The sequence below is a fragment of the Flavobacterium sp. AK-345 genome (assembly GCF_058310175.1).
Genome location: NZ_JBZEER010000007.1, coordinates 1 through 57671 on the forward strand (window position 1 = coordinate 1; position 57671 = coordinate 57671).

The window sequence follows — 57671 nt, forward strand, 5'->3', positions numbered from 1 at the left end:
TAAAAAGTGCAGAAAACGCTGTTGCGCTTGGAAACTCATCTGAAAAAGAAACAAAAAGCATATCAGATCCTTCTAAAATCAATCAAAATCAAAAAACGACAGTTAGTTCTATAAACACCAAAAACAAAAGCAATAAAGAAGGTGTTTTAAATGGAAAATCAAATTTAGAAGTAAATAAACCAAATCAGGCAGTAGCCGAAAAATCATTTGCCCCAAATAATGAGAATGGCTTTAATACCGCTTCTAAAGCTGAAACATTAAATTCTGAAAAAAGAAATTCAAATCAGGCTGTAGCCGGAAAATCTCTTGTTCCGAATAATGAAAATACATTTAATTCGCCTTCTAAATTTCAAACACCAAATACTGAAAAAGTAAAAGCAAATCAGGCTGTAGCCGAAAAATCAGTCGTTCCTAATAAAACAAACACCTTTAATTCTGGTTCTAAAAATCAGTATTCAAATATTGAAAATGCAAAAGCAAATCAGGCTGTAGCTGAAAAATCAGTTGTTCCGAATAAAACAAATTCCATTAATTCTGGTTCTAAAAATCAGTTTTCAAATATTGAAAATGCAAAAGCAAATCAGGCTGTAGCCGAAAAATCAGTTCTTTTGAATAAAACAAATTCGTTTAATAAAGATGTTGAAAATCAATTTTCGAATAAAGAAAAAGCGAAAACAAATCAGGCTGTAGCGGAAAACTCAATTGTTCCAAATAAAACAAATACCTTTAATTCTGGTTCTAAAAATCAGTTTTCAAATATTGAAAATGCAAAAGCTAATCAGGATGTAGCCGAAAAATCAGTTGTTCCGAATAAAACAAATTCCATTAATTCTGGTTCTAAAAATCAAACGCCTTCTTCTATTTTCGAAGATAAACTGAATTTAAAAAACGCGAACAATGTGGCTTCAAATCCTTTTAATTCAGCATTAAATAAAGATCAAAAAACAAATACGGCCACAAAAGGATTTAAAAACGAAATCATAACAAACGAAAAGACTATTGCTGATAATCAAAAAAGCACTTCAAAATTTGGTGATGCATTGAGTAAACAAGATTCTGTTCAATTGGCTGAACTTCAAAATTTAGAAAAAGGTATTGTTGCTGTAACTCCTGAAACTAAAAAAGAAAAAGAAGACAAGGCTATTGCTAAAAATGAAAAATGGGCTGTGGAAGTTTTTGCCGGAGTTGCCAATTCTGAAAATTATAAAAATGAAAAAACTTTAGGCAACGTAAACGATTCTAAGCAAAGTAACAGTTACGGTGTAAAAACGAAATATAAAATCAATAAAAAGTGGGCTGTAAGTTCTGGTGTAAAATTCAATGAATTGGGTCAGAGTATTGCCAATGTTTCTTATATGAGAACTACAAATGCTTTTTTGACTTCAAGCGATTATTTCAACCAAAATGCAACGGTAGCTACTTCTCATATTACAAATAATGCTAATTATATATTTGTACCTACTAATACAATAATGGCCTTAAAAAGTGATAATGTCGAAAAAGGAAAACTGGATCAGAATTTAAGATATCTTGAGGTACCATTAGAGGTTTCATATTCTATTTTTAATAAAAACAAAACTAATATTAGTTTGAATACCGGTGGCTTTGTAGGTAAATTAATTTCAAACGATATGGCTTTAAATGGAAGTTCTATTGGTGAAAATGTAAACGCAAACGATTATGTATATGGTTCACTGTTAAGCACTACTGTACAATATCGCATTTATAAAAAAACAAATGTTTTTGTTGAGCCTGCTATGAATTATTATATAAATCCTTTAAGCGAACAATCTTTCAACCAATTTCAATGGGGGTTAAATTTTGGTTTGAATGTTTCATTTTAAGCTTCTTTTTGTTGTACTTTTCAAGAAAAATAACAACAAATTAGCATTCTTAAATGGCAATCAAAAATAACTGGATCAACACAAAACTATTCCCTAACGATTTAATTATTGCCAAAGAATTGGTTTATGATTATTGTAATTTTGAATGTACTGAACCTCAACCAGAAGCAGAAAGTCAGGATTATAATGCATACGATTTTCAAATTGAAGGCCGTAATATTAAATTTAGAACGGCAAAAATTACGCCTACAAAAACAGGGCAATTTGTAACTTTATGGAAACGAAATAAAACCGGAATTATTGAACCTTTTGATTTTTCTGATGCTATTGATTTTGTGATTGTAAGTGTTATAAAAAATGATTTATCAGGTCAATTTATTTTCCCGAAATCAATTTTGCTACAAAAGGGAATTTTTTCGACTGCTGCAAAGGAAGGAATACGCGCCACGAGAGTTTATCCGCCCTGGGACGAAACTTCGAGCAAACAAGCTCAAAAAACGCAAAAATGGCAATTGGATTATTTCTGTGAAATATCCCCGAAAACAGATTTGGATAAAATCAAAAAATTACTGCTTTTATAAAATACAAAAAGGCTGTCTGAAATTCAGACAGCCTTTTAAATTACTGGTTATTGTGATTATTTCTTTATAATCTTATCTTTAAAAATAACTTTATTGTTTTCGCTTAAGGTATAAACATAAATTCCAGATCGTAAATTACTTACCTGAACTGCGGTAATATTACTATCCTGCGAACCTTTTATTTCAATCGGACCTCCAACTAAACGCCCTGAAATGTCATAAAGCTTTAATTTTAAGTTTCTATCATCAGTTGTTTTTACTACAATATTTACAACATCAGTTGCCGGATTTGGATATGCTTGTGCAAAACCTTTTTTAGCATCAAAATCAATTGTAGATAAAACATCTTCCTTCAATTCAAAACGCGCAATTACAGGTCCGTGATCTGAAGTGGTGTTGGTATAGTCCTGAATATCACTTCGCGGATCATACACAGCAATTGATTTATCAATATATTCATCTGATAATTCATTAGAAATAACAATGTGATCCAAAAATCCTCCGGAACTTAAAAAACTAGAAGCGCCAGCCTGACTAATTCCTAAAGTTAAGACGTCGAAATTAACTTTATCATTTACAAATGCTTCATAAGAAGAAGGATTTGGAGTAATAACTGATGCTTTTACGTCATCATTAAAATCGCCTAAAAGAATCAAATTAGCATCTGGATAATGCGTAACTAGGCTATCTCTTAATAATTCTGCATCATATTTACGCATGTTGTATCTCAAAATATCACTTCCGCTGTTTGCACGGGCGTGAATATCAATCAGTTTAATCTCTTTTTTGATTCCGCCAATATTTGTTTCTACAGTTACCATATAAGGCAAACGACCTGATGAGAAGAAACTCGCACTTGGATTTGCAGGCGGATCTTTTACCGCTACAGGATAATTAGGTAAAGTTTTTGTTCCTGCTTGTATTTCATCATACAATTCCTGAAACATAACACGAGTCTTTTTTACGGTAGTGGTTTGTGTATTATAAAGAACTACTAATTTTTGAGGCGGAAAATATGGACTAGGTGTTGTTTCAAACGAATACGACCATGTTGGTGAAATTGTTTTGTCGAATGTTTTTCCGTTGATATTTATTTTTGCAATCAACTTATCAATAGAAGGATCATCAGAAACTTCCTGAACTACATAAACATCTGCATTTAATTTGTTCATTACTTTGGCAACATTCTCAATTTGTAAATCATCATTCGTTGGACCAAATTCAACATTTTTTTCATCTCTTACATCCGTACCAAAAAACTCAAGGTTATATGTTACAACATCAAAAGTATCTGCTTTTGGTATAGAAGAACCTGTAAACAAACCAATTTGTTTGTTTAATGAAGTTCCCGAAATTGTTACAGTTCCTGAAATTGCTAATGCTTTTGAAGAAGGCGTAAATCTCGCATAAATCGTTTTTGTATTTGAAGCATCTGTTGCATTCACTAAAACACTTGATTGAAATGTAACGTTATCCAAAGACAATTGAAAATCTGCAGGAGCTGTAAGTGTTATATCGCCATAACCATTTGATTTAAAACTAAATGACAAACTTGCAGAAATTGTATTTGGGTTTGCATCGCCAAAATCTAAAACAGGATTGGAATCTACAAAACTAGCTTCATCCGTAATTGCAACATCGTCTAATGACCATTCGGCAGCATTATTTGTTCCTCCGGCTGTAGTTTCATAAACCCAGGCAACATAAGTATTCGGAGTTTTATAATCGCTTAAATCTATAAATTGCGACTGTGTGTAAGTTCCGGTTATAGTTGGAAATTTACCCTCAATTTCTGTCCATGTTGCCAATTCCGGATTGCTTATTCCGTCATAATTTGTAGAAACCAATAATTTTAAATTTGGTCCGGCATAAAATTTACGAGAGTAAAAAGACAGTAAAGCATATTGTGTAAAAGTATCTAAATGGAGTTTTGGTGAAATTAGCCAGTCTTTGCTTGGACCATTATCCGAAAAACCATTCATTAAAACAGCTCCTGATCCTGAGTTTACGTTTCTGGCACTATTTGTATATGACCATTTATTTGTTGTTCCAGAAGTATTATATTGTTTCCAGCCGCTATTTGCTAAAACATTTGCATCGTTAAAACCTTGTATATAAGGGTTAATTCCTGTTCCGGATAAAGCAACAATTTTGTTCATTGCGCCCGTTGATTCATGTGTTATTTGTCCCGAAAACAGACCGGTTGCATCTGGTAAAAATTTTACATAAACAGTTTGAGATGCATTCAAAGCAAAATCAGCAGCAGCAAATGTTATAGAAGATGAAAATGTATTATTATCTTTAGAAATAGTAAAATTTGATACGGTCGATGTTACCACAACATCAGCCGTTAGATTTGAAGCCGAAATTTGATAACTAAAACTATCTGAAGTATAATTTGGTTCTAAAAATCCCAAATCCAGTACAGAAACTGTTGCAACTATAGTTGGTGTTGGAACATTTGAAGTTGTAGCATCTACTTTAGTTACTGTTGACTGAATATTTCCATAAGGATCTTCAGAAACAGAGAAAACAGAATATGCTGTGCTAAGATTTAAACCCGTAAAAGTTTTTACATATTCCTGAGATGCATTTGTTATATCTAAAACTCCCGATTGTAAAGCGGCTGTTCCTGTTACATCCTGACCTGCTTTTATTTGAGTAATTGTAGGTTCTGAACTTCCTGCCGGCAAGAGAACATAATAGGTTTTGCCAATTTCATCTATTTTATTGATAAAATCAAAACCCTCTCCCCGAATATTAGATGTTTTTGGATAACCTGCAATGTTTACAGGAGCAACAATATCACTTCTAATATCGATATTATCAATTGCAAAAGAAGGTCTTGAACCACTTCCTGAAACTTGTCTTGATATCCAACGTATTTGAACAATAGGCTGATTATCACATTCTGCAGGCAATGTTACATTTATTAGTAACGGGTTTTGTGGCGTAGTATTTCCTGAATCTGTTTGTACAGCATTTGTACTTAAATATGCTGTTGATGGTAAAGTTTTGAAATCACCTGATTCTCCAACTCTGTATTGCAAAGACATTTCATTAATACGAGTATTAGTTCCCTGATATGGATTACGAATTACCATAGCATCATACTTAACTTTAATACCAGTTTGATTTGTACTTTTGAAAGCAAAAACAATTGTTAAATCAAGATTTTGTCCTCCATTTAAAAATCCAATTTTACCATTATAATTATGAATATTTCCACTAGACGTGCTGGCTGAGCTACTAGCGAATAAATTCCTGTCAGGTGCAGCCGGCAATGTACCTGTTACTGTATATTCACTGGCACCTGCTGAACTTGCTAGCCAACCCTGAAATCCAGCTGGGTAAGCTGTATCAGTTGCTAACAATCCGCTAAAATTTTGCGAATAAGGCAAAGGTTGCGGCTCTGGCATAGTTTGAGCGAAAAGATTGACCGAAAAGCAACAAAAAAAACTTAAAAAAGTCATTAAATGACGTAATGAGTAAATGTTTTTCATATGATTAAAAATAGGGTTTTAGAGATCAAATTTAAGTTTTTAAAGTTAAGAGAATATTGCAATAACTTAAACAAATTGTAAGGTTATTTATAAACATAAAGCACCAAAGATCAAACTATTCATATATTCATTGGGTATTCTGTAAGTAAACACAACTTTTTTACTTTTGTATTATTCTCTAAAACCACTTATTTTTAATAAGAAAATTAGCTTTTAATTTAAAATTTAGCAAATAAAAAAAGCTGCCTGAATTTCAGACAGCTTCCTAATAATATAAAAACTGATTTTTAAATCGCCGTATATCCACCATCGGCAATAATATAACTTCCGGTTGTGAAAGAAGATTTTTCAGAACTTAAAAAAGTAACAAGTTCCGCTATTTCTTCGGCAGTTCCTAAACGGTTCATTGGAGCTTTTGCAGCAATGGCAGTCATCGCCTCTTTATTCAGATTATCTTTCAATAAAGCTGTTTCTATATAACCCGGACCAACAGCGTTGCAACGAATATTTTTTTGTGCATATTCGGCAGCAATATTTTTAGTTAAACCAACAACTCCATGTTTTGATGCTGTATATGCCGGACTTAATGGTGCCGCAACCTGACCGTGAATAGAAGCAATATTTACTATACTTCCACCGCCGTTTTTCTCCATTTGTTCTAATTGATAACGACAGGCATAAAATACACCACTTAAATTTAAAGCGATTACTTTATCCCAAGCCTCCGGCTCGTATTCTCCGGTTGGTTTTGCAGGTCCGCCCATTCCTGCATTGTTACATGCAATATCAAGTCGGCCGTATTTTGAAACCGCTACTTCAACCATGTGCTTGTTGTCGATTGCGCTGGACGAATCGCCTTTTACAAAAAAGGCTTCTCCTCCGGCATCTTTTATAACTTTTACAGTTTCTTCCCCATGTTCAACATTAATATCCGAAACTACTACTTTTGCTCCTTCTCGAGCGTAAGATTCTGCAACAGCGCGTCCAATTCCTGAACCACCACCTGATACAAAAGCTACTTTGTTTTCTAAAAGTGACATATTCTTAAAATTTAAATTTATAGCAACAATTTACGAAGATCTTAACCGCTGACCATAACAAAACCAAGGTTTACAATAAGATTAAGACTTTATCACAATCAAATGTTATTTCATATTAAAATCATGTAAATCATCCTTTTTTTTCTTAGTATTAATCTTCATCTAATTTCATATTGCCTCGGTCTTCATGGCTTTCGGGATCTGAATTAGGATAACGATTTGGCGTAATATCAGAATTTCGGTCTTTGTTTTCAACTGTTTTTTTTGCTTCTTCTTCAGATGAAACTCCACGGTTTGCATTGGCATTATTTGGATCTACATCGCCTTTGACTTTTTTGATGTCTTCATTTTCATTTCGCGCTCTTTCTACTACTTTTTTGTTTCCGTCCTGATCTGCTACAACTTCTTTTTTCAAATTGGCATCGTCGGCTTTTCCATCGTGCGAAATATTTTTTCCTTTAGATTCGTCTATATTTTTTTGTACTCCATTTATTTTTTTAGAGCCTAAATCATTAGTTCCCATATCATTCTTTTTTAAAGTTCTCATATAATATTACGAATTCTAAATTTTAAAACTAAATGGTTTAACATTGCTTTTAGTTTATTCCCGTATTATTTTTAATGAAGATGAAACAAAACTATCTTTGCAAAAAATAAAACATGCATCAACACTTTATTCTTTTTAAGCCTTATGGTTATTTGAGTCAATTTATTTATGAATTGAAAAGAAAGAAAAAACTCCTAGGCGAATTGCACGATTTTCCAGAAGGAACTATGGCAATTGGACGTTTAGACGAAGATTCTGAAGGATTGCTTTTGCTAACTACCGACGGAAAAGTCAGCGAGCAAATAAGAAGCAAAAAAGTAGACAAAGAATACTATGTACAAGTTGATGGAATAATAACTACTGAAGCGATCGAACAATTGCAAAAAGGCGTTGAAATTGGTTTTGAAGGTGGAAAATACACAACAAAACCTTGCTCTGCATTTATCGTTACCGAAATTCCGGATTTTGGACCAAGAGCAAAAAAAATCAGAGATGAGAGACATGGACCAACTTCCTGGGCTTCAATTACTGTAAATGAAGGCAAATTTCGTCAGGTTCGAAAAATGACTGCGGCCGTTGGTTTTCCAACTCTTAGATTAGTTCGGGTTAGAATAGGAAATGTATATTTGCAAAACCTAAAAGCCGGAGAAGTTTTAGAAGTTCCCGATTTTAAATTAGATAATGTGTCAATTTGAGAATTAGATTCCCAAATAAACGATTAAACAAATTAACAAATAAACGATAATGCTAAACGTTGTTCTTGTCGAACCGGAAATACCAAATAATACGGGAAATATTGGAAGATTATGTGTGGGAACCGAAAGCCGACTACATTTAATTCATCCTTTTGGTTTTGTTATAAACGATAAAAACCTCAAACGTTCAGGTTTGGATTACTGGGTTCATCTCGATGTAACCGAATATCAAAATATAGAAGAATGGATTGCGCAGATTCCAGATCAATCACGTGTGTTTTTAATGAGTTCTCATGCTGAAAAATCGTATTTGGAAACTGAATTTCAAGACGGTGACTGGTTGGTTTTTGGAAAAGAAAGCGTTGGTTTAAGCAAAGAAGTTTTGGCTCGTTTCGAAAATCATTTAACGATTCCAATGTCGAAATTAATACGTAGTTTCAATATTGCAAATTCTGTAGCTTTTGTGGTTGGAGAAGCTAAAAGACAAATTGGATTGAAGAAATAATCTACTTTCCTGCAAGGTTTTCAAAACCTTGTAGGTATTGCGTTTTTTACAACCTTTAAATTTTATACCTACAAGGTTTTGAAAACCTTGCAGGAAAACCGATCAAGTTACAATAAACTTCCCTTTCTCAGCATCAAAAATAATATGCTCATCTTTAAACAAAGTAGCAAAACTTCCGTTGGAAATTAAATTGCAAGGCTGATCCTGAACTACAGTTTCCGGCGTCATAATAATCATTTCATCACTCAATTGAATCGCCAGATCTATATCGTGCGTAGAAAATAAAATACATTTTTGAGTTTCGTGTGTTAGCTTTTTCAATAATTTAAAAAGCGAAACTTTATGCAACAAATCAAGATGTGTTGTAGGTTCGTCAAGAATAATCAACGGAGTATCTTGTGCCAAAGCCCTCGCAATTAAAACCTTTTGTAATTGTCCGTCACTAATTTCGTAATGCCTTTTTGCAGATAAATGTTCGATTTGAGTCAATTGCATGGCTTCTTGGACTTTCTCAATATCTGTTTGGGTCAAAGTTCCAATCCAATTCGTATAGGGCTGTCTTCCTAAAGCAACAAGTTCAAAAACAGAAAGGTTACTTGGCGGTAATTTTTCTGTTAAAACCAAACTTAGATTTTGTGCTAATTCTAAAGGTTTGTAAGTATTTATATTTTTATCATTTAGAGAAACATGTCCGGATAATGGCTGTTGAATTCCTGTGATAGTTCGCAATAACGTTGATTTTCCAATTCCGTTTGCACCAATCAAAGAGATTAGTTTTCCTGAGGATAAATTCAAATTTAAATTTTCGGCAATAGTCACAGTTGCTTTCTTGGTTTTATAACCAATATTTAGATTTGAAGTTGATAGAATTGTACTCATTTTTTTTAAAGGTGCTAAGGTTCTGAGATACTAAGTTGCTAAGTTTTTTTCACATAGATTAAAATGATCTGCGTAAATCCGTTTAATCCGCGTAATCCGTGTTCCAAATAATTTACTGAAAATTTCTTTTTCGCATTAACAACCAGACTACAACCGGAGCACCAATTATTGAGGTAATTGCATTAATTGGCAAAGTGGTCTCTAATCCTGGTAATTGCGAAGCGATATCACAGAACAACATAATTATTCCGCCATAAAAAAGCGTGCTCCAATATAAAACGGCGTGATTACTAGTTTGAAAAGTAAGTTTTGCAATATGTGGCACCGCGAGACCAATAAAAGCAATCGGACCTGCAAAAGCTGTAATACTTCCTGCCAGTATACTTGTCGCAAATATGATGATTAGCTGGGCTTTTTTGTAATTCAAACCCATGCTTTTGGCATAATTTTCACCTAAAAGCAAAGCGTTTAATGGTTTAATACTTCCGGCACTTAAAAGCAAACCAAAACCAACACAAACGGTTAAAACAGAAATTGATGTCCAGGAAAGGTTTCCTAAACTTCCCAACGACCAAAATGTAAATTTCTGCAATTGTTCTGCCGAACTAAAATAAGTCAAAACACCCACAATTGCACTTGTAAAACTACCAAACATGAGTCCGACAATTAAAATTGCCATTGTATTTCGCAATCGCTGTGCAACCAATAAAACCAAAAGTAAAACAGAAACACTGCCTAATGTGGAGGCAAGCACGATTCCGTATGGTGATAATAAAATTGCATTTAAAAAAGACGGTAATAATCCCGCACCCAAAATAACAATCGCAACAGCTAAAATGGCTCCGGAACTTAAACCCAAAACATCTGGTCCGGCTAACGGATTTCTGAATAATGTCTGCATTAACAAACCACTTATCGACAATCCTACACCAACCAAAAAGGCTGTTATAGCTTTTGGTAAACGGTAATTAATAATGATATATTCCCAAGTTGATTTACTGGCTTGTCCACCTGTTAAACTGGTATATACTTCTTTAAACGGAATTGTAATTGATCCTAAACTTATGTCCAGAAAAAACATAAATAACAGCACTAAACCAAGTACAAAAAACAGAATTATATTTCGCTTTGAATTTATCAATGATCTTAATTTAGTTTAGAGGCAAAGGTAAATTCGTAGCTTGGCAATAAATCAGGGTGAAAAATTTTGATATAATCTTTTAAAACTAAATCTGGTCGGCTTGGTGCCAATTCATAATAAACTGTTCCGCCAGTTGCTCCAAATTTACCTTCAAAAGTATATACGTTTTTAGAAGTAAAAGCATCAAATTGTGTGTAATGCGGATTACTTTTTCCGAATTCATCCAATGTTTTAAATGAGCCTGAAGCAATCCAGAAATTAGCAGTTTTGGCTTTGTCTAATACTTTTTCAAAAGATAAACCTTCACTTCCGCTTCCTTTTAAATCGGCCCATAAATAATTGGCATGGGCATCATTCATGAATTGTGCAACCCAGCTATTTCCTTTGGCTACATACCAAACATCTTCATACATAGAACCATACATAACGGTTGAAGTTGCCGGCTGATCTGCCACTAATTTTTTTGCCTGATTATAGCTTTCAACAATTTTATCAAACAATTCTTTGGCCTTATCTTCCTTGCCAAACAATGCACCGTAAAGTTTAATCCATTCTGCTTTTCCAAGCGGAGATTGTTCCATCCAATCGGCCTGAATAAAAACATTTAAACCGCTTTTTTTCAAATTATCCAACATTGGGTTGTTGTTATCTACTCCAAAAGTTATAATCAAATCCGGAGACAATTCTATTAATTGCTCGATATTCAATTTTTCATTTTGTCCCACATTTTTTACTGAACCTTTATCAATCAAAACTCTTGTTTTTTCTGAAGAAACATAATCGGTATGAGGAAAACCTACTAATTTGTCTTCAACATCAAGCATTTCCAAAAACGGAATATTTGTAGTTGATGTAACAACAACAGATTCTAAAGGCACTTTTATTGTGGTATATTTTTGCAGACTATCCGGAACTTTTGCTTCTTTCTCTTTTAAAATATAAGTGAATTTTGTATTCGCATTTGGCCATGGCTCTATAACCGTAACTACAGAATACCCTTCGTGTTTTACAATTGAAAGTGCGGAAGCAAACTCTATGCTATTTTGGGGAATTTCAGTTTTTACGATCTCCGGAGCTTCATTTTTTTTACATCCAACCAGAAGAAAAAATGATAAAACAAAAATAGTTTTTGGAAATAAATGTTTCATATGTAGGTTATATATTTTGAAATATGGTATCGTTATTGCTTATTATCATTCAAATTTGATTCATGGCGATTCACAATTTAAATTTTTCAATAAGAGCAAAGGTAACGCAATTTATATTTTTTTTATTTACCTTTATTCTTACAAAAACCAAATTTATCTTTACCTACTATTATGAATACCACAAAAACCAAAATTTGCTCGAGTTGCGACTCCGCATTTAGTTGCGGAGATATTTCTGTTGAAAACAAATGTTGGTGTAACGACTACCCTCCTATTTTTAATCTTTCTGATGGAGGAGATTGCCTCTGCCCAGATTGCTTTAAAGAAGCTTGTATTGACAAAATAGACGCTTATATTGAAACTATGACTCCCCAAAAAGCACTACAAAATAAAGCACTATCTTTACCAAAAACCGAAAAACTAATCGAGGATGTTGATTTTTATATTGAAAATGGCAATTATGTTTTTACAACGTGGTTTCATTTAAAAAGAGGAAATTGCTGTGGTAACAACTGTCGGCATTGCCCCTATTAATTATAAATTGTTAGTTCGTATTCATTTCTTAAAATTCTAATTGGTCTTTTGCGTTAGGGATAGAAGCGGCATCCTTTTATTTTTTTTCTTTAAAAAAATAAAAGATAAAGCGTATAGCCCGACCCTTGGGTAACGCCACAATAATTCATAACTCAAAACTTACAACTCATAATTTAAAAAATGATCTACTTAATTACCGGCGGCGAACGATCAGGAAAAAGCACTTACGCGCAAAATCTGGCTTTGCAGCTTTCCGAATCTCCAATTTATGTAGCAACAGCCAGAAAATGGGATGTTGATTTTCAAAGTAGAATTGATCGCCATCAACAAGAACGCGACGAACGCTGGACCAATATCGAAAAAGAAAAACATATTAGTGAAATTGATTTTTCAGGAAAAGTGGCGCTGATTGATTGCGTTACGCTTTGGCTGACGAACTTTTTTGTCGACACTAATTATGATGTAAATTTAAGTCTCGAAGAAGCCAAAAAAGAATTCCTTTCGATTGCCAGTCAGGAAAATACAATATTTATTATTGTAACCAATGAAATTGGAATGGGCGTTCATGCAGAAACTCACATTGGCAGAAAATTTACAGAACTGCAAGGCTGGATGAATCAGTTTTTGGCATCAAAAGCAGATGAAGTTATTTTGATGGTTTCCGGAATTCCGGTCAGGATTAAGGGGTTATAATTTCTAAAAATAAATTCCAAATTTTTAAAATTCCAAATTCCAAAGCTATAGTTTATCTTTACTTATGTACTAAATTTTCAAATTGTATTAATATTTCCTTTTTTGGAATTTGGATTTTTTTTATTAGAATTTCCCACATATTTGGAATTTAAAAATTGTAATTTTATAAATTATGAGCCATTTAGATGATATATTAAAATCCCGTCGCGATACCCGACATTTTACAACTGATGAAGTTCCTGACGAAGTAATCGAAAAAGCTTTGCAGGCTGGACATTGGGCGCCTTCGGTTGGATTGACGGATGCTACGAGATATTTCATCATTAAATCGGCAGAAGTAAAAAGTGCTATTAAAGAACTATTTTTAGATTATAATAAAAAAGCCGAAGAACTCACCGATAATCCGGAACAAAAAGAACATTACAGATCGTTAAAACTCGAAGCGATTGAAGAAGCTCCAATCGGACTTATTATTGCGTATGACAGATCTGTTTTAAATCAGTTTACCATTGGAACTGTTGGCAGCAATGAGGCAGTAAAATTTAGTTCGGTTTGTGCTGCACAAAATATTTGGCTTTCGCTTACAGAACAAGGTTACGGAATGGGCTGGGTTTCGATCCTGAACTATTATCAGTTTAAAAAAATCCTTGATTTACCTGAAAACATTGAACCTTTGGGCTATTTCTGCATTGGAAAACCGGCAACGAATTACAATAACCAGCCGATGCTGCAGCAGTTGCACTGGAAGCAGAAATCGGAAGCTCCGGATTGCAAAGAAATCAAAAATGTGGTTGAAAGTCGTGTTTTAGATTTTCAATTAAAAACAAAAAAATCTGATACCAAAAATGACTTTGCTAAACTTCTACAGGAAAAAATAGATTCTAAAACCAAACCAGTTGGTTCTTTAGGAACTTTAGAAACTTTGGCTTTTCAGATGGCAACGGTTTTTGAAACCTTAAATCCTAAAATTACAAACCCAAACATTGTGGTTTTTGCCGCAGATCACGGAATCGCAAATCATGGTGTAAGCGCTTATCCGCAAGATGTGACCCGCCAAATGGTTGGTAATTTTCTCGAAGGCGGTGCAGCAATCAATGTTTTTTGCAATCAAAATAATATTCAGTTATCTATTGTAGACGCTGGCGTAAACTACGATTTTCCAACAAATGCTAATTTAATCAATGCTAAAATTGCAAAAGGAACACAATCGTTTCTGCACGCACCGGCAATGAGTGAAACGGAATTACAATTGTGTTTTGAAAAAGGAAAATCTATTGTTGATGATATTGCAAAAACAAATTCAAATTGCATTGGTTTTGGCGAAATGGGTATTGGCAATACCTCAACAGCTTCAATTTTAATGAGTCTTTTAACTGGTTTTTCTATTGAAGAATGTGTGGGAAAAGGAACTGGAGTTGAAGCTGAAAAATTACTTCAAAAACAAAATATACTTCAAAAAGCAATTGATAATTATTCCGGTCAAGCCGAATTAATGCAGCAATTGGCTTATTTTGGCGGTTTCGAAATCATACAAATGGCAAGTGGAATGTTAACCGCTTTTGAAAATAAAATGATAATTCTGGTTGATGGTTTTATTTGCAGCGTGGCTTTTTTAATCGCTTCGAAAATAAATTCTGATATTCATAAAAATGCTGTTTTCTGCCATTGTTCTGCCGAAAAAGCACATCAAAAATTACTTGATTATTTACATGCAAAACCTATTTTAAATCTAGATTTGCGCCTAGGTGAAGGAACAGGCTGTGCGATTGCTTTTCCTATTTTAAAATCGGCCGAAGCTTTTTTGAATGAAATGGCTAGTTTTGAAAGTGCGGGGGTTAGTAGGAAATAAAAAAAATATTATACATGCCATTTATAAAAGTTTACATCCATTTTGTGTGGAGTACAAAAAATAGATTCCCATATTTGAATTCTATTGAATTACGAGAGAAAGTTTGGAATCACATTAAAGAAAATGCAAAAGAAAAAGGAATTTACATTGATTTTATAAATGGTTTTTCAGATCATTGTCATTGTTTAATTTCATTGGGAGTCGAACAAAATATTAAAAAAATAATACAATTAATTAAAGGTGAATCTTCTTTTTGGATTAATAAAAATCAATTAACAAAAGAAAGATTTGAATGGCAGGATGAATATTTTGCTGTTTCGGTTTCAGAATCGGTTGTTGATAAAGTGAGAGATTATATTAAAAATCAAGAAATTCATCATCAGAAAAAAACTTTTCAGGAAGAATACGATGAATTTATAATGAAATTTGGATTTCAAAAAATATTGAATAAATAGAATTTGGCTAAAGCCATTTCCCATTATAAAATTTAATCCCCCAGATAAATCTGGGGGCTATTCAATATTGAAACCTATAATTAAATTTAATAACATTCTGCCAATCTTTATTGACAATCTACTATTGAATTGCCTCCAGATTTGTCTGGGATTATTGGAGAATTAAAATTTGAAATAAGTAAAATACAAATAAATCTGAACCAAATCTATTCTAACACAAGTCCATTAATGATCTTTTTGAATAGCCCCCAGATTTATCTGGGGTTATAAAGTTTGCAATGAGAAATGGCTTTAGCCAAATAATATACCTAAATATCAATGAAAAAAGAACTACATATCTTCTTTACCTGTTTAATGTTTTACACCCGAATTCCCTGTCCCAAAAACATCGATCATAATCCTGAATATTTAAATAAAGCTACTCGTTACTTTCCTTTTATAGGATGGATTGTTGGAAGCATTTCATTTTTAACTTTCTATCTTTTTTCTTTTTTTCTATCCACAGAAACTGCCGTTATTTTTGCAATTATCACTTCTATTTTAACGACGGGAGCTTTTCACGAAGATGGTTTTGCAGATGTTTGTGATGGTTTTGGCGGAGGATGGACAAAAGAAAAAATCCTCATCATTATGAAAGACAGTGCTATTGGCGCTTATGGGGCAATTGGTTTGGTTTTGCTTTTTTTATTAAAATTCAAATTACTTTCAGAAGGTATTTTGCTTTTTACCACTGATAATTCTCATCTTCTTATTTTTCTTTTGTTTATTTCGGCTCATTCTTTAAGTCGTTTAGCTGCAATTTCGATCATTTTTACACATGAATATTCGCGCGATGATGCTTCGAGCAAAAGTAAGCCAATCGCAAATAAGCATAGTTGGAAAGAAGTTTTTGGTGCTTTCTTCTTCGGATTAATTCCTTTGTTGGCACTTGCTTTTTTTCAGTATAAAATTTTGTTTGCGATAATTCCAGTTTTCCTCACTCGTTATTTCTTGGCTCGCTATTTCCAAAAATGGATTGATGGATATACGGGAGATTGTCTTGGTGCAACGCAACAGGTTTGTGAAGTTATTTACTATTTAAGTATTCTTTTTCTATGGAAATTTATCTAGTTCGCCATACCGAAACTATTTGTAAAAAAGGAGTTTGTTACGGACAATCGGATGTTGCTATTGCTGAGCCTTTTGATTTGGTTTTCGAAAACATCATTTCGCAATTACCGGCTGAAGCCATTATATTTTCAAGTCCGTTAAAAAGATGCTCCATTTTAGCAAAACACATTCAAAAAAGAATAAAAACTGTTTCTTATCAGGAAGACAAACGATTGATGGAAATGAATTTTGGCGATTGGGAAATGAAAAACTGGAATGATATTCTGCCCGAACAACTGAATCCGTGGATGGAGGATTTTGTTAATATTCCGGCTTTAAACGGAGAATCTTTTGTTGAATTACATAAAAGAGTTGTAGCCTTTTTATCAGATCAAATTTCAGAAGAAATAAAACAGCCAATAATTATTATTTCTCATGCCGGCGTAATTAGAAGCATTTTATGCCATCATACTTTTTTACCCCTAAAAGATGCTTTTACTAATAAAGTTGATTTTGGACAAGTAATAAAAATAGTACTTTAAAGGTCGTTTTGTTTAGAATTTGATATAAAAAATGAAACAAATTTGAAAATTCGATGATTTTACCTTTATCTTTGCGCCAAATTAAGGTTGTGTTTAATTAAACACATTAAAAGGGAATCAAGTATAAATCTTGAGCTGTTCCCGCAACTGTAAGCTAAGTTCTAAATGAATGCTTATTGTTATCTACAAACCACTGCTCGCCCCGGCGGGTGGGAAGGTAAACAATAAGACGCAAGCCAGGAGACCTGCCTTTATAACAAATATCGAGCTCTCGGGAAAAAGAGTGTAGAAATTATGACTTTAAAAAAACGTTTTGCATTTTGTTTTCTATTGTTGTGCCAATTTATTTCGGCGCAAAATGACTCTATTACAAAACTTAAGGAAGTTATTGTTTCTGATGTCAATCTAAAAAAATACTCCAGCTCACAATCGGTTCAGGTTTTAAATGATTCTGTTATCAATAAAAATCAGCCTTCTTTAACTTCACTTTTAAACTATAATACGGTTATTTATTTTAAAGAAAACGGTTTGGGAATGACTTCGGCTCCCTCTTTTAGAGGAACAACAGGAGCGCAAACTGCTGTTATCTGGAACGGTATAAATATAAATTCTCAGTTTTTAGGTCAGGCAGATTTTAATACTATCGGAACAAGAGATTTCAATTCTATAACTGTAAAAGCCGGAGGCGGAAGTGTTCTATACGGAAGCAGTGCCATTGGTGGAAGTATTCACCTAAATAATGATTTACGATTTAAAAAGGAATTCTCAAATCAGGTATTTTTTAGCTTAGGAAGTTATAATACTTTGAGCGCCAATTATCGTACTATCGTTGCATCAGATAAATATAGTCTTCAGATAAGTATTTCCAGAAACAGTTCTGATAATGATTTTAAATATCCGGGCAATACAAATCAGAGAAACACAAATGGTGAATACTATAATACTAGTATGAATACCACTTTTGGTTATAAAATTGATTCTAAAAACACATTAAAGGCTTATAGCCAGTTTTACGATTCTGAACGTCATTTTTCTTTGACTTCTCCTAATGGTTCCAAAACCAAATATGATGATTTTAATACCCGAAATTTATTAGAATGGGAAAGTCTTTTTAATCGTTTTACATCAAAATTGAAAATTGCTCATATTGGAGAATCCTATAAATACTATCCTAGTATTACTTCAGAATTATTCACTTACGGAAAAGTTGAAACTTCTCTTATAAAATATGATTTGGCGTTTGATGTAAATGATAAAATTAAACTAAACTCGATTGTAGATTATAATCGCAATAAAGGATATGGATCGAGTATTGACAATGTAAAAAGAGAAATAGGCTCTGCGAGTATATTATTAAGTCATTCACTAAGTGACAAATGGGATTATAATGCGAGTATTCGTCAGGAAGTAACAGACAATTACGGAAATCCATTTCTTTTTTCGTTTGGAACACGTTATCAGTTTACTGACTTTTACCGTGTAAAAATAAATGCTTCAAAAAACTTCAGAATGCCTACTTATAATGATTTGTTTTGGGAAGGAAGCGGTAATCCTGATTTAAAACCCGAAACTTCTTATCAGGCTGAAATTGGCAATGAATTTTTTACCAAAGATTTTTCAGTATCAGTAACGGCTTATTACAATTCTATTAAAAATTTATTGCGTTGGGTTCCCTCACAAGGCGGCGGAGATGTGTGGTCTCCGGAAAACACTGATAAAGTAAGGGCTTATGGTGCTGAAGTAATTTTAGAATGGAAACCAAAAATAGCAAACAATAATTTTACAATTAATGGAACGTACGCCTATACAGTTTCAGAAAGCGAACAATTGATTGCAGGTGAATTAATTTACAAGCAATTGATATATGTTCCTTACCATAAACTGACAGGATCTGTCTCTTACAATTGGAAAAAATTCTCTTCTTATTTTCAGTATTTATATAACGGAGATGCCTATACAACACCTTTTAATAATCCTGCAACTAAGGTTAAAGATTATAACATTGGGAATGTTGGAATTGACTATGATTTTGGCAAAAAGAAGAGTTATAAACTTGGATTTCAGGTACTAAATGTTTGGAACGAAAATTACCAACCTGTTACAAGCAGACAAATGCCCGGAAGAAATTATTCTATATACATAAACCTTAATTTTTAAATACCATGAAAAGATTCAATAAACTATTTTTAGCTGTCCTAGTAAGCTCAGCATTTTTTGTGTCATGTAGCAATGATGATGACAATACTCAAGAGGCACGCGGTGATTATGATGGCGGATTATTTATTGTTAACGAAGGTAATTTTGGAACTCCAAACGGTGCTATTTCATATTTATCTGATGATTTACAAATCGAAAACGATGTATTTTCATTAGCAAACCCGGGAAAAGTAACCGGAGATACTCCTATATGTATTGTTTTTAATGGTGATTTGGCTTATATAGTTGTAAACGCATCAAACAAAATTGAAGTTGTTAACAGATATACTTTTAAAAGCATTACCACAATAACTACAAACCTAAACAATCCGAGATTTATTGCTTTTGCAAACGGAAAAGGATATATCACAAACTGGGGAGATCCGCTAGTTACTACAGATGATTATGTAGCAGTACTTGATCTTGCTACAAATACTATAAGTTCTTCATTAATTTCTGTAGTTGAAGGTCCTGAAAAAATTATTGAAAATGACGGAAAACTGTATGTAGCACACAAAGGTGGCTATGGCCAAGGAAATTCATTGACAGTAATTAACTCTGCTACTAATGCAGTTGTAACAAACTTTGAAGTTGGAGATGTTCCTAGTGCATTGGTAAAAGATAATGGAACCTTATATGTTTTATGTGATGGAAGACCTTCTTATGCAGCACCGGAAACTACTGGTAAAATTGTAAAAGTTAACCTGAGCAACAATACTATTGCATCAACTCTTACTTTCCCAGATGTAACACATCCTGGTTTTATGGATATTAATAACAGTAAAATATATTATACTGTAGACAGTAATGTTTATACAACTTCGACAACTTCTACCACATTACCAACTGCTGAAATATTTAAAGCTGCAAAAGTTAGTACGCTATATGGTTTTGCTGTAAAAAACGATAATATCTACATCGCTGATGCAGGAAATTATCAAGATCCTGGAAATGCTTATATCTATTCTTTAACAGGAACAATTACTAGTGAACTTGGCGTTGGGATATTACCAAACGGTTTTTATTTCAATAACTAATAAAATAGCTGGAAGAATATTTTCAGAGCAATCAATTTACTTTATTTTTTTTATTTTTTTTGGAAAAAAAAGGCTTTCATTTCTGAAAGCCTTTTTTATATCATCGTATTTTAATCTCTTATCTTAATTCCTTTAGAAATTCTTTAGGAGCAGTTTCCAAATACATTTCATTTCTTACTCCGTTTATTTTTTTGGAATCACTAAAATAAGGTAAAACTAATTCTTTATCGTCCTGAATTCTTTTTGCTGTTACACCGGTAATTTTAGATATCGCTGTAGCCAGGAAAGGTTCGTTTGTTTCTCCTAAAACACCGTAACTGGTTACGAATTCCTGTTGTAAATAAGTAGGTGTTAAACCGCTTGTATAATCTCCAAAATCTTCTGAATTGGCAATTTTTAAAACCAGTGGCTGCATGGCATATTTATGATTTGGATTTACTTTAGTTTTGGTTAAAGTTTCTGAGTCATAAACTGTAAAAGAACCAACATTTTTACCAATTGTTGTTTCACCAATCTGAACCACATTAATATAAGGTTTTAATCCATTGATAACCAATTCACTTGCAGATGCCGTATTATCAGTCGTTAAAATATAAACTTTAGAAAGGTTTAAACTGTTTAATGCAGTTCCATCAATATTATTTACAAATCTGTCGTTTAAGGTTTCTAACTCATCCGTACTCATGCTGGCCATTAATTTAATATTGTATTGCCTTTTTGAGAAAATCTTACCATCAAACTGACCTGTAATTAAACTTGCCAAACGTGTTGCGGTACGAACAGATCCTCCACCATTATATCTTAAATCTAAAACTAAGTCAGTAACACCTTGTGCTTTTAATTCTCCAAAAGCTTCATTTAATCTGGCGTCATAGTCAGCATAAAAGCCATTGTACATTAAATAGCCAATTTTGTGTTCGTTTGAATTTATTACCTTATTAATTAAAATTGGGTTTTCTTCTAAAGTTGTTTTTGTCAGACTAACTGATTTTCCGTTTAAAACAAATGTAGATCCATTATAGTCAGCAAAATTTAAAGTATAGCTGTCACTATTTAGCAATAGGGCTTCGTAGTTTGAAGCCGTAAGTTTTGTTCCGTTTACAGCAGTAAAAAAATAACCTCTTTTAACATCTTTTGTTGAAGCATCAGAATTAGCAATAATATAACGCACATAACCTACTAAATCATTAGATCCTTCCGAAACTCTGGTAAGCCTGAAATCAACTCCATTGTTTTTACTGATACCGTTAAGTTCCTGTTCTAAAACAGTATAATCATCAACAATCCAGCTAAAACGGTCAATGGCATTAATTGGATATTTGCTTACCGGCTTATTTAATAAATCCTCAAACAATTCCTCTGGTTTTGAATAGCCCGCTAAAAATGAATTAAAGGCATCTTTATTTGCAAAACGATCATCAGCTAAATTAGGTACATCAGCCTGCCACAGATAAACTTGATTTAATCCTCTCCAGACAAAATCGTTTACCTGCAAATCAGCGGGTGCGGCAACATCGTCCTCATCTTCACAGGATTGCAAAGAAAAAGCTAATAAAAAAATTAGCAGGACACTTCTTAATATTGTTTTCATAAAAATATGTTTCGATATTCTATTAACGTAAAAATACTATCTTTAGTTTTAACATTTATAAGTTTGTTGCTTTTTTATTGAAAAAAATAACAATTTGGTTGTAACAAAAATAATTGTGCCTCGTCTTGACTATATAAACACTCTATAAAAGGTTTGTTTATAAAAATAAAGACTGACTAAAAATTTACTGTAAAAGATTAAATATTTAGTCCTTTCTAACCAAAAACCAAAAAAAGTAACCACAGATGAACCAAATTGTGTTTATAGAATTAATTAATCCTTTTAAAGACAAAGTTTTTCGTCTGGCAAAAAGATTACTTACCAGCACCGAGGAAGCTGAAGATGCAACTCAGGAAGTAATGGTGAAATTATGGAACAAAAAAGACAATCTCGATGCCTATAATAATATTGAAGCCGTAGCAATGACAATGACCAAAAATTATTGTCTCGATCAATTAAAATCTAAAAGAGCCGGGAACCTTAAAATTGTACATAATAATTTTACCGACAGAGAACCTCAATTAGATAAACAATTAGAAGACATTGACAGTTTAGAATGGGTAGAAAAAATAATGAGTCAGTTGCCGGAACAGCAGCAAATATTAATTCAGTTACGCGATGTTGAACAATATGAATTTGATGAAATTGCGAAAATTGTCGACATGAATGAAACGGCTATACGAGTAGCACTTTCGAGAGCGAGAAAAAAAATTAGAGAATCAATGCTTAATACACACCGTTATGGAATTAAATAAAATAGAAGATATATTAGAAAAATACTTTCAGGGAGAAACTACTATTGCCGAAGAAAAAGAATTAAAAGAATATTTTTCTTCACCGAATGTTGCGCAGCATTTGGAGCAATACAAACCAATGTTTGGTTATTTCTCTCAGGTAAAACAACAAAAATCAACGCAAAATATTCCACTAAAAACTAAAAAACGAAATGTGGCGTGGTTATCAATTGCAGCTTCTGTTGTTGTTTTACTGTCAATTGGAACCTATTTTTATGTAAGCGAAAAAAATACAGCCTCGGTTGTAGCGCAATCAGAATTAGGAACCTATGATGATCCGGAAGAAGCGCTGAAAGCAACGCAAAAAGCTTTGGCCTTATTATCAAATAATGTTAATGTAGGTATCGAAAGTGTACAATACATTAAAGAATACGAACAATCAAAAAACAAAATTTTTAAACAATAAAAAAATCAATCAAAATGAGAAATTTAATTATAACACTAGTTTTCGCATTCGTTACCACTACTTTTTATGCACAAAGTGCATTTGATAAATATGATGGTCAGGACGATGTAACCTCGGTAATTGTAAACAAAAAAATGTTTGATTTAATGAGTAAGGTAAAAGTTGATGCTTCAGACAAAGAAATGCAACAATATATTAGCCTGATCAAAAAACTAGACTATTTAAAAGTATTTACAACCAAAAACCCTAAAATTGAAGCCGACATGAAAGCTTCTGCAGATAAATATATAAAAACTGCAGGTTTAGAAGAGTTAATGCGAGTAAATGACAGCGGAAGAAATGTAAAAATATTAGTAAAATCAGGTGCCAGCGACACTCAGGTTAAAGAATTACTAATGTTTATTGACGGCGCCAAAAACGAAGAAACGGTCTTATTATCTTTAACTGGTAATTTTGACATCAACGAAATCTCTGTACTTACAGATAAAATGCAGCTTCCTGGAGGTTCTGACTTGAAAAAAGCGTCTAAAAACAAAAAATAATCATGAAACTAAACGTTTTTACCTCGGCCATTTTAGCAATTGCAACTTTAATAAGTTGCAATTCTGAACCTTCATTACAAAAGTATTTTGTAGAAAACACAGAGAACAAAGATTTTATTGCCCTTGATGTTTCGCCCAGTATTTTAAACTTAGAAAAAGCAAAATTATCAGCCGAACAAACAGAAGCCTTAAAATCTTTTGACAAGATGAATATTCTGGCATTCAAGGCAAATGATAAAAATCAGGCGCAATTTGAAACCGAAAGAACAAAAGTTAAAGCTATTTTGACAAATCCAAAATATCAAAAATTAATGTCTTTTGGATCAGGTAAAGACGGTGCTTCGATAAGTTATGTTGGTACTGATGAAAACATAGAAGAATTTGTGGTTTTTGCCAATAGAAAAGAAAATGGTTTTGCAGTAGTCCGCGTGTTAGGAAAAAACATGAATCCCAACAATATTATGACGTTAATGTCTGTTTTGAAGGAATCAAATATAGATATGGAACAATTAAAGCCTTTGCAGCAATTGGTTAAATAATACATCCTTTACTTACTTTAAAAACAAAAAAAGCTCCAATATTGGAGCTTTTTTGTTTTAGATTAAATTGAAATCCAGATCAGCAAAAAACATAAGCATCATAAGGCTTAAAGGATTTTTTATAATCAAAATCACATCTAATTAGTTAAAAAAAATAAATATTAACTTATATAATATTATCAATTTAACTAAATGTATGAATTTATTTGTTATTTTTAATACAATTTCTAATCCTAAAATATTCGTATTAACTTAACTTTTAAATTATGAAAAAAAAATTACTCTTCCTGCTTCTTTTCAGTATCAATTCCTACATCTATAGCCAGCATGTCTGTGGAACTTCTACAGTCGCTTCCTCTGCTGCAAAAAAAACATTTACTGTTTCAGAATTAGCTGCCGCACAAAGTGCTTCTTATTGCATTAATGTTTATTTTCATATTGTAAGGGACAATTCCGGAAATGGCGGAATTCAGGTAAATCAATTGTCAAGCATAATAAACAACCTGAACCAATTTTATAATTCACATAACATTTATTTTGTGAATGAGGGTTATGACTTTATTAATAACACAAATTATCAACAAATAGATAATAAACAAGAATCCGAAAATCTTGCCCAAACTAATAATCTGTCAAATTCAATAAATTACTATATTGTTGACAGACTATGGAACACACCGGAAGGATTCATAGCAGGAACTGCAATTAGTATACCTTCGAACAGATTAGTAATCAGAAAAGATTATGCATTATCTGAGGTTTCTTCACATGAAATGGGGCATTGCTTAAATTTATGGCATACGTTTCAAGGAACAAAACCTAATACTGATGGATGTGCTGAAGCAATTAATGGTTCTAATTGTTATTCTTGTGGTGATCAGGTTTGCGACACACCTGCAGATGCTGATAGTTATAATAACAATGGATACAATCCCGATCTTACGAATATAATGTCTTATTATCCCTTCACCGATCATTTTACACCTGATCAGGGATTAAGAATGAGAAGCGCAATCAACAGTTTTCAGCTCTTAAGAAATACGATTAGCACCAGCTGTTCTATTCCAACTCTTACAGGCAGCGCACAATTTTGCAGTAATACAGCAGGAAGCACTTATACATTACAAAACGGAGGGAATTCTGTCGCCTGGCAAGTTTCACCCAATTTACAAATTCTATCCTCAGACAATACCAGTATAACTGTAAAACCATCCGGCTCCTGGGTTGCTAGTGAAGCCGGATATGTCGATGCTATACTTCCATATCAAACTATAAGAGATAGTGTCTGGATAGGCGTGCCGTATATTAATTACAACAGTAATGAAGACTTTACAATGTGTCGTGATCTTAGTACTACAGAAAACAACTTTTTTAGAGCGACTATAAAAGGTCAGGATCTTTATACAACCTGGGAGATAGAAAGCATTACAGATAATCATTATGCAAGTATGCAAGGCGATGAAATTCTAATTTCTCTTAATTTTGCGCCACCATTTAATTATGTAGCTTTTAAGGTGAGAGCCAGTAATAGCTGTGGTTTTTCTGAATGGCTTCAATATTATGTTACCGTCATCAGTTCCTGCGAAAACGGAGGATCAAGTAGTTTTGTCGTATATCCCAATCCAGTCTCCTCAGTTCTAAATATTCAAGAAAGTCAGGAATCATTATTTCAAAGAAAATCCGGTAATGACATTTTAGAATTAAAACTATATGATGATACAGGAAATTTAAAAACAGAAAGAAAAACAAATAAATTTTCTGAACTTGATATGACCAATCTGAAAAATGGATATTACTTTTTACAACTAATTAAAAACGGACAATTGGAAACCCATAAGATTATTAAAAATTAAAATTGACTTAAATTATTACTGCTAAATATCATATCTTAGGAATTAGCAAACAAAAAGCTCCGCAATTGGAGCTTTTTTCTTATAATATTTGAAAGATTAAACTTAATAATATTCAATGCAATTTATTTTAAACTGAAATGAATTTAACTATATTTGTTACTTAACCAAAAATAATAAATATGGTACAAAAAACATCGAATGCCTTTATTGCAGCATCTTGGGTTGCACTTGGAGCCGGAATGATTGGATACATTGTTGGTCTAGCCAGAGCCGAAATGCTTTTAAACGAAAAAGGATACTATTTTACAGTTCTAATGTTTGGTCTGTTTGCTGTAGTTTCACTACAAAAAAGTGTAAGAGACAGACTTGAAAAACTTCCGGTAACAGATATGTATTATGGAATTTGCTGGTTTGGAACTCTTTTGTCAATTGTATTATTGGTAATTGGACTTTGGAATGCAACAATTCTACCAAGTGAAAAAGGTTTCTATGCATTTGCATTTTTATTAGCACTGTTTGGCGCTATTTCAGTACAAAAAAACACAAGAGATAATATGTCATTTTCTAATGAATAATCTTTTGAAATTATAATTCAGATAAAAACCAACTTCCAAGTTAAAACGAAAAAGCTCCATAAAATTTATGGAGCTTTTTTTATATAAGAATTTGAGATTATTTACTCAAATACATTTTTCTTCTAGAGTACAATTCGTAGAATTGATCGTCTTTTAAGTCATCAATAAATAAGATACTTTCTCCGGTTGATTTCATTTCAGGTCCTAGTGCTTTGTTTACATTTTGGAATTTACTGAAAGAGAAAACCGGTTGTTTAATCGCGTATCCTTTCAATTGCGGATTAAAGTCAAAATCAGTTACTTTATTGTGTCCTAACATTACTTTTGTAGCGTAGTTTACATAAGGCTCTCCATAAGCTTTTGCAATAAACGGTACCGTTCTCGATGCTCTTGGATTTGCTTCGATAATATAAACCGTATCGTCTTTTATCGCAAACTGAATATTAATTAAACCAACTGTTTTCAGCGCTCTTGCGATTTTCACCGTATGATCTTTTATTTGCTGCATTACGAATTCTCCTAAGTTAAAAGGAGGCAAAGTAGCATTACTATCTCCAGAGTGAACTCCGCAAGGTTCGATATGCTCCATAATTCCGATGATGTAAACATTTCCATCAGCATCACAAATGGCATCAGCTTCTGCTTCTATTGCTCCGGCTAAATAATGATCAAGAAGTAATTTATTTCCTGGAATCGTTTTCAACAAATTGATAACGTGTTCTTCTAACTCTTTTTTGTTGATTACAATTTTCATTCCCTGACCTCCTAATACATAAGAAGGACGAATCAATAATGGGAAGTCAAGAGTATCAGCAAGTGCAGAAGCTTCATCAGCCGTTTCGGCGATTCCGAATTGTGGGAAAGGAATATGTAATTCTCTTAATAAATCTGAGAAACGTCCTCTGTCTTCCGCTAAGTCAAGTGCATCAAAACTAGTTCCGATGATTTTTACTCCGTATTTAGATAATTTTTCAGCTAGTTTCAAAGCTGTTTGCCCACCTAACTGTACAATAACCCCTTCTGGTTTTTCATGCTGAATAATGTCGTAAATATGTTCCCAGAAAACAGGCTCGAAGTATAATTTATCAGCCGTATCAAAATCTGTCGAAACCGTTTCAGGATTACAATTGATCATGATGGTTTCGTAACCACATTCTTTTGCAGCCAAAACTCCGTGCACACAAGAATAATCAAACTCAATTCCTTGTCCAATTCTGTTTGGTCCTGAACCAAGAACGATGATTTTCTTTTTATCTGTAACAATACTTTCGTTATCTACATAACGCTCGCCGTTTGCTTTTTCTATTTCTGCCTCAAAAGTTGAGTAGTAATAAGGTGTCAATGCTTTAAACTCTGCCGCACAAGTATCAACCAGTTTAAACACGCGGTTGATGTTTTGATCCATACGCAAAGTGTGAACTTCACTTTCCAGACAATTCATCATGTGAGCAATTTGTCTGTCGGCAAAACCTTTTTGTTTCGCTTCAAGCAATAATTCTTTTGGAAGATTAGAAATTTTATAGTTCGAAATTTCTTTTTCTAAAGTATAAAGCTCCTCGTATTGTTTCAAGAACCACATATCGATTTTTGTGATTTCATGAATACGGCTCAACGGAATTCCCATTGCAATTGCGTCATAAATTACAAAAACACGATCCCAACTTGCAAAAGTTAGTTTCTCGATAATCTGTTCATAATTGGTATATCCTTTTCCATCAGCACCTAAACCATTTCTTTTGATTTCTAATGATTGAGTTGCTTTGTGTAAAGCTTCCTGGAACGAACGTCCAATTCCCATTACCTCACCAACAGATTTCATCTGAAGACCTAAAGTTCTGTCAGCACCTTCAAATTTATCGAAGTTCCAACGTGGTATTTTAACAATTACATAATCCAATGTCGGTTCAAAAAGAGCCGAAGTCGATTTTGTAATTTGGTTTTGCAATTCATCTAAGTTGTATCCTAAAGCTAGTTTAGAAGCGATTTTAGCAATTGGGTAACCAGTCGCTTTTGATGCTAAAGCAGATGAACGTGAGACACGAGGATTAATCTCGATTGCTACAATATCTTCTTTTTCATCTGGTGAAACTGCGAATTGTACGTTACAACCTCCCGCAAAATTTCCGATACTACGCATCATCAAGATCGCATAGTCACGTAATTTTTGGAAAGTAGTATCAGATAATGTCATTGCTGGTGCAACTGTAATCGAATCTCCGGTATGAATTCCCATTGGATCCATATTTTCGATCGAACAGATAATCACCACATTATCATTTTTATCTCTTAAAAGTTCTAATTCGTATTCTTTCCATCCTAACAAAGCTTTGTCAATTAGGACTTCGTGAATTGGTGACATTTCTAATCCGTAGGTTAGTTTTTCGTCAAATTCTTCTTTGCTATGAACAAAAGCCGCTCCGGTTCCTCCTAAAGTAAACGAAGGACGAATTACTAACGGAAATCCAAATTCCTGAGCAATTTCTTTTCCTTCAAGGAAAGAAGTAGCTGTTTTTGCTGGTGCAGTAGGTACATTTATTTTTTGAAGCAATTGTTTAAATTGCTCTCTGTCCTCGGTAATATTAATAGCATTTACATCAACACCGATTAATCTTACTCCGAAATCCTGCCAAATTCCTTTTTCATCAGCTTCCAAACATAAATTCAAAGCTGTTTGTCCTCCCATTGTAGGCAAAACAGCATCAATTTGTGGATGTTCCTTCAGAATTTCAATAATCGATTTTGTCGTTAATGGTTTTAGATAAACATGATCGGCCATAGTAGGGTCGGTCATAATTGTCGCTGGATTTGAGTTTATCAAGATAACTTCAATTCCTTCTTCGCGAATAGAACGTGCAGATTGAGATCCGGCATAATCAAATTCGCAAGCTTGACCAATAACAATAGGTCCTGACCCTATTATTAAAACTGATTTTATTGATGTGTCTTTAGGCATTTTATTTGTATTGTGTAGTTATATATGGTATTTCAAAAATGATCTGTAGTACATTAAAAACTAGAATGTTGCAAGTTTTTTTACTGACAAGGTATAAAAAAAGGCGATACTAAAAAAGTAACGCCTTATTTATGTTTATAGAAACATTATTTTTTGTGTCTAGGTTCGCTAGAAACAGTTAATTTATGTCTTCCTTTTGCTCTTCTACGCGCTAGAACTTTTCTTCCATTCGCAGAAGCCATTCTGTCCATAAATCCGTGCTTATTTCTTCTTTTTCTTTTCGATGGTTGAAATGTTCTTTTGCTCATTGCTTTGTATCTTTAAAATGGTGTCTAATATCTCTTTTCTGTTTTTGAATATCGTTATTCGAAAACCGAGTGCAAATATACAAAGACTTTTTTTTCCCGCAAGTACTTTAATAAAAATATTTTTAATTCATTTTACTATATTTGCAATCACAAATATACATCTATTATGTTTCACAAAAATATTAAACTTATTTTGGCCGGACTTCTTGTAGTTGCTGGCATTTGGCAATTTACAGAAAGTAATATCGGAAATGGAATTTTCCTTATTTTACTTACTGCAATTCCGATTTTTCTTTACTTTAAAAACGAATTCATCCTTTTAGCCTTCCTTAAATTAAGAAAACAAGACTTTGAAGGAGCTAAAAAATGGCTGGCATACATTAAAAATCCCGAAGCAGCATTGGTTAGAAAACAACAAGGATATTTTAATTACCTTCACGGAATCATGTTATCTCAAACTAATATCAATCAGGCTGAGAAACATTTCAAAAAAGCTATCGAACTTGGATTATCAATGGATATGGATTTGGCCGTAGCAAAATTAAACCTTGCAGGAGTGGCAATGTCACGCAGAAGAAAGCTTGAAGCAACTAATTTATTGAACGAAGCTAAGAAACTGGACAAACAAGGAATGTTGAAAGAGCAAATCACAATGATGAAAGAACAAATGAAGAAAATTTAAATTTCTTTAAATTACAATATCATTTTTAAATTACAATATCAAAATCCTAAATTCCAATTTACTGGTGTTTGGGATTTTTTTTGTTTTAGATTTCTGAGTTTAGATTTTAGATTTTTCTTCTATTGGAAAGAATACCGTTTAGTTTGTCATTTCGACCGAAGAGAGAAATCACACTCGTAACTCTACAAAGATTGGCGATTTTGATTGCGGAGTTTCTTGCGGAGATCCCTCGTTCCTCGGGATGACAAGATTGCGAGTAATAACTTTGCGCGTAAATCTTTGTCAAAGTTTTAAACTTTGACAAAGATATCGAACCGCCAAAAAATTGGAATTTTGGAATTAATCTTCCAATATAATAGATGGCAAATTCTCATTCAGCCATTTGTATTTATTAAGAATCATGATATGAGTTCCGCCTTTTACGATAATGCAGCTTTTGATATATTTTATAGGAAAAACTTCGTCCTGATCACCATGAATATGAATTATATTTTCATCGATTTGATTCCTATCCCATAAAATCACATTTTCGACTGCCCATTGTAAATAGCGGATATCGCGCATGGCAAGAAATTTTTCGTATAACTTTATTCGTTTGTTGACTTTTTCTCCAAAGGAATATTTTGCAAGATTCTCGATATTCAAAATCAATTTCATCGGAATCAATTTGTAGGCTTTTGTCGTTTTTCCAATTTTCATTCTTCTCGGAAATTCTAAATTGCTTCTGACGCTCGAAATAATTATAACCTTTCGGGTATCAATATGTTTTGCTATTTCCTGAACCAGAATTCCTCCAAAAGATACTCCAATTAAAACTGGATTTTCATGTTTGATGTTTTTTGCAATCCGAAGTGCATAATCAGACAAGGATTCCTTTGGATGTGGAATTTCCCATTCCAATAAACACATTTCGAAAACAGATTCATCTAAATTGATTCTTTCAAAAATAGTCGAACTTGCAGCCAAACCAGGCATAAAATAGACAGGAATTTTACTCATTAGTTCAGAAATTGTAGCTTTTAAATTTATTCTAAAATTACTTTTTTTAGCAATATGCACAACAAATCTTACGCCATAATTACAAATTAAACTTATTTAAATTACAAAAAGTAAGTAAAGCCTGAGAAAACTGCATCTCCAAAAAAATAATTTAATATTGAGAATCAAATGATTACCTTTGTAATCTAAATAACACATGTTAAATATCTTTTTAAGGAGTTTTATATGAGTTATTTGCGCCCACCATTTCTATTATTTTTTTAACCCTACAAGAACAACTAATTATGGAAACTATTGACATTATGGAAATCAAAGACAACACTTTTGCAAGACAATTTGAAGCCATAACCCCCGAAGGATTGCTTTCTGTTGAATATTCGTTTCAGGAAAAGAAAATTTTTTTAACCAAAATCAATACTCCCGAGGGATTTGAAAACCAAGCTTTAATTGACACCGTACTTAAAAGCATCATGGAAATTGTGGTAGAAAAGAAATTTAAATTAATGCCTATTCACCCAAAAATTGTACAGTTCATCAAAAAAAATCCAAAGTATAAAGAATTACTTCCTCCGGGAATTAGGATTTAATTTTTTTATTTCTTCATAAAAAACAAAAAGCACAAGAATTAACTTGTGCTTTTTGTTTATAATAAAACTGAAAATTCTATTTTTCAATCTCTCTCATAGAATCCATTTTTTTATGTGCCAGGAAACCTGCCACATCTTCAAAATGTTCTTTAACTCGTTTATTTCCAAATTCAAATACCTTCGTTGCTAATCCGTCAAGGAAATCACGATCGTGGGAAACCAAAATTAAAGTTCCGTCAAAATCACGCAATGCATCTTTAATAATATCTTTTGTTTTCATATCTAAGTGATTCGAAGGCTCATCCAGAATCAACAAGTTTACCGGCTCCAACAATAATTTTATCATTGCTAAACGCGTTTTTTCCCCTCCCGAAAGCACTTTTACTTTCTTAGTTATATCATCTCCCTGAAACATAAATGCTCCAAGAATATTTTTAATTTGTGTTCTGATATCTCCAACAGCAATTGCATCGATTGTTTCAAAAATAGTAGCATTTTCATCTAATAAAGAAGCCTGATTTTGAGCAAAATATCCAATTTGAGAATTGTGTCCAATTTCAACACTTCCTTCATCGATACCTATTTCCTTCATGATCGCTTTGATCATGGTCGATTTTCCTTCACCGTTTTTACCTACAAAAGCTACTTTTTCTCCTCTTTCGATAACAATATTAGCATCTTTAAAAACTACATGATCTCCGTATTTTTTAGACAGTTCTTTTACTACAACAGGATATTGCCCTGAACGTGCTGCCGGCGGAAATTTTAATTTTAATGCTGAATTATCTACTTCATCAACCTGAACAATAACAAGTTTTTCAAGCATTTTAACACGAGACTGCACTGCATCTGTTTTAGAGAAAGTACCTTTAAAACGATCAATAAAAGCTCTGTTATCAGCAATCATTCTTTGCTGCTCATCATATGCTTTTTGTTGGTGAATACGACGATCTTTTCTCAATTCTAAATAATGAGAATATTTTGCTTTGTAATCGTAGATTCTTCCCATTGTTACTTCAATAGTACGATTTGTGATATTATCTACAAACGCTCTATCGTGCGAAATTACCACAACTGCCTTTGCTGAATTGATCAAAAATTCTTCAAGCCACTGAATACTTTCAATATCCATGTGATTGGTTGGCTCATCCAGTAAAATTAAATCCGGTTTTTGCAATAAAATTTTAGCCAATTCTATACGCATTCTCCATCCTCCTGAAAACTCAGAAGTCTGACGTGTAAAATCTTCACGTTCAAAACCTAAACCAACTAAAATTTTCTCTACTTCAGCTTCATAATTCACTTCTTCAATCGCATAAAATTTCTCGCTTAAGTCAGAAACTCTTTCGATCAATTTCATATAAGCATCACTTTCATAATCAGTACGAACTGTTAATTGCTCATTGATTTCATCAATTTCGGCTTTCATTTTAAAAATTTCACCAAAAGCTTTTGATGCTTCTTCCATTACAGTCGAACCATCTTTGGTCAATAAATGCTGAGGCAAATAAGCCACAACAGCATCTTTTGGAGTCGAAATACTTCCGGTTGAGGGTTTGCTCTGACCTGCAATTATTTTTAAAAGTGTCGATTTTCCCGCACCATTTTTACCCATAAGGGCAATTTTATCATTTTCATTTATAGCAAAAGAAACATCGCTAAATAATGTAGTTCCACCAAACTGAACCGAAATATCGTTAACTGTAATCATTACTTTTTGTGAATTTGTTTAATCGGTTAATCGTTTATTTGATAACCCATTTTTTTCGTGGTGCAAAGATAGATTTAATTAGATAATTTGGCAATTAGATAATTAGATAATTCTCATTAAAGACAAAAAGCTTTTTAAACATAAAAAACTCCGCAAAGCATATAAACTTTGCGGAGCAAATATTTTCAATTATCTAATTGGCACATTGACTAATTAGATAATTAATCCTTTCTCCATTTTTTAGTTTCCTCAAAAATGTGCTCCAGAATTGAAGATTCAATTTCATCAAATTCTATGTTTCTTCGGCTCATTACTAATTTTGCCGTTTCAAAAGCTTTTTTAGTCACATACGTGGTAAAACCTGCAGCTCCGCCCCAGGAAAAACTCGGAACAAAATTACGAGGAAAACCACTTCCGAAAATATTCGCACTCACTCCTACTACCGTTCCTGTATTGAACATCGTGTTAATACCGCATTTACTGTGATCGCCCATCATCAAGCCACAAAACTGAAGTCCCGTTTTAGCAAAACCTTCTGTTTCGTAGCTCCATAATTTTACCTCTTCGTAATTATTTTTCAGGTTTGAATTATTGCTATCCGCTCCAATATTACACCATTCGCCCAAAACAGAATCACCTAAAAATCCATCATGACCTTTATTTGAATTGGCAAAAAGAACAGAATTTTTAACTTCACCACCAATTCTGGATCCCGGACCAACAGTTGTAGCTCCGTAAACTTTTGCATTTAACTTCACTTGTGCATTTTCACATAAAGCAAAAGGACCACGAATTACGGTTCCTTCCATAATTTCGGCATTCTTACCTATATATATAGGTCCGGCTGAAGCATTCAGCGTTACAAACTCAAGCTTTGCCCCTTCTTCAATAAAAATATTTTCAGGCGAAATTACATTTACACTTTTCGGAATTGGTTGTGATTTTCGATCTTCTGTCAAGTAGTCAAAATCAGCACGAATTGCAGCATCATTTTTAGAAAAAATATCCCACGTATGCTCTACTGTTATACAATCCTCGTTGTATTGAATTATTTCATACGAATCAAAATCAACTTCTTCCTGATTTTCATTTGTAAAAAAAGCAATTACATCATCTCCTTTAAAAATCGCTTGATTTTCTTTTAAATCAGAAACCATTTCTGCAAGCGTATCATTTGGTAAATACGCCGCATTTATCATTACATTTTCTTCCATTTCCACCATCGGAAATTTTGCAGACAAATACTCTTCGGTAATTGTTGTGATTGTAGACCCCAAACGCATTTCCCATTTCTGACGAATTGTCATAATTCCGATTAAAATATCAGCAACAGGTCTTGTAAATGTAAACGGTAATAAAGCATTCCGGACGGGACCGTCAAAAAGAATGTAGTTCATAAAATAGATTTAATATTGTTAAAATTGATTTGGTTACCTGAGTCAAAGTTACAAATATTTATGAGTTTGATTAAAGACCTTTTTTATCAAAAAGAAATATGAAACGTTTTTTTGCCACGAATTCACGAATTAATTATAAACAAATTAAAAACAAAGCATATTACAAACATTTCTAATTACTGAAACGGTTGGTGTTTAATCCTAAAAAAGAAAAATTCGTGAATTCGTGGCTAATAATTAACCGCATAAAAAAAGCCTCCCAAATTGGAAGGCTTTTGTATAAATAAAAAACAGTTATTAGTTTTTAACGTGTTTTGCATATTTAGTTTTGAATTTATCAATACGTCCTGCAGTATCGATAAGTTTAGATTTACCAGTATAAAAAGGGTGAGATGTTCTAGAAATCTCCATTTTTACAACTGGATACTCAACTCCGTCAACTTCAATTGTTTCTTTTGTATCTGCAGTAGATTTAGTGATAAAAACTTCGTCGTTTGACATGTCTTTAAATGCAACTAATCTGTAATTTTCTGGGTGAATTCCTTTTTTCATCTTTTCTTTTATTTATTGTTTAAAGCATTTTTATTTTGAAGCTTTTTCATGGTTAGAAAAAGGTGTAAACAAATAATACTCTTTTTGTTTAAAAACTTTTAATTATTTTGAGTTTGCAAATTTACAATTCTTTTTTAATATACAAATCTTTACGTCACTTTTTTTTACTTAAATTCAAAAAGCTTTTTTCCCCGCGATTATATTCGGAATTACTATATTTGTGGATTAATTTTAAAACATATATAAATATGATTAATGAAGTTATAAAGAAGAATGGAATTACATACGGTGTAATGATCGGAATTGCATCTGCTCTAATTACTGCTACCATTTATGCAGTCGATTTAAATCTATTTGTTTCCTGGTGGTTTGGCTTGCTTGGTTTAGTAATAAACGTAACGATATCAATCATTTTGCTTTCTAAAACCAAGAAAGAATTAAATGGAATTTTTCCTTTCAAAGAGGCCTTTACCACTTACTTTATTGCAGCGGTAATTGGTATTCTAATCTCTACTTTATTCAACATTGTCCTATTTAATGTTATTGATCCGGGAGCAAAAGATACTTTAAGCGAAATTATGATTAAATATACGGTTGGTATGCTGCAAAAGTTTGGCACTCCGGCTTCTACAATTAATGAAACTGTTGCAAAAATGAAAATAACAAATCCTTATTCTACCTTAGAATTAGTAAAAGGATCTGTTTTCGCTATTGTAATCTGTGCTATTTTCGGATTAGTTTTCGCAGCATTTTTTAAAAGCAAATCTACACAAGAATAAAAAAATAAATGAATTTATCTATACTTATACCACTTCTAAACGAGGAGGAATCACTACAAGAACTCTATTCGTGGATCATTAAAGTGATGCAATCAAATAATTACTCTTATGAAATCATTTTTGTAGATGATGGCAGTACAGATAATTCCTGGGAAATTATTGAAGGTTTCTCTAACGAAAACCCCAATGTAAAAGGCATTCGTTTCATGAAAAATTTTGGAAAATCACAAGCTCTGCATGCGGGTTTTGCAAAAGCAAAAGGCGACGTAATTATTACTATGGATGCCGATTTGCAAGATAGTCCGGATGAGATTCCCGGATTATTTGAAATGATTACAAAAGAGAAATTTGATTTGGTATCAGGCTGGAAAAAGAAACGTTACGACTCTGTTGTGGCGAAAAATTTACCTTCAAAATTATTTAATTGGGCGGCCAGAAAAACTTCCGGAGTTGAGTTAAATGATTTTAATTGCGGATTAAAAGCATATAAAAACACAGTTGTAAAAAACATCGAAGTTTCGGGCGAAATGCACCGTTATATTCCGGTTTTGGCAAAAAATGCAGGTTTTAATAAAATTGGGGAAAAAGTTGTGATTCACCAGGCCCGAAAATATGGGGAAACCAAATTTGGCATGGATCGTTTTATCAACGGTTTTCTGGATTTGATTACGATTTGGTTTCTATCAAGATTTGGAAAAAGACCAATGCACTTATTTGGTTTATTGGGATCGATAATGTTTCTGATTGGTTTTTTATTAGCCCTATACTTAGGAATCGATAAATTATTTATTCACAAAACAAGCCGATTAATTACCGAAAGACCACATTTTTATCTATCCATAACATCAATGATTATAGGAACGCAATTATTTTTAGCCGGATTTTTAGGTGAAATTATATTGCGTACTAAAAGCAATGAAGCTCGTTATAAAGTAGCTCGAGAAGTTAATTTTTAAAGTAAAGACAATAAAATATGATGTTCCTGAATAATTCAGGAGCATCTTTTGCGTTCTTACAGGAACATAAAAATATTTTTTTGATAATTACTATAAAGCAGGATTATTCCTTAAAAAATATTATCTTTAATTAGAACATTAAAAACACATTTACATGAATATAGCACCTAATATTTTAAATGCTGTAAACGAATGGCTGACGCCTACATTTGACAATGAAACACAAGCGGCCGTTAAGGAATTAATGACAACGTCGCCAAAAGAACTTGAAGAAAGTTTTTATAAAAACCTGGAATTTGGTACAGGTGGAATGCGTGGTGTTATGGGTATTGGAAACAATAGAATTAACAAATATACGCTTGGAAAAAACACACAGGGTCTTTCAGATTATCTACATGAAGTTTTTCCTAATCAACCATTAAAAGTAGTTATTGCTTATGATTGTCGTCATAACAGTAATACTTTGGCAAAGGTTGTGGCTGATGTTTTTTCTGCAAATGGAATTCAGGTTTATTTGTTTTCAGATTTACGCCCAACTCCGGAATTATCTTTCGCGCTTAAATATTTAGGCTGTCAATGTGGAATCGTACTTACGGCTTCACATAATCCGCCGGAATATAACGGTTATAAGGTATATTGGCAAGACGGAGGACAAATTGTTCCGCCGGAAGATGCAGCAATCATCAATGTAATCGAAAATTTAGATTACGACAAAATCAAATTTAACGCAAACGAAAGCCTGATTCAATACATCGATACAGAAATCGACAAGGCTTTTATTAAATCATCTATAGAAAACGCAAGTTTTGATACTCCGGCTGAAGCCAAAGATAATTTGCATATTGTTTTTACTTCACTACACGGTACTTCTATAAAATCTATTCCGGATACTTTATCACAGGCAGGTTACAAAAACGTACATATTGTCCCTGAACAAGCGATTCCTGATGGAGATTTTCCAACAGTTAAATCTCCAAATCCCGAAGAACCGGAAGCTTTAACAATGGCTTTGGCTTTGGCAGATAAAACAAACTCAGATATTGTTGTTGGTACAGATCCTGATTGTGACCGTTTAGGTGTTGCCGTTAGAAACAATGATGGTAAAATGATTTTGCTTAACGGAAATCAAACCATGATTTTGATGACTTCTTTTTTATTGAAACAATGGAAAAAAGCAGGCAAAATTAACGGAAAACAATTCGTAGGTTCCACCATTGTTTCCACTCCAATGATGATGGAACTGGCAACAAGTTATGGTGTAGAATGCAAAGTTGGTTTGACAGGTTTTAAATGGATTGCCAAAATGATCAAAGATTTTCCTGAACTTCAATTTATTGGTGGTGGAGAAGAAAGTTTTGGTTTTATGGTTGGTGATGCCGTTCGCGATAAAGATGCAGTTGCTGCTACTTTATTGATCTGCGAGGTGGCTGCTCAGGCCAAAGCTGCCGGAAGCACTGTCTATAAAGAACTTTTACAACTTTACGTTGAAAATGGTTTCTATAAAGAATATTTGGTTTCATTGACCAAAAAAGGAATGGAAGGATTACAGGAAATTAATCAGATGATGATTGATTTACGTGAAAATCCATTAAAAGAAATCAACGGACAACGCGTAATTATGGTTGAAGATTATCAATCCTCTATTGCCTTAAATTTATTAACTGGCGAAGAATCTGCCATGGATATTCCGAAATCAAACGTATTGATTTATTATACTGAAGACGGTTCTAAAATTTGTGCAAGACCAAGTGGTACTGAACCAAAAATTAAATTCTATATCAGCGTTAATGCAGAATTAGAATCAGTTCAGGATTTTGATGCTGCAGAAAGTTTCTTAGATCAGAAAATACAAAATATCATTGCAGGAATGCAATTGAAGTAAATAATAATGAGTGACAAACCTGATATAAATAATCAGCCGGAACTATTAAATTCAATTATCGGATTAATAGATCAGGCTCGTCATTTTGTTGCCAAAACGGTTAATCAGGAATTAACTTTATTATATTGGAATATTGGAAAAACGATCAACGAAGAAATTCTAAAAAATGATCGCGCAGATTATGGCAAAAAGATAATTCCAGCATTAAGCATTGCTTTAACTGACAAATACGGAATAGGCTTTAACAAACGAAACTTACAAAGCTTTGTCAAGTTAAACTCTACAATTGAGGACTTTACAATTTTGCACACAGTGTGTGCAAAATTGAGTTGGTCCCATATCAGAACTTTAATTTATATTGAAAACAATATTAAAAGAGAGTTTTACATTCAGATGAGCGTTCATGAAAGATGGAGCGTAAGAACTTTACAGGAACGAATTGACAGTATGCTTTTTGAAAGAACTGCTATTAGTAAAAAGCCTGAGGAAACCATCATCAACGACTTAGCACTTTTAAAATCAGAAAAACAAATTAGTCCGGATCTAACCTTTAGAGATCCTTATTTTTTGGACTTTTTAGGACTTCACGATAGTTATTCTGAAAAAGATCTTGAAAGTTCTATTTTGGCACAATTGCAAAATTTCATTACCGAAATGGGAAGCGAATTTGCTTTTCTTGCCCGCCAAAAAAGAATCACAATCGACGACGAAGATTTTTACATTGACTTACTTTTTTACCATCGCGGTTTGCGCCGGTTAGTTGCTATTGATTTGAAATTAGGGAAGTTTAAAGCCGGTTATAAAGGCCAAATGGAATTATATTTGCGTTGGCTTGAGAAAAATGAACAAAAAGAAGGCGAAAACAAACCAATTGGATTAATTTTGTGCAGTGAAAAATCTCCAGAACAAATAAATTATTTAATGCTGGATAATGACGAACAAATAAAAGTATCAGCATATTTAACCCAACTACCAGAAAAAAAATTATTGCTGGAAAAACTGGAAAAAGCAATTGCAATAGCAGAAAATAACATCTATAAATAAATGAGTAATTTCAAAAAAATAGTTCCTTTTATATATCCATATAAAAAATACGCTTTCTTAAACATCTTTTTTAATGTTTTATATGCGCTTTTTAGCACACTTTCTTTTGTTGCATTAATACCGATGCTTCAGGTACTTTTTGACAAAAACAAACAAATTACGGTAAAACCTGAATATCAAGGAATTCTAGAAATTCAGAAATATGGTGAAGATTATTTAAGCTATTATATTACAACAACAAAAGGCACGCATGAGCCGGGTTACGTTTTATCTATAATGGTTGCGATTATCATTTCTATATTCTTACTAAAAAATCTGGCCGATTATCTGGCAATGTTTTTTATCACTTTTTTACGAAATGGTGTTCTGAGAGATATGCGAAATGCGATGTATAAAAAAACACTTGAATTACCGTTGGCTTTTTATTCTGAAAAAAGAAAAGGAGACGTTATCTCCAGAATTTCAGCTGACGTAAACGAGGTTCAAACTTCGTTTTTAGCGATATTAGAACTTATTGTAAAAGAACCTTTGACGATCATTTTTACAATAATTGCAATGCTAATTATTAGTGCTAAACTTACGTTGTTTGTATTTATTTTTATTCCTGTATCCGGATATATTATTTCATTAATTGGAAAACAGTTAAAAAAACAATCTACTAAAGCACAACAGGAACAAGGTACTTTTTTATCAACCATAGAAGAAACTATTGGAGGATTGAAAGTCGTAAAGGGATATAACTCTGAAAACTACTTCAACACTGTTTTTCAAAATTCAACAGAACGTTTTTTTAATTTATCAAACAACATTGGTAATCGCCAAAACCTTGCTTCGCCTGCGAGCGAATTTATGGGAATTACCGTAATTGCCATCTTGCTATGGTATGGTGGACAAATGGTTTTGATTGACAAAACACTGCAAAGTGCCTCGTTTATAGCCTACATGGGATTAGCTTATAACATCCTAACACCTGCAAAGGCTATCTCAAAAGCTTCTTATGGAGTTAAAAGAGGAAATGCAGCAGCAGATCGTGTTTTAGAAATTCTGGATCAGGAAAACCCAATTACTTCTAAACCTGATGCAATCGAAAAAACATCTTTTGATAATAATATAACGGTTCAAAACATTAATTTTAAATACGAAGAAGAAACGGTTTTAAAAGATTTTTCTCTTGAAATTAAAAAAGGACAAACCGTTGCCCTTGTTGGACAATCGGGAAGTGGAAAAAGTACAATTGCTAATTTATTAACGCGTTTTTACGATGTTAATGACGGTGTTATTTCTATCGATGGAATCAACATTAAAGACATGAATTTGCAATCACTTCGTAGTTTAATGGGATTGGTAACACAAGACAGCATTTTGTTTAATGATACTATAAAAGCAAATATTTCCCTAGGAAAATTAGATGCTACAGATGATGAAATTATTGAAGCGTTGAAAATCGCTAATGCATATGAATTTGTACAAGAATTACCTTTAGGCATCTATACCAATATTGGTGACAGCGGAAATAAACTTTCCGGCGGACAAAAGCAGCGTTTATCTATTGCACGTGCAGTATTGAAAAATCCTCCAATTATGATTTTGGATGAAGCTACATCAGCATTGGATACTGAAAGTGAAAAATTTGTTCAGGTTGCTCTTGAAAATATGATGCAAAACAGAACTTCGATTGTTATTGCGCACCGACTTTCGACAATTCAAAAAGCGGATTTGATCGTTGTAATGCAAAAAGGAAAAATAGTAGAACAAGGAACTCATGACCAACTAATTGCACATAACGGAACTTATAACAAATTGGTTACAATGCAGTCTTTTGAATCGTAATTAAAAGATATATTTTAGCTTAGCCACAGATTACACAGATTAACACGGATTCTTTTTTATAAATAATGAAATAAAATCTTTTAAAATCTGTGTAATCTGTGGCATTTTTTTTGAGTATAATCCTCTAAATATTAAAGAAATGTACCTGAATAATCCAAATATAAAGCTGCCTGAAGATCCGGATACTATTGTTTGGAAATACCTTGATTTGTCTAAATTTTTGGATTTATTATTGTCTAAAAAATTATTCATGTCCCGCTCTGACAAATTCGAAGATCAGTATGAAGGAACTTTCAGCGAACCTACTTTTGAAGAGATTAAAAAGCTAGCCATTGATAATCCTGACTTTTTAAATTACTACAAAACACATCGCGAAAAAGTAGCTGTGAGCAGCTGGCACATCAACGAATACGAATCATTTGCAATGTGGCAGATTTTCACTCAAAACAGCGAAGGATTAGCGATTCAGTCAACAATTGGCAGATTGCAAAAAGCAGTAAAACCAGAGAATAATTTTGATCAATATATTGGAGAGGTCAATTATATCGATTACAGAAAAGAATATATTCCGTTTGATGATTTGTTCTTTCCGTTTTTATTTAAACGAAAAAGTTTTCAATATGAGCGCGAAGTACGCATTTTAACTGATACTTCAAAAAGTACCATTAAATTAAACGACGGGTTAAAAATCAATGTCGATATCAACCAATTAATCGAAAAAATCTACATTCATCCAAAGTCTGAAAACTGGTACAAAAAACTAGTAATTGAATTGGTAGAAAGACTTGGTTTTGATTTCGAAATAGAAAAATCAGATTTAGAAAGCGATATTTTGATTTAGATTTTTTTTAAAGTTGCTAAGGTTCTAAGAAACTAAGATTCTAAGGTGCTGAGTTTTTTTCGTGCTTTACGTACATAGAAAAATCAAAAGGGTTCTTTTTATTTGATGATAACAAAAAAACCATTTAAAAATTATTTCAGTTAATTTTTAAATGGTTTTTTGTGTAAGGTATTTAAAAACCTCAGTCACTTAGAATCTTAGTATCTCAGAACCTTATATCGGTTTGTAGTTTTCAACCTCCCATTTTTTAGAAGCTAAATCAATGTAGTTATAATGCAAAACATCGTTTTTATCGAATTGTCCGTTTTGGTTGGTATCTTCGATTGTTCTAAAATACAAACGGCTTTTAGATTCAATTAAACTCCAGTCTACTAATTCCTGAAAATCTTCAGAAATTTTGGTAAAATGTTCACCGCTAATATTGCTTAAGTATAACGTTTTAATATCTCCCGAATCAATTTTACCATCTTTATTGGTATCAGCGTCAGCAAGAGTGTAAACCATTATTTGATTCTTCGTTTTATCAGCAACAGGCTTTAAATACGTAGCTGTTAAGATCAAAACTGGTTTATCAGACAAAGGTCGGATAGAATCTGAATCTGTTTTTTGAAATTTCAGATTTTGTAAATATCCTGTAATTTCATATTCTCCTAAATTAGAAATTGTAAAACTCAAATCGTTTACGCTCGAAGATCCGTAACGTGATTTTGTACCTCTTTCATAAACACGTAAATCTCCAACCGGATGGATTAAATAATTTGTTCCTTCCATCTGAATAGGCAAATCAGCCACTTCAATTTGTGTTGAATCTGTCTTGGCTACTACTTTTGCTTTATTTGAAGCATCATAAATTACTTTTGGCTGCTTCTGCACTTCATCTCTACAACTCACTACTGTTCCGATGATTACTAAGGCGATATATTTTAAATAGTTTTTCATGTATGCTAATTATATTGGAATATCAAATATAGTATTTTTGATTGTATTATTTATTTTTATTGAATTTTACTAGGGCGAAGATGTTTAGGAATACAAGCGCGAAATAACCAAAAGAAACCAATATCCACTTTTGTTTAAAAAAAGAAATTTGATATAATTTCTTTTCCCTTTCAGCATAATCATCTACAAACATCACTACTGGAATGCATGTCATCATGTGATCATTTTTTGATTTTTTATTTTTTTTAGATTTATTACTACTTGCCAGTATGTAAATATCATCTCTATAGGGTGCAAAAGTGGGCGCTTTCTCAGTTTTCAGTATATCTACAACACTAACATAAACATCATAATTCGTTTTAGGACCAAAATGAGTTACAATCCCATTTATAGTATCTTTACTTATAACTAATTTCTTCAGATAAAATTTCATTTCATTCAGCCTTTGTTTTTCAGCTGATAAACTCCCATTAAAATCAAATATCTTATATTTTCTTAAAGTAGCAATTTTATATTTTGTGAATGACCTCTTATCGGCCAGATAAATCTCAATTCCTCCATAAACTTTAAAAGCATCAACTTTATAAAAATGACAAAACAAAACAAAGGAATAAAAACTAGCGAAATCATTCCAGGAACGTAAAAAATCTTCTTTCTTTTTTCATGTTTCTCTATCATAACCTCGCATTCAGCTTAACATTAAAAACGCGTGAAGTCATATAATTTGGAATCGCATATTGATTTTTAGAATATACATCGCGAACCCAGGTGTTTGTTATGGCATTTTGATTATTGAAAAGATTGAAGATTTCTAAACCAAGAGACAATTCTTTAAAGTTTTTTATCCAGCCTGTTTTAGAACTTTGTGTATTGCTATCCACAAAAACCTTTGCAAAACCAACATCGGCTCTGCGGTAGTCATTTAATCGGTTTTGATATAAATATGGGTCAGAATAAGATGGCGAACCGCCTGGTAAACCTGTATTATAAACCAAATTCAAATACAATTTCACACTCGGAATATTTGGCATATAATCCTGAAACAACATGGCGAATTTTAAACGCTGATCTGTTGGTCGGGCGATATACCCTTTGTTTTCGTAGTTTTCATCGGTTTTTAAATACCCAAAACTAATCCACGATTCGGTTCCGGGAACAAATTCTCCGTTTAATCTAAAATCTAAACCTTGCGCATACGCTTTTGCATTATTGTTGGCGATATAGCGAATTCGAACATTATCAATCGAATACACATTTACATCTGAAAGCGATTTATAGTAGATTTCAGTAACCCATTTAAACGGGCGACTCCACATTTTAAAATTATAATCGTTGCTCAAAACAATATGTACAGATTCCTGCGCTTTTACATTTGGATTTACAACACCATTTAAATCACGAAGTTCTCTATAAAATGGCGGCTGATGATACAATCCTCCCGAAAGCCTGAAAACCATATCCATATCCCAATCTGGTTTTAAAGCAAATTGCGCACGCGGACTAAAAACAATTTGATTTTTTCCTTCGATTGCAGCACCTGAAACATCCCAACTCTGGAAACGTGCTCCAACATTATACCAAATTTGGCTTGACCCAATCTCTGATTGATTGTTATATTGTGCGTAACCAGAATATCTGTTTATCGTATTAAAATTAGTCGCACGAACATCCTGATAAGGCAGCAAAGGCCCAGTGTAAGGTTCGTATGGCTGATTATTTATTGGAATAATTGGTGGATTGATTGAAAATCCTGCAGAATCAATCATCTCCCACTCTACTATTCTATCACGAATGGATTCTCTGGTGTATTTTAAACCAAATTCTAACTGACTATTACTCCATTCCTTAAAACCTTTAATTTCTGCATTTGCAATTAAAGCGTCCAGATCATTTCGCGCATGATTGAGTTGAGAACCAATTCCGCGTGTGAAATCAACATTATCAGTATCGGTTTCTCCGTCGGGATTTACATTTCCTAAACGATATTGTGCCAAAATATCAAAATGTTCCTGTTCTGTTGTGTGAAATATTGAACCAATCAATTTTAAGGTAAAACCTGGCGAGACTTTATAAGTAGTTTTTAAAGCGCCAAAATAAGTATCATATTGATCTTTTTCCTGACCTTCATAATAAACTGCCAAAGCCATAGGCTGATCTATGGTTCCAAATTTAGTTTCGCGGGTTAAAGGCTGGTATAAATATTTATTTCGCGAAATATTTCCTAAAAAACTCATTTGCCATTTTTCAGAAATATCATAATTGATATTCGTCTGAACATCAACAAAAGTTGGCGTATAATTGGTTTGTGTATCCTGGCTATTTACCAATAAACTATTGTTTCGATAACGAACCCCAGTTACGGCAGACCATTTTTTATTTTTAGAAACTGCATCAACAGCAACACTTCCCCCAAGGAAACTGGCTTCTAAAGCTGCGCCAAATTCGGTTGGCTTTCGATAGGTAATATCTAAAACGGAAGACAATTTATCCCCAAATTTTGCCTGAAAACCACCGGCAGAAAAATCTACGTTTTGAACTAAATCTGTATTGGTAAAACTCAAACCTTCCTGCTGTCCCGAACGAATTAAAAACGGACGATACACTTCAATTTCGTTTACATAAACTAAGTTCTCATCATAATTTCCGCCTCGAACGGCATATTGTGTACTCAATTCGTTATTTGAATTTACACCCGGCAACGTTTTTAGTACGTTTTCTATTCCGGCGTTTGCTCCTGGAATTTTCTTGATCGTTGCGGCATCAATAACCGTAATTCCCTGAACGCGCTTTTTATTATTCGAAGAAACAAAAACTTCTCCCATTTGCTCTGCCGAATTACTCATAACCGGATTGAAAACAAAAATCTCATTCGGTTTTAAATTCACCGTAAGACTCATCATTTTTAAGGAAATATGTGTAAAAATCAGGGATGTTTTTTTATTCGAAGGAATTTCTATTTCAAAAAAACCATTAGAATCTGTTTTAGAAGAACTTCCTGAAGTGACAATATTCACATCAGAAACGGGACGTTTTTCACTATCTAAAATAATTCCTTTTACATGAGCATTTTGAGCAAATGAAACATAACCAATGCATAAAAAAAGGAAAACGAATATTAATTTACTCTGGTTCAAACGTTTTGGTTTTATTTTTGTTGACTTCTAAAAAAGTGAGTTTCAAAGATAGCAGAATTACCTACATTATCAACCACTTCAATTTTTAAATCGTTTGCACCTTCTGCAACAAGGCTATCAGCATCAAACTTGTGCGTAATTTTTCTGGTTTTATTATCATATTCAAACAGAACCCAATTTCCGTTTAAATAACCGTTGTACGATTTAATTCCGGATAAACTGTCGCCAATTGTAAACTGAATCGATTTCATATCGCTAATCCATTTATCCTGAATTGGTTTTGCTATTTTAATAACCGGCGCTATGGTATCAAGCACCAAACCATATTGCCCTAAAATTTTTGCTTTAGCGGTAAAAACATCACCTTTTCTAATTGTTCCGTTATAACTGTTATTTTTTCCTATGTACAGTTTATCTCTTAAAGTTTCAGAATAAGTGCTGTCTTTAATAGTAATAGTAAAATTTGAATGTACAGGAATTACATCTTCATGAATATAAATTTTGTTGTTTTTTACATCAAAATTCATATTAAAATCATCATAGAAAGTTCCTGCCGGAAAAAATACCGACATATTATCTTTTTCGAAATTGGTATCCCTGTTATATTTTACAAAATATTTTGAAGTAACAGGTTCTGCATTGACAATTGGTGTAGCCGAATCATATTCGATGGGAACATTTACTGAATTTAAATTTCCAAAATAATCAGAAACTTCAATACGATAGGTCGACGCCAAATTAGGCTCAACCGGCACTATTCCGCGAAGCGAATCTGTTTTAATAATACTCAGGGCAAAAGGTGTTTTCATGAATAACTTCTGCACTCTTTGTCCGGATTTTTTATATCTCGGATAATCAACCAACGCGTTTATATAGCGCATTTCATCAAACGAATACGTATTGAATTGATAATTATAATTTTGATTTCCGTTGAAAAAAGTCGAAACATTATAAACGCCATTTCTATTTCCCGAAACATCATCAAAATCAACAGCTGTAATCCCAAAACCTATTTTACCATTTGCTTTTACTTTATTGGCCAGATAAGTTCCGTCTTTTTGTAAAGAGACATTCAAAAGCAAAGGCAATTTTGACTGATTTGCCGTTGTTCCGTCAAGCGGATAAACGAGTACACTTGAGATAGTTGGTTTTTTAGTGTCTTTTAAATTTTTATCAAAACCAAAAAACATTGGATTGATTACAAATTCGGTTTTAGAATCGCGAAATTCAAAATGCAAATGCGGACCTTCTGACGATCCGGTGTTTCCGGAAAGCCCAATTATTTGCCCTTTTGTAACCGGCAGTTCATCCGGTTTTAAAAACATTTCAATTTCAAAAGCTTTTTCTTTATAATGTGTTTTTAAAACATAATCCTGAATAGCACCAACGGGAGTTTGCAAATGCCCGTAAACAGAAGTGTACCCGTTTGGGTGTGTAATATAAATGCATTTTCCATTTCCAAAAGTCGAAATTTTGATTCTCGAAACATACCCATCGGCAACAGCATACACATTTAAACCTTCTCTTTGATTTGTTTTTAAGTCAAAACCAGCATGAAAATGATTAGGTCGCAACTCTCCAAAATTCCCCGAAAGCTGCATCGGAATATCTAAGGGAGGGCTGAAATAATCTTTTGGGTATTGGTTTTGGGCAAAAAATAAATTACAAAAAAATAAGGTAAATAGTGAAAATCTCATAAGCAACATTTTTGCTAAGATAAAAAATTAACCAGCAAAAACCGAGGATTTGGCTACAAAAATACAATTCACTGAAATTCATTTATTTGCCTATTTTTAATGCAAAAAAATCGATAAAAAATTGCATTAATAAAAAGGAATACTAACTTTGTATGATTAAGTAATGAATAGGATTTATAATGAGTGTAATTGCCGAAATAATTGATACTCTTGAATATAAGGTCGAAAAGCTTTTTGAGAAGTCAAAGGGGCTGGAGAAAAACAATCAGGAATTACGATTACAACTAGCCAAAGCTGCGCAAATCATCCAGAAACAATCTGAAGAAATGGAAGCTTTGAAGAAGCAGTATGATACACTTAAAATAGCCAATTCGTTGCTCGGCAGCGACAATAACAAGAGAGAGACAAAGCTTAAAATAAATTCATTAATTCGCGAAATAGATCACTGTATAGCACAATTATCTGACTAGAAAAACATGGACGGAAAGCTTAGAATTAAAATATCAATCGCAGACAGAGTTTACCCGTTAACGGTAGAACCAACTCAGGAAGAAGGACTTAGAAGTGCTTCTAAAAAAATTGATGCTATGATAAAGCAATTCGAAGAAAGTTACGCAGTTCGCGATAAGCAAGATGTATTGGCCATGTGTGCCCTTCAGTTTGCTTCACAAGTAGAACAAAAACAAATTGATAACGCAATCGATGGAGAAGAAACCATTGAAAGAATTAAAAGATTAAATTCGCTTTTAGATCAATATCTCGAAAATTAAACGTTCTTTACAGAAACTAAGATACTGCCTACATTAGTTCACAATTGGTAAACTCAACACTAACAAATTAGAATGAGCAAATCGTCGCTACTATAGTATGCCATGCTTCGGCTTGGAAACTTGAACAGTGAGTTAGCTCAAAACTTGTCTTTACGAGTTTATTCAAGCAATTAATGTAGGCTTTTTTTATATATAAATTTTAACAAACATGGACATCATAACGATCATTATTTCAGGTATTGTAGGGATTGCAGCAGGTTTTGCAATCGCTAAAATTATCGAAAAAAGCAATATTTCTAACTTAATCAAAAACGCTAAAAAAGAAGCAGCTTCAATTTTAAAAGATGCAAATTTAGAGGCTGAAAATATTAAAAAAGATAAAATTCTTCAGGCAAAAGAGAAATTTATCGAATTAAAATCAGAGCATGAACAAGTTATTTTGGCAAGAGACAAAAAAGTTGCCGAAGTAGAAAAAAGAGTTCGCGACAAAGAATCTCAGGTTTCAAATGAATTATCAAAAGCTAAAAAAGTAAATGATGATTTTGAAGCTAAAACGCTTGAATATACTAATAAAATTGAAGTTTTAGATAAAAAACAAGCCGAAGTAGACAAATTACACAAAAGCCAGTTACAACAGCTTGAAGTAATTTCAGGACTTTCTGCAGATGAAGCAAAAGAACAATTAGTTGAAGGTTTAAAAGCCGAAGCTAAAAGTAAAGCAATGTCTCATATTCAGGAAACTATTGAAGAGGCAAAACTTACGGCTCAGCAAGAAGCCAAGAAAATTATTATCAACACTATTCAAAGAGTTGGAACAGAAGAAGCGGTTGAAAATTGCGTTTCTGTTTTTAACATTGAATCTGATGATGTAAAAGGTAGAATTATTGGTCGTGAAGGTCGTAACATTAGAGCGCTTGAAGCTGCAACCGGAGTTGAAATCATTGTTGATGATACACCGGAAGCTATTATTCTTTCTTGTTTTGATCCTGTTCGTAGAGAAATTGCTCGTTTGTCATTACACAAATTAGTAACTGATGGTCGTATTCACCCTGCTCGTATTGAAGAAGTTGTTGCTAAAACAGCCAAACAAATCGACGACGAAATTATCGAAGTTGGTAAACGTACGGTTATCGATTTAGGAATTCACGGTTTACACCCGGAATTAATTAAAGTTGTGGGTAGAATGAAATACCGTTCATCTTACGGACAAAACTTATTGCAACACTCAAGAGAAGTTTCTAAACTTTGTGGTATAATGGCGGCTGAATTAGGCTTAAATGTAAAACTGGCAAAAAGAGCTGGTTTACTTCACGATATTGGTAAAGTTCCGGATACTGAAAGTGATTTACCTCACGCTTTATTAGGTATGCAATGGGCTGAGAAATACGGTGAAAAAGAAGAAGTTTGCAACGCTATTGGAGCTCACCACGACGAGATTGAAATGAAATCATTACTTTCTCCAATCGTTCAGGTTTGTGATGCTATTTCAGGTGCAAGACCAGGTGCAAGACGTCAGGTTTTAGATTCTTACATTCAACGTTTGAAAGATCTTGAAGAAGTAGCTTACGGATTTAGCGGTGTAAAAAATGCTTATGCAATCCAGGCTGGTAGAGAACTTCGTGTAATTGTAGAAAGCGAAAAAGTTTCTGATGATAACGCAGCAAATTTATCTTTCGAAATTTCACAAAAAATCCAAACTGAAATGACTTATCCAGGTCAGGTAAAAGTGACTGTAATTAGAGAAACAAGAGCGGTTAATATTGCTAAATAATCTCAACTTAAATATAAAAAACAAAAGGCTATCTTAACAGATAGCCTTTTGTTTTTACACTACATCATCTCTAACGTTGTGTATATTTTATAATACAGATCAACACGAAAACCTGTAGAGAGAGAAAAAAAATTAACCACGGAGAACGCAAAGTTTTTTAAATATACTAGTAAAAACACAAAGTTCACAAAGCTTTGCGAACTTAGATTGTGTAAACACAACTTAAATCTTAGTGAACTCTGCGAAAAACCTTTGTGTTCTTTGCGTTAAAAATAATTAGCTATGTGTTTTAATGCAAGTGAAATGTCTTTTCCTAATTTTTAAACTATCAAATCTATGTTCCTATATGTTTAAACAAATCTTACATATCATTAAAGACGATTTTAAAACTCGTTCCCACTCCTACTTCACTTTCTACAGAAATCGTCCCTTTCATGGCTTCAATTTGATTTCTGGTGATATATAAACCAATTCCCCGGGCTTCCTGATGTTTGTGAAATGTTTTATACATTCCGAATAACAAATTGCCATAAACAGCCAAATCGATTCCTAAACCATTATCAGTAATTTTTAATGATTTATGGCCGTCGGGTTCGATGGCAAAATCAAAAGTAATAACAGGATCTCTATCAGGATGACGGTATTTTATGGCATTTGTGGCAAAATTCAACAGTACACTTTCCAGATAAGCCGGATTAAAATTGATCGTTAAATATTCAGGCACATTATTTACAATCGTAACGTTCGTTTGTTTATCGTAACCTTTAATTGTAGTAATCGTTTTATCGATATATTCATTCAGTCTTAAAGGCATAACGGCAATATTAATATTGCTTTGTGTTTTTACAATTTGGGTTAAATTAGAAATCGTTTCATTCAAATCATTAGAAACAGTTCTTAGATGAACCAACATTTCATTGATATTTACTTTATCAACATCGGCATCAATAAAATCCAGAATCGATTTTATATTTCCTGCCTGTGTATTTAAATTATGCGAAACGATATGCGAGAAATTCAACAAACGACTATTTTGGTCGCTGTAGAGTTTCATTGTTTTTAAAAGTTCTAATTCTTTTTCTTTTTGAAGAGAAACATCAGTATGGGTTCCTATAACTCGCAATGGTTTTCCGTTTTCATCACGATCTATAACTTTTCCACGATCTAAAATCCATTTATAATTCCCGCTGGAAGTCATTACACGATGATAATTTTCATAGTAAGGAATCTTATTATCAAAATGTTCCTGTATGTCTGAATAATATTTTGGAAGGTCGTCAGGATGCACAATTTTATCCCAACGTTCGGGTTCGTCAAAAATATCTGCCGAATCTAATTCTAAAATTTTAAGTGAAAGAGAAGAATAGAAAACACTGTTTGTAACCATATTCCAATCCCAGATTCCCGCGGTTGAAGCTTCGAGGGCAAACTGAAAACGTTCTTCTGAAATACGTAATTTTTCTTCTTTATCTTTTAAGTCTGTAATATCCGAAACATGCCCGTAAAAACTCACACAACCATCTAAAGCCAATTCGGTTTTTGAAGAAATCTTAAACCAACGCAATCCTTTTTTGGGCAAAATCGCTCTGAATTCAAGTATCCACGGTTTAACTTCTCTTCGGGACTTAACCAAAGACTGAAAAAACATATCCCGATCATTGGGATGAATTCGATTGTAAATTACTAATATACTTTCATTTGAAAATGTACTTGACGGAAGTTCAAAAATATCATCGGCAGATTTACTGACTAGCGGAAAACTGTAATTATTATTACAATCGATAATAAACTGAAAAAGTAAATCAGGCATTTCAGCAAATAACTTTTTATAAAAATTATTCACTTCTAAACAGTCCTCATTTTCATATAAATCAAAAACCATATATTCTCTTTTAATGCAAATTCAATTATTAAAATAATCTTCAAACCAAAAACAGAAAAAGACTTAAGTTATTGTTTTCTACCTCTATTAATGTAAAAATTTAAGACAAGGTATTAATTTTTATTACATAAAATTATAATTTTGAAAGAATTATACTCAAACTTATTTCCGCGGATGAAAAGAATGCATCACTTCTTTCAGGAAATTTCGATCTAAATGCACATAAATTTCTGTAGTTGTAATCGACTCATGTCCAAGCATTAACTGAATTGATCTAAGATCTGCACCGTTTTCAAGCAAATGTGTTGCAAAAGAATGACGCAATGTATGCGGACTAATGTTTTTGTGCAGATTGATTTGTAGAGCCAGATTTTTTATAATGGCAAAAATCATCGAACGCGTAAGCTGTCCCCCTCTTCTATTCAAAAACAGTGTATCTTCAAAACCTTTTTTGATATTTATTGTATTCCGAATTGAGTTTTGGTAAATCTCAATATATTTTTGCGTTAATTTTCCAATAGGAACAAAACGTTCTTTATTTCCTTTACCTGTGATTTTAACAAAACCTTCTTCAAAAAATAAATCAGAAATTTTAAGCGAAACCAGCTCAGAAACCCTAAGTCCGCAACCGTATAAAGTTTCCAGCATTGCGCGGTTTCTCTCGCCTTCATTCGAACTCAAATCTATCGCGGCAATAAGCGCATCAATTTCAGAAACAGATAAGGTATCCGGCAACTTACGCCCTGTTTTTGGCGATTCGATTAATTCTAATGGACTGTCTTTTCTATAATCTTCAAAAATCAAATAATTAAAAAAGCTTTTCAACCCGGAAATTATTCTGGCCTGCGAACGTGGATTTACTTCTTTTGAAACCGAATAAATAAATTCCTGTACTGTTTCGTCAGTAATATTTATGGGAGAAACTTCAATTTGATTGGTTTCTAAAAAAAGACACAATCGCTCAATATCGAAACCGTAATTTTCGATTGTATTTTTAGACAATCCTCTTTCGATGCGTAAATACGATTGATAATCTTTGATATAAGTATTCCATTTCATATTTACAAAGTAAAACATTTTTAGCATAAAAAACCTTCGGGATTAGGGAAGGTTTTATGATATTAGAACTTGTAAGCGAGAGATAACGCCAAAACACTATTACGGATTTTTGTATCGTCTCCAGATTCAGTTTTTGCAATATTTGATAAACCGATATTATACCGAAGATCAGCCATTAAATTCTGATTAATATTATAACCGACACCAATAACAAAACCAAAATCAACAGATTCAAACGCTTCTTTAACATCCTGTTTTACAATTGGACTATATTGAGTTAATTTAGCTGATGTTTTTGCCGATGTTAAAAATCCAACTTGTGGTCCGGCTTCAATAAAAGATTTCTCATCTGGAGAATATTTAAAGAGAACTGGCACATTTACATAGGAAAGATTCCATTTAATATCTCCTGTATCATAAACACCAAATACATTGGTCCCAGCATTTTTCATTTTTGTAACCTGATTAGAATACAAAACCTCAGGTTGAATATCGAATTTATCAGATAATTTGATTTGGGTTAGAGCACCGATATTGACTCCAAACATTGGTCTTAAATTCAGTCCACGAGTATCTCCAGCCCAGCTTGACAAGTTTAAACTGCCTTTTATTCCTACTTTAACATCTTGAGCATTTGCAAAACCACATAACATAACTGCAATAGCAGATAAAATAATCTTCTTCATTTCTTTCTATTTTACGAAAACAAATGTAGCTTTTTTCTCTCAAAATAAAAATTCGATAAAAAAAACCTTCCGGATTAGGGAAGGTTATTTAAATATTCTAAAAAATATTAGAATTTGTATGCAGCAGTTAATGCTAAAACGTTATTTGTATATCTATCATTATAGTAATAACCATCATTATCATAATAATCGTTGTTATCGTAAATGCTTGTTAAACCAATAGTATAACGAATACCCACAGAGAAATTATCTGTAAAATTATATCCTGCTCCTAAATTAAAACCAGCATCAACTGATTTTTCATCTTGAATATTTTTACTAGAAACCAATAATCCAAGTTGTGGTCCAGCTTCAACACTAAATTGTTTTGTAATGTAATATTTAGCTACTACAGGAATATTGATATAGTTTAAATTTACGGTTTGGTCGCGCTCACCATAATATTCAAATTTAGCTCCCTGTGTAGAAAACAAAAGTTCTGGCTGAATGTATAATTTTTTCCAAACATTAATCTCAGCAAAACCACCTAATTGAACACCAATTAATGCATTAGCCTCATTAGCACCACCAATAGTAGCGATGTTAAGACCACCTTTTACTCCAAATCTAGTTTTTTGGGCATTTGCAAACCCAAATGCCATTATTGCAATAGCACATAGAATAATTTTCTTCATTTTATTTGTTTATGGTTAAAATTCAGTGGCAAATATAAAACTATAGTTAGTGTAAAAGGATTTGTTTTTTAACAAATAATTTAATAATTAGGGGCAATTATGTTAAAATAAATAACTACTAATTCAATATAACGAGAAAAGCCTTTCAAATATGAAAGGCTTTTCTTAAATTTTAAAAATAAATATTTTAGAATTTATATGCTAAAGACAATGCAAGGTTACTATTTTTAGCGCTATCGTAATAGTCTTCTTCATCATCAATATCTGCATCTTCAGCAATAGGAGATATACCAATTGTGTAACGAAGATTGATAGAAAGATTTTCAGTAAAGTGGAATCCAGCACCTACATTAAATCCAAAATCGACAGATTTAAAACCATCTTTAACATCTTCACCATCAGATTTTGCTGATAATAAAATTCCAAGTTGCGGACCAGCTTCAACACTAAATTTTGGCACAATATAGTATTTAGCTAAAACAGGAATATTCAAATAATTTAATTTAACATCAACATCACCAAAAAATGGTCCAGCTTCCAATGTACTTCCTTGTGCAGAATATAAAAGCTCTGGTTGAATGGCAAACTTGTCCGCTATTTTGATTTCGGCAAAACCCCCAACATGAAATCCTACTAGTGATTTAGTGCCGTCAACATCCCCACCAACGATATTAGAAAGGTTTACTCCTCCTTTTACTCCAAATCTTGTTTCCTGAGCATTTGTGAATCCAAATGCCATTACTGCAATTGCAGATAAAATAATTTTTCTCATTTTATTTGTTTTGGTTAAAATTAATAATCAAATATAAAACTTTACTTGATAAAAATTAATTTGTTTTTTAACAAATAATGTTAGTTATTATAGATAAAGTCATGTTAAATAAAGCTCTCTAAATCGTTAATCTGTTATAAACCAATTCTAATGTCTTAAAATTTAAAATTTCGAAAAATTGTTAATATTAGCAGAAATGTGAATTCTGTTAATTATTGGATTCTAAATATAAAAACAATAAAATGAAGAATACGTAGTTTTAATAGTATAAAACAAATTTTAATCTTAAAAAGGTAATTCTATGAAAAAGATATTTTTAGCAGCTGTATTGTTCATAGCGACATCGGCTACAATTCAGGCACAATTGTTACAAATAGGTGTTAAAGGCGGGGTAAATTTTGCAAGTCAAACTGGAGACGCGTTTCCAGAACAAAATTTTGATAAAGAAGGCATCACAAGTTTTCACGCAGGTTTAGTTGCAGAGATTAAACTATTAGAAAGATTTTCTGTTCAGCCAGAGCTTCTATACTCAACTCAGGGAGCAACGTACAAAAATGCAGCTCAGGAATTTAAAAACGAATTAGGTTATATCTCCATTCCTGTAATGGCTAAGTTTTATTTAACAGATTCATTTAGTCTTGAAGTTGGTCCACAAGCATCATTTTTAGTAAGTGAAAAAAATGACTTTGATGTTGAAGATGGAGAAACATTCGAATTTGGGCTTAATGCCGGTTTAGGATATAAAATCACAAAAAACTTTTTTGTTCAGGGGCGTTATGGTTTAGGTTTAACAGAAGCTTCAAAAAATGCTGATATTAAAAACTCTACAGTACAATTATCTGCCGGATTTATGTTCTAAAATAATATCACATACTTTTATAAAAACCGTTCTGTTAATTAGAACGGTTTTTTTATTTTTACAAAGTTCAAATGGCAATGGCAATTGCAAAAAATCAATGTCAATGTCAATGTCAATTGCAAAATTCAATCTCAATAAAAAACTAACTTTAGATTAATTGAACTTGTATTACTTATATGGGTTAAAAAGTCTAGATTTTTCAAAATAACTTAAATATGAAAATCGCTATAATCAACGGACCGAATTTGAATCTTTTAGGAAAAAGAGAACCTGTAGTATACGGAAGTGAAACTTTTGAAGATTATTTTGAAAGACTGGAACATAAATTT

General features: G+C 32.7%; 53 protein-coding genes and 1 riboswitch (1 of these 54 running past the window's edge). Of the genes, 31 read left to right on the forward strand and 22 right to left on the reverse strand.

Annotation, left to right across the window (positions count from 1 at the left end; all coding sequences use genetic code 11):
* The coding region (locus tag AC4FQ3_RS13655; protein ID WP_491182198.1) for a hypothetical protein at positions 1 to 1844 on the forward strand (1844 nt) is incomplete at its 5' end.
* A gap of 53 nt (positions 1845 to 1897) precedes the next feature.
* Positions 1898 to 2425 (forward strand): MepB family protein, encoded by a 528-nt coding sequence (locus AC4FQ3_RS13660; RefSeq protein ID WP_491182199.1) that lies wholly within the window; start codon positions 1898 to 1900, stop codon positions 2423 to 2425.
* A gap of 56 nt (positions 2426 to 2481) precedes the next feature.
* On the opposite strand, the gene AC4FQ3_RS13665 is transcribed toward AC4FQ3_RS13660, so the two are convergent.
* The 3 genes from AC4FQ3_RS13665 to AC4FQ3_RS13675 form a co-directional block, all read right to left on the reverse strand.
* A complete protein-coding gene (locus AC4FQ3_RS13665) occupies positions 2482 to 5844 on the reverse strand; it encodes a choice-of-anchor J domain-containing protein (RefSeq protein ID WP_491182200.1) in 3363 nt (1120 codons plus the stop codon).
* Between the two features lie 371 nt (positions 5845 to 6215).
* Positions 6216 to 6968: an SDR family NAD(P)-dependent oxidoreductase gene (locus AC4FQ3_RS13670; RefSeq protein WP_073396583.1), complete on the reverse strand. Its 753-nt coding sequence runs from the start codon at positions 6966 to 6968 to the stop codon at positions 6216 to 6218.
* 151 nt (positions 6969 to 7119) lie between these two features.
* Entirely contained in the window at positions 7120 to 7515 is a 396-nt protein-coding gene (locus AC4FQ3_RS13675; RefSeq protein ID WP_491182201.1) for a hypothetical protein, read from the reverse strand.
* Between the two features lie 113 nt (positions 7516 to 7628).
* Here AC4FQ3_RS13675 and AC4FQ3_RS13680 point away from each other — a divergent pair, with 113 nt between their 5' ends.
* Together AC4FQ3_RS13680 and AC4FQ3_RS13685 are read left to right on the forward strand one after the other, a co-directional pair.
* Positions 7629 to 8210 carry a pseudouridine synthase gene (locus AC4FQ3_RS13680; protein WP_471732625.1) on the forward strand — a complete coding sequence of 194 codons (582 nt, stop codon included), beginning with the start codon at positions 7629 to 7631 and terminating at the stop codon, positions 8208 to 8210.
* A 49-nt stretch (positions 8211 to 8259) separates the two neighbouring features.
* Complete coding sequence (locus tag AC4FQ3_RS13685) at positions 8260 to 8715, forward strand: tRNA (cytidine(34)-2'-O)-methyltransferase (RefSeq protein WP_042567322.1); 456 nt, start codon at positions 8260 to 8262, stop codon at positions 8713 to 8715.
* Between the two features lie 102 nt (positions 8716 to 8817).
* Here the strand turns inward: AC4FQ3_RS13685 and AC4FQ3_RS13690 are convergent, their stop codons facing one another.
* From AC4FQ3_RS13690 to AC4FQ3_RS13700, 3 genes are all read right to left on the reverse strand, one after another.
* Positions 8818 to 9594 carry an ABC transporter ATP-binding protein gene (locus AC4FQ3_RS13690; protein WP_491182202.1) on the reverse strand — a complete coding sequence of 259 codons (777 nt, stop codon included), beginning with the start codon at positions 9592 to 9594 and terminating at the stop codon, positions 8818 to 8820.
* Between the two features lie 112 nt (positions 9595 to 9706).
* Positions 9707 to 10735: an iron chelate uptake ABC transporter family permease subunit gene (locus AC4FQ3_RS13695; RefSeq protein ID WP_491182203.1), complete on the reverse strand. Its 1029-nt coding sequence runs from the start codon at positions 10733 to 10735 to the stop codon at positions 9707 to 9709.
* A 5-nt stretch (positions 10736 to 10740) separates the two neighbouring features.
* Entirely contained in the window at positions 10741 to 11883 is a 1143-nt protein-coding gene (locus AC4FQ3_RS13700) for an ABC transporter substrate-binding protein (RefSeq protein ID WP_491182204.1), read from the reverse strand.
* A gap of 171 nt (positions 11884 to 12054) precedes the next feature.
* Here AC4FQ3_RS13700 and AC4FQ3_RS13705 point away from each other — a divergent pair, with 171 nt between their 5' ends.
* The 8 genes from AC4FQ3_RS13705 to AC4FQ3_RS13740 all read left to right on the forward strand — a co-directional run bounded on the left by AC4FQ3_RS13705 (position 12055) and on the right by AC4FQ3_RS13740 (position 20278).
* On the forward strand, positions 12055 to 12417 hold the full coding sequence (locus AC4FQ3_RS13705; RefSeq protein ID WP_073396567.1) for a C1orf53 family protein: 363 nt from the start codon (positions 12055 to 12057) through the stop codon (positions 12415 to 12417).
* A 180-nt stretch (positions 12418 to 12597) separates the two neighbouring features.
* Complete coding sequence (gene cobU, locus AC4FQ3_RS13710; RefSeq protein WP_491182205.1) at positions 12598 to 13110, forward strand: bifunctional adenosylcobinamide kinase/adenosylcobinamide-phosphate guanylyltransferase; 513 nt, start codon at positions 12598 to 12600, stop codon at positions 13108 to 13110.
* Between the two features lie 172 nt (positions 13111 to 13282).
* A complete protein-coding gene (cobT, locus tag AC4FQ3_RS13715) occupies positions 13283 to 14959 on the forward strand; it encodes a nicotinate-nucleotide--dimethylbenzimidazole phosphoribosyltransferase (RefSeq protein ID WP_491182206.1) in 1677 nt (558 codons plus the stop codon).
* A gap of 14 nt (positions 14960 to 14973) precedes the next feature.
* Complete coding sequence (gene tnpA, locus AC4FQ3_RS13720) at positions 14974 to 15414, forward strand: IS200/IS605 family transposase (protein ID WP_491182207.1); 441 nt, start codon at positions 14974 to 14976, stop codon at positions 15412 to 15414.
* A 318-nt stretch (positions 15415 to 15732) separates the two neighbouring features.
* Complete coding sequence (locus AC4FQ3_RS13725) at positions 15733 to 16524, forward strand: adenosylcobinamide-GDP ribazoletransferase (RefSeq protein ID WP_491182208.1); 792 nt, start codon at positions 15733 to 15735, stop codon at positions 16522 to 16524.
* Positions 16509 to 17045: an alpha-ribazole phosphatase family protein gene (gene cobC / locus AC4FQ3_RS13730; RefSeq protein WP_491182209.1), complete on the forward strand. Its 537-nt coding sequence runs from the start codon at positions 16509 to 16511 to the stop codon at positions 17043 to 17045. The genes AC4FQ3_RS13725 and cobC overlap by 16 nt, the downstream gene beginning before the upstream one ends.
* Before the next feature lie 67 nt (positions 17046 to 17112).
* Positions 17113 to 17312, forward strand: a riboswitch (cobalamin riboswitch).
* Positions 17313 to 17339: 27 nt separating this feature from the next.
* Positions 17340 to 19202, forward strand: coding sequence for a TonB-dependent receptor plug domain-containing protein (locus tag AC4FQ3_RS13735; protein ID WP_491182210.1), 1863 nt, complete (start codon positions 17340 to 17342; stop codon positions 19200 to 19202).
* A 5-nt stretch (positions 19203 to 19207) separates the two neighbouring features.
* Positions 19208 to 20278, forward strand: coding sequence for a YncE family protein (locus AC4FQ3_RS13740; protein WP_491182211.1), 1071 nt, complete (start codon positions 19208 to 19210; stop codon positions 20276 to 20278).
* 118 nt (positions 20279 to 20396) lie between these two features.
* Here AC4FQ3_RS13740 and AC4FQ3_RS13745 read toward each other — a convergent pair whose 3' ends face one another.
* Complete coding sequence (locus AC4FQ3_RS13745; protein ID WP_491182212.1) at positions 20397 to 21869, reverse strand: GFO_1087 family putative carboxy terminal peptidase; 1473 nt, start codon at positions 21867 to 21869, stop codon at positions 20397 to 20399.
* Between the two features lie 245 nt (positions 21870 to 22114).
* Between AC4FQ3_RS13745 and AC4FQ3_RS13750 the strand changes: the two genes are divergently transcribed.
* The 6 genes from AC4FQ3_RS13750 to yiaA all read left to right on the forward strand — a co-directional run bounded on the left by AC4FQ3_RS13750 (position 22115) and on the right by yiaA (position 26578).
* Entirely contained in the window at positions 22115 to 22624 is a 510-nt protein-coding gene (locus AC4FQ3_RS13750) for a GFO_1088 family ECF-type sigma factor (RefSeq protein WP_073396545.1), read from the forward strand.
* Positions 22611 to 23069 (forward strand): PG0215 family putative anti-sigma factor, encoded by a 459-nt coding sequence (locus tag AC4FQ3_RS13755; protein ID WP_073396542.1) that lies wholly within the window; start codon positions 22611 to 22613, stop codon positions 23067 to 23069. Before AC4FQ3_RS13750 ends, AC4FQ3_RS13755 begins: the two co-directional genes overlap by 14 nt.
* A 14-nt stretch (positions 23070 to 23083) precedes the next feature.
* Complete coding sequence (locus AC4FQ3_RS13760; RefSeq protein ID WP_042567309.1) at positions 23084 to 23611, forward strand: GFO_1090 family protein; 528 nt, start codon at positions 23084 to 23086, stop codon at positions 23609 to 23611.
* A gap of 2 nt (positions 23612 to 23613) precedes the next feature.
* The gene (locus AC4FQ3_RS13765; protein ID WP_491182213.1) at positions 23614 to 24150 is read left to right on the forward strand and encodes a GFO_1091 family lipoprotein; all 537 of its coding nucleotides are present in this window, start codon (positions 23614 to 23616) and stop codon (positions 24148 to 24150) included.
* A gap of 266 nt (positions 24151 to 24416) precedes the next feature.
* Entirely contained in the window at positions 24417 to 26003 is a 1587-nt protein-coding gene (locus tag AC4FQ3_RS13770; RefSeq protein WP_491182214.1) for a zinc-dependent metalloprotease, read from the forward strand.
* Positions 26004 to 26182: 179 nt separating this feature from the next.
* Positions 26183 to 26578, forward strand: a complete 396-nt coding sequence (gene yiaA, locus AC4FQ3_RS13775; RefSeq protein ID WP_042567307.1) for an inner membrane protein YiaA — start codon at positions 26183 to 26185, stop codon at positions 26576 to 26578.
* Positions 26579 to 26675: 97 nt separating this feature from the next.
* Here the strand turns inward: yiaA and carB are convergent, their stop codons facing one another.
* The gene (gene carB, locus AC4FQ3_RS13780; protein WP_491182215.1) at positions 26676 to 29531 is read right to left on the reverse strand and encodes a carbamoyl-phosphate synthase large subunit; all 2856 of its coding nucleotides are present in this window, start codon (positions 29529 to 29531) and stop codon (positions 26676 to 26678) included.
* 146 nt (positions 29532 to 29677) lie between these two features.
* Positions 29678 to 29839 (reverse strand): 50S ribosomal protein L34, encoded by a 162-nt coding sequence (gene rpmH, locus AC4FQ3_RS13785; protein WP_008464848.1) that lies wholly within the window; start codon positions 29837 to 29839, stop codon positions 29678 to 29680.
* A gap of 166 nt (positions 29840 to 30005) precedes the next feature.
* Between rpmH and AC4FQ3_RS13790 the strand changes: the two genes are divergently transcribed.
* Entirely contained in the window at positions 30006 to 30521 is a 516-nt protein-coding gene (locus tag AC4FQ3_RS13790) for a hypothetical protein (RefSeq protein ID WP_042567304.1), read from the forward strand.
* Positions 30522 to 30860: 339 nt separating this feature from the next.
* Here AC4FQ3_RS13790 and AC4FQ3_RS13795 read toward each other — a convergent pair whose 3' ends face one another.
* A complete protein-coding gene (locus AC4FQ3_RS13795; RefSeq protein WP_491182216.1) occupies positions 30861 to 31520 on the reverse strand; it encodes an alpha/beta hydrolase family protein in 660 nt (219 codons plus the stop codon).
* 284 nt (positions 31521 to 31804) lie between these two features.
* On the opposite strand from AC4FQ3_RS13795, the gene AC4FQ3_RS13800 reads away from it, so the two are divergent.
* Entirely contained in the window at positions 31805 to 32107 is a 303-nt protein-coding gene (locus AC4FQ3_RS13800) for a GNAT family N-acetyltransferase (protein WP_302093365.1), read from the forward strand.
* Positions 32108 to 32183: 76 nt separating this feature from the next.
* On the opposite strand, the gene AC4FQ3_RS13805 is transcribed toward AC4FQ3_RS13800, so the two are convergent.
* The 3 genes from AC4FQ3_RS13805 to AC4FQ3_RS13815 form a co-directional block, all read right to left on the reverse strand.
* Positions 32184 to 33818: an ABC-F family ATP-binding cassette domain-containing protein gene (locus AC4FQ3_RS13805; RefSeq protein WP_073396530.1), complete on the reverse strand. Its 1635-nt coding sequence runs from the start codon at positions 33816 to 33818 to the stop codon at positions 32184 to 32186.
* A 221-nt stretch (positions 33819 to 34039) separates the two neighbouring features.
* Positions 34040 to 35215, reverse strand: a complete 1176-nt coding sequence (locus AC4FQ3_RS13810) for a GlmU family protein (protein WP_491182217.1) — start codon at positions 35213 to 35215, stop codon at positions 34040 to 34042.
* A 297-nt stretch (positions 35216 to 35512) separates the two neighbouring features.
* Complete coding sequence (locus AC4FQ3_RS13815) at positions 35513 to 35767, reverse strand: type B 50S ribosomal protein L31 (protein WP_029272307.1); 255 nt, start codon at positions 35765 to 35767, stop codon at positions 35513 to 35515.
* A gap of 248 nt (positions 35768 to 36015) precedes the next feature.
* Between AC4FQ3_RS13815 and AC4FQ3_RS13820 the strand changes: the two genes are divergently transcribed.
* The 6 genes from AC4FQ3_RS13820 to AC4FQ3_RS13845 all read left to right on the forward strand — a co-directional run bounded on the left by AC4FQ3_RS13820 (position 36016) and on the right by AC4FQ3_RS13845 (position 43099).
* Positions 36016 to 36546, forward strand: a complete 531-nt coding sequence (locus AC4FQ3_RS13820; RefSeq protein ID WP_073396525.1) for a DUF4199 domain-containing protein — start codon at positions 36016 to 36018, stop codon at positions 36544 to 36546.
* A gap of 8 nt (positions 36547 to 36554) precedes the next feature.
* Positions 36555 to 37502: a glycosyltransferase family 2 protein gene (locus AC4FQ3_RS13825; protein ID WP_073396524.1), complete on the forward strand. Its 948-nt coding sequence runs from the start codon at positions 36555 to 36557 to the stop codon at positions 37500 to 37502.
* A gap of 154 nt (positions 37503 to 37656) precedes the next feature.
* Positions 37657 to 39384, forward strand: coding sequence for a phospho-sugar mutase (locus tag AC4FQ3_RS13830; protein WP_491182218.1), 1728 nt, complete (start codon positions 37657 to 37659; stop codon positions 39382 to 39384).
* A gap of 6 nt (positions 39385 to 39390) precedes the next feature.
* Positions 39391 to 40428 (forward strand): PDDEXK nuclease domain-containing protein, encoded by a 1038-nt coding sequence (locus AC4FQ3_RS13835; protein WP_491182219.1) that lies wholly within the window; start codon positions 39391 to 39393, stop codon positions 40426 to 40428.
* On the forward strand, positions 40429 to 42258 hold the full coding sequence (locus AC4FQ3_RS13840; RefSeq protein WP_491182220.1) for an ABC transporter ATP-binding protein: 1830 nt from the start codon (positions 40429 to 40431) through the stop codon (positions 42256 to 42258).
* 139 nt (positions 42259 to 42397) lie between these two features.
* Positions 42398 to 43099: a hypothetical protein gene (locus AC4FQ3_RS13845; protein ID WP_042567295.1), complete on the forward strand. Its 702-nt coding sequence runs from the start codon at positions 42398 to 42400 to the stop codon at positions 43097 to 43099.
* Between the two features lie 213 nt (positions 43100 to 43312).
* On the opposite strand, the gene AC4FQ3_RS13850 is transcribed toward AC4FQ3_RS13845, so the two are convergent.
* The 4 genes from AC4FQ3_RS13850 to AC4FQ3_RS13865 form a co-directional block, all read right to left on the reverse strand.
* Positions 43313 to 44038: a hypothetical protein gene (locus AC4FQ3_RS13850; protein ID WP_491182221.1), complete on the reverse strand. Its 726-nt coding sequence runs from the start codon at positions 44036 to 44038 to the stop codon at positions 43313 to 43315.
* 46 nt (positions 44039 to 44084) lie between these two features.
* Positions 44085 to 44639, reverse strand: a complete 555-nt coding sequence (locus tag AC4FQ3_RS13855) for a hypothetical protein (protein ID WP_491182222.1) — start codon at positions 44637 to 44639, stop codon at positions 44085 to 44087.
* 73 nt (positions 44640 to 44712) lie between these two features.
* On the reverse strand, positions 44713 to 47172 hold the full coding sequence (locus AC4FQ3_RS13860; protein ID WP_491182223.1) for a TonB-dependent receptor: 2460 nt from the start codon (positions 47170 to 47172) through the stop codon (positions 44713 to 44715).
* 11 nt (positions 47173 to 47183) lie between these two features.
* A complete protein-coding gene (locus tag AC4FQ3_RS13865) occupies positions 47184 to 48869 on the reverse strand; it encodes a M23 family metallopeptidase (protein WP_491182224.1) in 1686 nt (561 codons plus the stop codon).
* 179 nt (positions 48870 to 49048) lie between these two features.
* Between AC4FQ3_RS13865 and AC4FQ3_RS13870 the strand changes: the two genes are divergently transcribed.
* The 3 genes from AC4FQ3_RS13870 (at position 49049) to rny (ending at position 51410) form a co-directional block, all read left to right on the forward strand.
* On the forward strand, positions 49049 to 49339 hold the full coding sequence (locus AC4FQ3_RS13870) for a coiled-coil domain-containing protein (RefSeq protein WP_042567290.1): 291 nt from the start codon (positions 49049 to 49051) through the stop codon (positions 49337 to 49339).
* Between the two features lie 6 nt (positions 49340 to 49345).
* Positions 49346 to 49639 (forward strand): cell division protein ZapA, encoded by a 294-nt coding sequence (locus AC4FQ3_RS13875; protein ID WP_041516860.1) that lies wholly within the window; start codon positions 49346 to 49348, stop codon positions 49637 to 49639.
* Between the two features lie 208 nt (positions 49640 to 49847).
* Positions 49848 to 51410: a ribonuclease Y gene (gene rny, locus AC4FQ3_RS13880; RefSeq protein ID WP_042567289.1), complete on the forward strand. Its 1563-nt coding sequence runs from the start codon at positions 49848 to 49850 to the stop codon at positions 51408 to 51410.
* Positions 51411 to 51771: 361 nt separating this feature from the next.
* On the opposite strand, the gene AC4FQ3_RS13885 is transcribed toward rny, so the two are convergent.
* The 5 genes from AC4FQ3_RS13885 to AC4FQ3_RS13905 form a co-directional block, all read right to left on the reverse strand.
* Positions 51772 to 53292 carry a PAS domain-containing sensor histidine kinase gene (locus AC4FQ3_RS13885; RefSeq protein WP_491182225.1) on the reverse strand — a complete coding sequence of 507 codons (1521 nt, stop codon included), beginning with the start codon at positions 53290 to 53292 and terminating at the stop codon, positions 51772 to 51774.
* A 162-nt stretch (positions 53293 to 53454) separates the two neighbouring features.
* On the reverse strand, positions 53455 to 54351 hold the full coding sequence (gene xerD, locus AC4FQ3_RS13890; protein WP_491182349.1) for a site-specific tyrosine recombinase XerD: 897 nt from the start codon (positions 54349 to 54351) through the stop codon (positions 53455 to 53457).
* Positions 54352 to 54413: 62 nt separating this feature from the next.
* Positions 54414 to 55037, reverse strand: coding sequence for a porin family protein (locus AC4FQ3_RS13895; RefSeq protein ID WP_491182226.1), 624 nt, complete (start codon positions 55035 to 55037; stop codon positions 54414 to 54416).
* 107 nt (positions 55038 to 55144) lie between these two features.
* Entirely contained in the window at positions 55145 to 55711 is a 567-nt protein-coding gene (locus AC4FQ3_RS13900; protein ID WP_073396495.1) for a porin family protein, read from the reverse strand.
* Between the two features lie 187 nt (positions 55712 to 55898).
* A complete protein-coding gene (locus tag AC4FQ3_RS13905; protein WP_491182227.1) occupies positions 55899 to 56483 on the reverse strand; it encodes a porin family protein in 585 nt (194 codons plus the stop codon).
* A gap of 301 nt (positions 56484 to 56784) precedes the next feature.
* Between AC4FQ3_RS13905 and AC4FQ3_RS13910 the strand changes: the two genes are divergently transcribed.
* Together AC4FQ3_RS13910 and aroQ are read left to right on the forward strand one after the other, a co-directional pair.
* A complete protein-coding gene (locus AC4FQ3_RS13910) occupies positions 56785 to 57342 on the forward strand; it encodes a porin family protein (RefSeq protein WP_491182228.1) in 558 nt (185 codons plus the stop codon).
* A gap of 215 nt (positions 57343 to 57557) precedes the next feature.
* On the forward strand, positions 57558 to 57671 hold the beginning of the coding sequence (aroQ, locus tag AC4FQ3_RS13915) for a type II 3-dehydroquinate dehydratase (RefSeq protein ID WP_491182229.1). Its footprint extends 300 nt past the window's final position; 114 of the gene's 414 nt are visible here — the first part of the coding sequence; its start codon is at positions 57558 to 57560; the stop codon falls past the right edge of the window.

Bases quoted from the DNA above. Each gene is read 5' to 3' on its own strand.
- AC4FQ3_RS13660 (WP_491182199.1), top strand. From the start codon at position 1,898: ATGGCAATCAAAAATAACTGGATCAACACAAAACTATTCCCTAACGAT.
- AC4FQ3_RS13665 (WP_491182200.1), bottom strand. From the start codon at position 5,844: ATGCCAGAGCCGCAACCTTTGCCTTATTCGCAAAATTTTAGCGGATTG.
- AC4FQ3_RS13670 (WP_073396583.1), bottom strand. From the start codon at position 6,968: ATGTCACTTTTAGAAAACAAAGTAGCTTTTGTATCAGGTGGTGGTTCA.
- AC4FQ3_RS13675 (WP_491182201.1), bottom strand. From the start codon at position 7,515: ATGAGAACTTTAAAAAAGAATGATATGGGAACTAATGATTTAGGCTCT.
- AC4FQ3_RS13680 (WP_471732625.1), top strand. From the start codon at position 7,629: ATGCATCAACACTTTATTCTTTTTAAGCCTTATGGTTATTTGAGTCAA.
- AC4FQ3_RS13685 (WP_042567322.1), top strand. From the start codon at position 8,260: ATGCTAAACGTTGTTCTTGTCGAACCGGAAATACCAAATAATACGGGA.
- AC4FQ3_RS13690 (WP_491182202.1), bottom strand. From the start codon at position 9,594: ATGAGTACAATTCTATCAACTTCAAATCTAAATATTGGTTATAAAACC.
- AC4FQ3_RS13700 (WP_491182204.1), bottom strand. From the start codon at position 11,883: ATGAAACATTTATTTCCAAAAACTATTTTTGTTTTATCATTTTTTCTT.
- AC4FQ3_RS13705 (WP_073396567.1), top strand. From the start codon at position 12,055: ATGAATACCACAAAAACCAAAATTTGCTCGAGTTGCGACTCCGCATTT.
- cobU (WP_491182205.1), top strand. From the start codon at position 12,598: ATGATCTACTTAATTACCGGCGGCGAACGATCAGGAAAAAGCACTTAC.
- cobT (WP_491182206.1), top strand. From the start codon at position 13,283: ATGAGCCATTTAGATGATATATTAAAATCCCGTCGCGATACCCGACAT.
- tnpA (WP_491182207.1), top strand. From the start codon at position 14,974: ATGCCATTTATAAAAGTTTACATCCATTTTGTGTGGAGTACAAAAAAT.
- AC4FQ3_RS13725 (WP_491182208.1), top strand. From the start codon at position 15,733: ATGAAAAAAGAACTACATATCTTCTTTACCTGTTTAATGTTTTACACC.
- cobC (WP_491182209.1), top strand. From the start codon at position 16,509: ATGGAAATTTATCTAGTTCGCCATACCGAAACTATTTGTAAAAAAGGA.
- AC4FQ3_RS13735 (WP_491182210.1), top strand. From the start codon at position 17,340: ATGACTTTAAAAAAACGTTTTGCATTTTGTTTTCTATTGTTGTGCCAA.
- AC4FQ3_RS13740 (WP_491182211.1), top strand. From the start codon at position 19,208: ATGAAAAGATTCAATAAACTATTTTTAGCTGTCCTAGTAAGCTCAGCA.
- AC4FQ3_RS13745 (WP_491182212.1), bottom strand. From the start codon at position 21,869: ATGAAAACAATATTAAGAAGTGTCCTGCTAATTTTTTTATTAGCTTTT.
- AC4FQ3_RS13750 (WP_073396545.1), top strand. From the start codon at position 22,115: ATGAACCAAATTGTGTTTATAGAATTAATTAATCCTTTTAAAGACAAA.
- AC4FQ3_RS13755 (WP_073396542.1), top strand. From the start codon at position 22,611: ATGGAATTAAATAAAATAGAAGATATATTAGAAAAATACTTTCAGGGA.
- AC4FQ3_RS13760 (WP_042567309.1), top strand. From the start codon at position 23,084: ATGAGAAATTTAATTATAACACTAGTTTTCGCATTCGTTACCACTACT.
- AC4FQ3_RS13765 (WP_491182213.1), top strand. From the start codon at position 23,614: ATGAAACTAAACGTTTTTACCTCGGCCATTTTAGCAATTGCAACTTTA.
- AC4FQ3_RS13770 (WP_491182214.1), top strand. From the start codon at position 24,417: ATGAAAAAAAAATTACTCTTCCTGCTTCTTTTCAGTATCAATTCCTAC.
- yiaA (WP_042567307.1), top strand. From the start codon at position 26,183: ATGGTACAAAAAACATCGAATGCCTTTATTGCAGCATCTTGGGTTGCA.
- carB (WP_491182215.1), bottom strand. From the start codon at position 29,531: ATGCCTAAAGACACATCAATAAAATCAGTTTTAATAATAGGGTCAGGA.
- rpmH (WP_008464848.1), bottom strand. From the start codon at position 29,839: ATGAGCAAAAGAACATTTCAACCATCGAAAAGAAAAAGAAGAAATAAG.
- AC4FQ3_RS13790 (WP_042567304.1), top strand. From the start codon at position 30,006: ATGTTTCACAAAAATATTAAACTTATTTTGGCCGGACTTCTTGTAGTT.
- AC4FQ3_RS13795 (WP_491182216.1), bottom strand. From the start codon at position 31,520: ATGAGTAAAATTCCTGTCTATTTTATGCCTGGTTTGGCTGCAAGTTCG.
- AC4FQ3_RS13800 (WP_302093365.1), top strand. From the start codon at position 31,805: ATGGAAACTATTGACATTATGGAAATCAAAGACAACACTTTTGCAAGA.
- AC4FQ3_RS13805 (WP_073396530.1), bottom strand. From the start codon at position 33,818: ATGATTACAGTTAACGATATTTCGGTTCAGTTTGGTGGAACTACATTA.
- AC4FQ3_RS13810 (WP_491182217.1), bottom strand. From the start codon at position 35,215: ATGAACTACATTCTTTTTGACGGTCCCGTCCGGAATGCTTTATTACCG.
- AC4FQ3_RS13815 (WP_029272307.1), bottom strand. From the start codon at position 35,767: ATGAAAAAAGGAATTCACCCAGAAAATTACAGATTAGTTGCATTTAAA.
- AC4FQ3_RS13820 (WP_073396525.1), top strand. From the start codon at position 36,016: ATGATTAATGAAGTTATAAAGAAGAATGGAATTACATACGGTGTAATG.
- AC4FQ3_RS13825 (WP_073396524.1), top strand. From the start codon at position 36,555: ATGAATTTATCTATACTTATACCACTTCTAAACGAGGAGGAATCACTA.
- AC4FQ3_RS13830 (WP_491182218.1), top strand. From the start codon at position 37,657: ATGAATATAGCACCTAATATTTTAAATGCTGTAAACGAATGGCTGACG.
- AC4FQ3_RS13835 (WP_491182219.1), top strand. From the start codon at position 39,391: ATGAGTGACAAACCTGATATAAATAATCAGCCGGAACTATTAAATTCA.
- AC4FQ3_RS13840 (WP_491182220.1), top strand. From the start codon at position 40,429: ATGAGTAATTTCAAAAAAATAGTTCCTTTTATATATCCATATAAAAAA.
- AC4FQ3_RS13845 (WP_042567295.1), top strand. From the start codon at position 42,398: ATGTACCTGAATAATCCAAATATAAAGCTGCCTGAAGATCCGGATACT.
- AC4FQ3_RS13850 (WP_491182221.1), bottom strand. From the start codon at position 44,038: ATGAAAAACTATTTAAAATATATCGCCTTAGTAATCATCGGAACAGTA.
- AC4FQ3_RS13865 (WP_491182224.1), bottom strand. From the start codon at position 48,869: ATGAGATTTTCACTATTTACCTTATTTTTTTGTAATTTATTTTTTGCC.
- AC4FQ3_RS13870 (WP_042567290.1), top strand. From the start codon at position 49,049: ATGAGTGTAATTGCCGAAATAATTGATACTCTTGAATATAAGGTCGAA.
- AC4FQ3_RS13875 (WP_041516860.1), top strand. From the start codon at position 49,346: ATGGACGGAAAGCTTAGAATTAAAATATCAATCGCAGACAGAGTTTAC.
- rny (WP_042567289.1), top strand. From the start codon at position 49,848: ATGGACATCATAACGATCATTATTTCAGGTATTGTAGGGATTGCAGCA.
- AC4FQ3_RS13885 (WP_491182225.1), bottom strand. From the start codon at position 53,292: ATGGTTTTTGATTTATATGAAAATGAGGACTGTTTAGAAGTGAATAAT.
- xerD (WP_491182349.1), bottom strand. From the start codon at position 54,351: ATGAAATGGAATACTTATATCAAAGATTATCAATCGTATTTACGCATC.
- AC4FQ3_RS13895 (WP_491182226.1), bottom strand. From the start codon at position 55,037: ATGAAGAAGATTATTTTATCTGCTATTGCAGTTATGTTATGTGGTTTT.
- AC4FQ3_RS13900 (WP_073396495.1), bottom strand. From the start codon at position 55,711: ATGAAGAAAATTATTCTATGTGCTATTGCAATAATGGCATTTGGGTTT.
- AC4FQ3_RS13905 (WP_491182227.1), bottom strand. From the start codon at position 56,483: ATGAGAAAAATTATTTTATCTGCAATTGCAGTAATGGCATTTGGATTC.
- AC4FQ3_RS13910 (WP_491182228.1), top strand. From the start codon at position 56,785: ATGAAAAAGATATTTTTAGCAGCTGTATTGTTCATAGCGACATCGGCT.